Annotated in this window: 44 protein-coding genes and 2 tRNA genes; 25 read left to right on the top strand and 21 right to left on the bottom strand. The window is 75.4% G+C overall.

Translation table 11 applies throughout. The features are described 5' to 3' along the window. Positions 1 to 549 (top strand): ABC transporter permease subunit (locus tag AFE02nite_RS10820; protein ID WP_034247744.1); only part of this gene is annotated, 549 nt, incomplete at its 5' end. 104 nt (positions 550 to 653) lie between these two features. Here the strand turns inward: AFE02nite_RS10820 and AFE02nite_RS10815 are convergent. After that, complete coding sequence (locus tag AFE02nite_RS10815; RefSeq protein ID WP_146819614.1) at positions 654 to 1,847, bottom strand: type III PLP-dependent enzyme domain-containing protein; 1,194 nt, start codon at positions 1,845 to 1,847, stop codon at positions 654 to 656. 45 nt (positions 1,848 to 1,892) lie between these two features. On the opposite strand from AFE02nite_RS10815, the gene AFE02nite_RS10810 reads away from it, so the two are divergent. Then, positions 1,893 to 3,233, top strand: a complete 1,341-nt coding sequence (locus AFE02nite_RS10810; protein ID WP_034249252.1) for a D-arabinono-1,4-lactone oxidase — start codon at positions 1,893 to 1,895, stop codon at positions 3,231 to 3,233. A gap of 7 nt (positions 3,234 to 3,240) precedes the next feature. On the opposite strand, the gene AFE02nite_RS10805 is transcribed toward AFE02nite_RS10810, so the two are convergent. From AFE02nite_RS10805 to AFE02nite_RS10795, 3 genes are read right to left on the bottom strand one after another with little or no spacing between them, the layout of a single operon-like run. Continuing rightward, on the bottom strand, positions 3,241 to 4,305 hold the full coding sequence (locus tag AFE02nite_RS10805; RefSeq protein ID WP_052114094.1) for a ComEC/Rec2 family competence protein: 1,065 nt from the start codon (positions 4,303 to 4,305) through the stop codon (positions 3,241 to 3,243). Positions 4,306 to 4,321: 16 nt separating this feature from the next. Further along, positions 4,322 to 6,664 carry a hypothetical protein gene (locus tag AFE02nite_RS17425; RefSeq protein ID WP_186814536.1) on the bottom strand — a complete coding sequence of 781 codons (2,343 nt, stop codon included), beginning with the start codon at positions 6,662 to 6,664 and terminating at the stop codon, positions 4,322 to 4,324. Positions 6,665 to 6,677: 13 nt separating this feature from the next. Next, a complete protein-coding gene (locus tag AFE02nite_RS10795; protein WP_222594389.1) occupies positions 6,678 to 7,862 on the bottom strand; it encodes a patatin-like phospholipase family protein in 1,185 nt (394 codons plus the stop codon). 143 nt (positions 7,863 to 8,005) lie between these two features. On the opposite strand from AFE02nite_RS10795, the gene AFE02nite_RS10790 reads away from it, so the two are divergent. From AFE02nite_RS10790 to AFE02nite_RS10775, 4 genes are all read left to right on the top strand, one after another. Continuing rightward, positions 8,006 to 9,274: a threonine/serine exporter family protein gene (locus AFE02nite_RS10790; RefSeq protein ID WP_034248220.1), complete on the top strand. Its 1,269-nt coding sequence runs from the start codon at positions 8,006 to 8,008 to the stop codon at positions 9,272 to 9,274. A gap of 109 nt (positions 9,275 to 9,383) precedes the next feature. Then, positions 9,384 to 9,474: transfer RNA gene (locus AFE02nite_RS10785), tRNA-Ser, on the top strand. A 172-nt stretch (positions 9,475 to 9,646) separates the two neighbouring features. Then, a tRNA-Arg gene (locus tag AFE02nite_RS10780) sits at positions 9,647 to 9,719 on the top strand. A gap of 86 nt (positions 9,720 to 9,805) precedes the next feature. Next, positions 9,806 to 10,690 (top strand): fructosamine kinase family protein, encoded by an 885-nt coding sequence (locus AFE02nite_RS10775; protein WP_034248222.1) that lies wholly within the window; start codon positions 9,806 to 9,808, stop codon positions 10,688 to 10,690. Between the two features lie 106 nt (positions 10,691 to 10,796). On the opposite strand, the gene AFE02nite_RS10770 is transcribed toward AFE02nite_RS10775, so the two are convergent. Both AFE02nite_RS10770 and AFE02nite_RS10765 read right to left on the bottom strand, forming a co-directional pair. After that, positions 10,797 to 11,279 carry a hypothetical protein gene (locus AFE02nite_RS10770; protein ID WP_034248224.1) on the bottom strand — a complete coding sequence of 161 codons (483 nt, stop codon included), beginning with the start codon at positions 11,277 to 11,279 and terminating at the stop codon, positions 10,797 to 10,799. 132 nt (positions 11,280 to 11,411) lie between these two features. Next, on the bottom strand, positions 11,412 to 14,900 hold the full coding sequence (locus tag AFE02nite_RS10765) for an ABC transporter ATP-binding protein (RefSeq protein WP_222594388.1): 3,489 nt from the start codon (positions 14,898 to 14,900) through the stop codon (positions 11,412 to 11,414). Positions 14,901 to 15,046: 146 nt separating this feature from the next. Between AFE02nite_RS10765 and AFE02nite_RS10760 the strand changes: the two genes are divergently transcribed. Then, the gene (locus AFE02nite_RS10760; RefSeq protein ID WP_034247267.1) at positions 15,047 to 15,955 is read left to right on the top strand and encodes an oxygenase MpaB family protein; all 909 of its coding nucleotides are present in this window, start codon (positions 15,047 to 15,049) and stop codon (positions 15,953 to 15,955) included. A gap of 107 nt (positions 15,956 to 16,062) precedes the next feature. On the opposite strand, the gene AFE02nite_RS10755 is transcribed toward AFE02nite_RS10760, so the two are convergent. From AFE02nite_RS10755 to AFE02nite_RS10735, 5 genes are read right to left on the bottom strand one after another with little or no spacing between them, the layout of a single operon-like run. Next, a complete protein-coding gene (locus AFE02nite_RS10755; protein WP_034247269.1) occupies positions 16,063 to 17,001 on the bottom strand; it encodes a glycoside hydrolase family protein in 939 nt (312 codons plus the stop codon). A gap of 50 nt (positions 17,002 to 17,051) precedes the next feature. Continuing rightward, positions 17,052 to 17,780, bottom strand: a complete 729-nt coding sequence (locus AFE02nite_RS10750; protein WP_034247271.1) for an ABC transporter permease subunit — start codon at positions 17,778 to 17,780, stop codon at positions 17,052 to 17,054. Then, positions 17,777 to 18,688, bottom strand: coding sequence for an ABC transporter ATP-binding protein (locus AFE02nite_RS10745; protein ID WP_034247273.1), 912 nt, complete (start codon positions 18,686 to 18,688; stop codon positions 17,777 to 17,779). Before AFE02nite_RS10745 ends, AFE02nite_RS10750 begins: the two co-directional genes overlap by 4 nt. A 52-nt stretch (positions 18,689 to 18,740) precedes the next feature. Continuing rightward, positions 18,741 to 19,691, bottom strand: a complete 951-nt coding sequence (locus AFE02nite_RS10740; protein ID WP_052113802.1) for an ABC transporter permease — start codon at positions 19,689 to 19,691, stop codon at positions 18,741 to 18,743. Beyond that, positions 19,688 to 20,644 (bottom strand): ABC transporter ATP-binding protein, encoded by a 957-nt coding sequence (locus AFE02nite_RS10735; RefSeq protein ID WP_307726047.1) that lies wholly within the window; start codon positions 20,642 to 20,644, stop codon positions 19,688 to 19,690. Before AFE02nite_RS10735 ends, AFE02nite_RS10740 begins: the two co-directional genes overlap by 4 nt. Before the next feature lie 215 nt (positions 20,645 to 20,859). Here AFE02nite_RS10735 and AFE02nite_RS10730 point away from each other — a divergent pair, with 215 nt between their 5' ends. The 3 genes from AFE02nite_RS10730 (at position 20,860) to AFE02nite_RS10720 (ending at position 22,071) form a co-directional block, all read left to right on the top strand. After that, on the top strand, positions 20,860 to 21,306 hold the full coding sequence (locus tag AFE02nite_RS10730) for a Rieske (2Fe-2S) protein (RefSeq protein WP_052113805.1): 447 nt from the start codon (positions 20,860 to 20,862) through the stop codon (positions 21,304 to 21,306). A 181-nt stretch (positions 21,307 to 21,487) separates the two neighbouring features. Further along, positions 21,488 to 21,685 (top strand): ribbon-helix-helix protein, CopG family, encoded by a 198-nt coding sequence (locus AFE02nite_RS10725; protein ID WP_034247275.1) that lies wholly within the window; start codon positions 21,488 to 21,490, stop codon positions 21,683 to 21,685. Between the two features lie 5 nt (positions 21,686 to 21,690). Beyond that, a complete protein-coding gene (locus AFE02nite_RS10720; RefSeq protein ID WP_034247285.1) occupies positions 21,691 to 22,071 on the top strand; it encodes a type II toxin-antitoxin system death-on-curing family toxin in 381 nt (126 codons plus the stop codon). A gap of 6 nt (positions 22,072 to 22,077) precedes the next feature. Here AFE02nite_RS10720 and AFE02nite_RS10715 read toward each other — a convergent pair whose 3' ends face one another. Continuing rightward, positions 22,078 to 22,485: a hypothetical protein gene (locus AFE02nite_RS10715; protein ID WP_052113804.1), complete on the bottom strand. Its 408-nt coding sequence runs from the start codon at positions 22,483 to 22,485 to the stop codon at positions 22,078 to 22,080. Between the two features lie 139 nt (positions 22,486 to 22,624). Between AFE02nite_RS10715 and AFE02nite_RS10710 the strand changes: the two genes are divergently transcribed. After that, positions 22,625 to 23,143: a sigma-70 family RNA polymerase sigma factor gene (locus AFE02nite_RS10710; RefSeq protein WP_146819613.1), complete on the top strand. Its 519-nt coding sequence runs from the start codon at positions 22,625 to 22,627 to the stop codon at positions 23,141 to 23,143. Next, positions 23,140 to 23,835 (top strand): zf-HC2 domain-containing protein, encoded by a 696-nt coding sequence (locus AFE02nite_RS10705; RefSeq protein WP_146819612.1) that lies wholly within the window; start codon positions 23,140 to 23,142, stop codon positions 23,833 to 23,835. Before AFE02nite_RS10710 ends, AFE02nite_RS10705 begins: the two co-directional genes overlap by 4 nt. Before the next feature lie 66 nt (positions 23,836 to 23,901). Here AFE02nite_RS10705 and trmB read toward each other — a convergent pair whose 3' ends face one another. Continuing rightward, positions 23,902 to 24,522, bottom strand: coding sequence for a tRNA (guanosine(46)-N7)-methyltransferase TrmB (gene trmB / locus AFE02nite_RS10700; RefSeq protein WP_261765579.1), 621 nt, complete (start codon positions 24,520 to 24,522; stop codon positions 23,902 to 23,904). 678 nt (positions 24,523 to 25,200) lie between these two features. On the opposite strand from trmB, the gene AFE02nite_RS10695 reads away from it, so the two are divergent. Beyond that, positions 25,201 to 25,698, top strand: coding sequence for a septum formation family protein (locus AFE02nite_RS10695; protein WP_146819611.1), 498 nt, complete (start codon positions 25,201 to 25,203; stop codon positions 25,696 to 25,698). Between the two features lie 66 nt (positions 25,699 to 25,764). Here the strand turns inward: AFE02nite_RS10695 and AFE02nite_RS10690 are convergent, their stop codons facing one another. Next, positions 25,765 to 26,706, bottom strand: coding sequence for an LppM family (lipo)protein (locus tag AFE02nite_RS10690; RefSeq protein ID WP_186814535.1), 942 nt, complete (start codon positions 26,704 to 26,706; stop codon positions 25,765 to 25,767). A 183-nt stretch (positions 26,707 to 26,889) separates the two neighbouring features. Here AFE02nite_RS10690 and clpB point away from each other — a divergent pair, with 183 nt between their 5' ends. From clpB to AFE02nite_RS10675, 3 genes are all read left to right on the top strand, one after another. Further along, positions 26,890 to 29,505, top strand: coding sequence for an ATP-dependent chaperone ClpB (gene clpB, locus AFE02nite_RS10685; protein WP_146819609.1), 2,616 nt, complete (start codon positions 26,890 to 26,892; stop codon positions 29,503 to 29,505). A 115-nt stretch (positions 29,506 to 29,620) separates the two neighbouring features. Beyond that, positions 29,621 to 30,331 carry an HAD family hydrolase gene (locus AFE02nite_RS10680; RefSeq protein WP_146819608.1) on the top strand — a complete coding sequence of 237 codons (711 nt, stop codon included), beginning with the start codon at positions 29,621 to 29,623 and terminating at the stop codon, positions 30,329 to 30,331. After that, a complete protein-coding gene (locus tag AFE02nite_RS10675) occupies positions 30,328 to 32,850 on the top strand; it encodes a glycoside hydrolase family 65 protein (protein WP_052113692.1) in 2,523 nt (840 codons plus the stop codon). The genes AFE02nite_RS10680 and AFE02nite_RS10675 overlap by 4 nt, the downstream gene beginning before the upstream one ends. 34 nt (positions 32,851 to 32,884) lie before the next feature. Here the strand turns inward: AFE02nite_RS10675 and AFE02nite_RS17420 are convergent, their stop codons facing one another. Together AFE02nite_RS17420 and AFE02nite_RS10665 are read right to left on the bottom strand one after the other, a co-directional pair. Beyond that, the gene (locus AFE02nite_RS17420) at positions 32,885 to 33,532 is read right to left on the bottom strand and encodes a hypothetical protein (protein ID WP_034246219.1); all 648 of its coding nucleotides are present in this window, start codon (positions 33,530 to 33,532) and stop codon (positions 32,885 to 32,887) included. 77 nt (positions 33,533 to 33,609) lie between these two features. Then, on the bottom strand, positions 33,610 to 34,413 hold the full coding sequence (locus tag AFE02nite_RS10665) for an exodeoxyribonuclease III (RefSeq protein WP_034246217.1): 804 nt from the start codon (positions 34,411 to 34,413) through the stop codon (positions 33,610 to 33,612). A gap of 67 nt (positions 34,414 to 34,480) precedes the next feature. On the opposite strand from AFE02nite_RS10665, the gene AFE02nite_RS10660 reads away from it, so the two are divergent. The 5 genes from AFE02nite_RS10660 (at position 34,481) to AFE02nite_RS10640 (ending at position 38,401) form a co-directional block, all read left to right on the top strand. Continuing rightward, positions 34,481 to 35,278, top strand: a complete 798-nt coding sequence (locus tag AFE02nite_RS10660; protein WP_034246214.1) for an SDR family NAD(P)-dependent oxidoreductase — start codon at positions 34,481 to 34,483, stop codon at positions 35,276 to 35,278. An 88-nt stretch (positions 35,279 to 35,366) separates the two neighbouring features. Continuing rightward, positions 35,367 to 35,939, top strand: coding sequence for an orotate phosphoribosyltransferase (gene pyrE / locus AFE02nite_RS10655; RefSeq protein WP_034246213.1), 573 nt, complete (start codon positions 35,367 to 35,369; stop codon positions 35,937 to 35,939). Continuing rightward, positions 35,936 to 36,955 (top strand): hypothetical protein, encoded by a 1,020-nt coding sequence (locus AFE02nite_RS10650; protein ID WP_052113691.1) that lies wholly within the window; start codon positions 35,936 to 35,938, stop codon positions 36,953 to 36,955. Before pyrE ends, AFE02nite_RS10650 begins: the two co-directional genes overlap by 4 nt. Before the next feature lie 11 nt (positions 36,956 to 36,966). Next, the gene (locus AFE02nite_RS10645; RefSeq protein WP_052113690.1) at positions 36,967 to 37,707 is read left to right on the top strand and encodes a hypothetical protein; all 741 of its coding nucleotides are present in this window, start codon (positions 36,967 to 36,969) and stop codon (positions 37,705 to 37,707) included. 109 nt (positions 37,708 to 37,816) lie between these two features. Continuing rightward, entirely contained in the window at positions 37,817 to 38,401 is a 585-nt protein-coding gene (locus tag AFE02nite_RS10640; protein ID WP_146819607.1) for a LemA family protein, read from the top strand. 54 nt (positions 38,402 to 38,455) lie between these two features. Here AFE02nite_RS10640 and AFE02nite_RS10635 read toward each other — a convergent pair whose 3' ends face one another. Together AFE02nite_RS10635 and AFE02nite_RS10630 are read right to left on the bottom strand one after the other, a co-directional pair. Further along, positions 38,456 to 39,280 carry a YwiC-like family protein gene (locus tag AFE02nite_RS10635; RefSeq protein WP_146819606.1) on the bottom strand — a complete coding sequence of 275 codons (825 nt, stop codon included), beginning with the start codon at positions 39,278 to 39,280 and terminating at the stop codon, positions 38,456 to 38,458. An 84-nt stretch (positions 39,281 to 39,364) separates the two neighbouring features. Further along, a complete protein-coding gene (locus tag AFE02nite_RS10630; RefSeq protein WP_261765577.1) occupies positions 39,365 to 40,087 on the bottom strand; it encodes a VTT domain-containing protein in 723 nt (240 codons plus the stop codon). Positions 40,088 to 40,283: 196 nt separating this feature from the next. Between AFE02nite_RS10630 and AFE02nite_RS10625 the strand changes: the two genes are divergently transcribed. The 4 genes from AFE02nite_RS10625 (at position 40,284) to AFE02nite_RS10610 (ending at position 44,544) form a co-directional block, all read left to right on the top strand. Beyond that, the gene (locus AFE02nite_RS10625; protein ID WP_307726046.1) at positions 40,284 to 41,222 is read left to right on the top strand and encodes an ABC transporter ATP-binding protein; all 939 of its coding nucleotides are present in this window, start codon (positions 40,284 to 40,286) and stop codon (positions 41,220 to 41,222) included. Beyond that, entirely contained in the window at positions 41,219 to 42,529 is a 1,311-nt protein-coding gene (locus tag AFE02nite_RS10620) for an ABC transporter permease (RefSeq protein ID WP_034246212.1), read from the top strand. The genes AFE02nite_RS10625 and AFE02nite_RS10620 overlap by 4 nt, the downstream gene beginning before the upstream one ends. Positions 42,530 to 42,597: 68 nt before the next feature. Then, positions 42,598 to 43,848, top strand: coding sequence for a formate-dependent phosphoribosylglycinamide formyltransferase (purT, locus tag AFE02nite_RS10615; protein WP_146819603.1), 1,251 nt, complete (start codon positions 42,598 to 42,600; stop codon positions 43,846 to 43,848). A gap of 3 nt (positions 43,849 to 43,851) precedes the next feature. Beyond that, the gene (locus AFE02nite_RS10610; RefSeq protein WP_146819602.1) at positions 43,852 to 44,544 is read left to right on the top strand and encodes a TrmH family RNA methyltransferase; all 693 of its coding nucleotides are present in this window, start codon (positions 43,852 to 43,854) and stop codon (positions 44,542 to 44,544) included. Between the two features lie 33 nt (positions 44,545 to 44,577). Here the strand turns inward: AFE02nite_RS10610 and AFE02nite_RS10605 are convergent, their stop codons facing one another. The 3 genes from AFE02nite_RS10605 to AFE02nite_RS10595 form a co-directional block, all read right to left on the bottom strand. Then, entirely contained in the window at positions 44,578 to 45,336 is a 759-nt protein-coding gene (locus AFE02nite_RS10605) for a hypothetical protein (protein ID WP_034249095.1), read from the bottom strand. Beyond that, on the bottom strand, positions 45,333 to 45,686 hold the full coding sequence (locus AFE02nite_RS10600) for a PadR family transcriptional regulator (RefSeq protein WP_034249094.1): 354 nt from the start codon (positions 45,684 to 45,686) through the stop codon (positions 45,333 to 45,335). Before AFE02nite_RS10600 ends, AFE02nite_RS10605 begins: the two co-directional genes overlap by 4 nt. A gap of 124 nt (positions 45,687 to 45,810) precedes the next feature. Continuing rightward, a complete protein-coding gene (locus tag AFE02nite_RS10595) occupies positions 45,811 to 46,017 on the bottom strand; it encodes a hypothetical protein (RefSeq protein WP_034249093.1) in 207 nt (68 codons plus the stop codon). Positions 46,018 to 46,106: the final 89 nt, after the last annotated feature.

Here is a 46,106-nt window from a genome sequence, read left to right as displayed (position 1 = left end):
CTCGCGGACGACTCGCCGATCCGCGACGTCGGCGAGGTCATCAAGATCATCGACGGGCCGAAGGTGAACGACCTGACGATCTCGCCGGGCGTGATCATCGCCATCGTCGTGGTGCTCGTCGCGTTCTTCGTCATGCACCGCACGCGGCTGGGCCGGACCATCTACGCGATGGGCGGCTCGCGGCAGTCGGCGGCCCTCATGGGTCTGCCGGTCAAGCGCACGATCCTGACGATCTACACGATGAGCGGCACGCTCTCCGGCCTCGCGGCCGTCGTGTTCACCTCCCGGCTCGGCATCGCGCAGAACATCACCGGCCTGGGCTGGGAGCTCGACGCGATCGCGGCGACGGTCATCGGCGGCACGCTGCTGTCGGGCGGCGCGGGCTTCGTGCTCGGGTCGGTCGTCGGCGCGCTGGTGCTGGGGATCATGAACGTGCTGATCACCCGCGACGGCGGGATCAAGCCGGAGACCACCACCATCATCACGGGCGGCATCCTGCTCGTGTTCGTCCTGCTGCAGCGGGCCGTCACGGCCCGTCGGCGCGAGTAGCCCGGACCGGGCGGGGGCTGCTCGGCCGCGACGCGGCCGGACCGGCGGCGACGGGCGCATCTCCTCGGGCGCCCGTCGCCGCCGCGCATCGTCCGGAAGCCGGTTCAGCCGAACGTGAGCCCCAGCCCGCGGTAGGTGGGCACGACGTCGCGGGCCGGCCCCACGAGCGCGACCTCCGCGAAGCGCTCCATGACCTCGCCGGCCTTCGCGTGCCGGAACCACACCCGGTCCCCGACGGCGAGCCCGTCGGCCGCCCGCCCGCGCAGCGGGGTCTGCACCTCGCCGGCGCCCTCGGACCGCGTCAGCCGGAGGCCCGGCGGGTGCACGGGCGTGGGCGCGCGGCTCGGCCCGACGGCCCCCGAGGCGATGTAGCCGCCGCTGAACACCGTCACGACGCCGGGCGCCGGCCGCCGCACGACGTCGAGCCCCAGGAACGCCGCCGGCCGCAGGGCCCGCCCGCCGTCCGGCACGCGGTACCCGTCGAAGAGCGTGGGCGCGAGCAGCCCGGAGCCGGCGGTCAGCTCGGTCACCGCCGGGTCGGCGGCGGTCGCCGCGAGCGAGCCCGTCCCGCCGCCGTTGACCACCGCGAGCCCGTGCCCGACGGCGCCGGTCACCGCCGCGACCACCGTGCCCCGGCGCACGGCCAGCTCGGCGAGCGACGCGCGCTTGACCGCGCGGACGGCGGCCGAGGTGTCCGGCAGGCCCGCGACCTGCGCCTCGTAGAACATCAGCCCGCGCACGTCGAACCCGCGCCGGTGCGCCTCGCCCGCGAGCGCGGCGGCGTCGTCGGGCGTGCGCAGGGGCGAGCGCCGCACGCCCAGGTGGGGGCGCCGTCGGCCGAGCGCGGCCGGGCCGGGCTCGAGCGAGGCGTCCACGTCCAGGCACACGCGCACGACGGCGTCGGGCGCGCCCGCCGCCGCGCGGGCCCGGTCCAGCAGGGCGAGGTGGGCGACGTCGTCGGCCATGACCGTGACCGCCGCGCGCAGGGCCGGGTCGGCGACCACCTCGGTGAGGGCCGCGAGGTCGGCGCTCGGGTAGCCGAGCAGCACGTCGTCGACGCCGCGCCGGGCCCACCAGGCGGCCTCGCGCACCGAGTAGGCCATCAGGCCGGTGAACCCGGCCGCGAGAGCGCGTTCGACCAGCGCAGGGACGCGGACGGACTTGGTCGCGAGCCGGACCGGCCGGCCGCCCGCGCGGCGGAGCAGCTCGGCCGCGTTGGCGTCGAACGCGGCGAGGTCCACGACGGCGACCGGCGCGGGCAGGTCCGCCGCCGCCGCACGACATTCACCGGAGATCACCGTGTCATCTTGACGGGCGCGGACCAGCACCGGTAGTCACCGATCATGACGAGCCACTCGCCGGGGGTCTGGCGCAACTGGTCCGGGACCGCCGACGCGCGGGCCGTGCGCTTCTGGCGCCCACGCGACACGGACGAGGTCCAGCGCGCCGTGCGCTGGGCGGCACGGCACGGCCTGCGCGTGCGCGCCGTCGGCGGCGGGCACTCCTTCACCGACTGCGCCGCCACCGACGGCGTGCTGCTCAACCTCGACCGCCTCGCCGCGGTGGAGACCGTCGAGCCGCAGGCGGACGGGACGGCCCTCGTGACCGTGGGCGCCGGGATCCGGCTGCGGGCGCTGGGCGCCGCGCTCGCGGCGCGTGGCCTGGCCATGGCGAACCTCGGCGACATCGACCACCAGTCGATCGCGGGCGCGATCTCGACCGGCACGCACGGCACGGGCCTGCGCGTGGGCGGCCTGGCGTCGCAGGTCACCGGGCTGCGGCTGGTGACCGCCGACGGCGAGGTCTGCGAGGCCGACGCCGTCCGCGACCCCGCCCTGTTCGAGGCCGCCCGGCTCGGGCTCGGTGCGCTCGGGGTGCTCGTCGCGGTCACGCTGCGCGCCGTGCCCGCGTTCACGCTGCGTGCCCGGGAGGAGGTCTACGACCTCGACGAGGCCCTGGACGCCCTCGAGGGCCCGGACGGCTGGGTGGCCACGACCGACCACGTCGACATGTTCTGGTTCCCGTTCACGCGGCGCGCACTGGTCAAGCGCAACGACCGCGTCGACCCGGCCGACGGCGTGCCCGGCCTGTCGCCGGTCCGGCGCTGGCTCGAGGACGAGCTGCTCAGCAACGGCGTCTTCGAGCTGACGAACCGCCTCGCCGCGGCCGCCCCGCGTATGGTCCCGGCGGTCAACGCCGTGGCCGCGCGGCTGCTGTCCGACCGCACGTACGCCGCGCCGTCGGCGGACGTCTTCGTCAGCCCGCGCCGCGTCGTCTTCCGCGAGATGGAGTACGCGGTCCCGCGGGCCGCGCTGCGCGACGTCGTCGCCGAGGTCGACAGGTGGCTGCGCCGGACGCGCGAGCCGGTGCCCTTCCCGGTGGAGATCCGCTTCGCCGCGCCCGACGACGTCTGGCTCTCCACCGCGTACAGCCGCGAGACCGCGTACGTGGCCGTGCACCAGTACCACCGGCTGCCGCACGCCCGGTACTTCGACGCCGTCGAGGCGATCATGGGCGGGGTCGACGGGCGTCCGCACTGGGGCAAGCTGCACGGGCTGGGCGTGGAGCGGCTGTCGGCGCTCTACCCGCGGCTCGCGGACGTCCGCGACGTCCGCGCGCGAGTGGACCCGACGGCGCGCTTCGCGAACGTCTACACCGACCGCGTCCTGGGCCCGGTCGCCTGACCACCCGTCACGCCACGCGGTGGCGGATGCCCGTGGCGTACGTACCGCCCGGCCGACGGCGGGGGAGCTTGACGCGCCAGCGGTCGCCCGCGCCGTCCACCCAGTCGCGCACCTCGTCGGTGACGTGGTTGAACACGAAGGTCGGGCGCCGCTGCGTCGTCACCACCCGTGCGAGGGCCTCCGGGTCAGGGTGGTGGTGCCCGGCGCCGTCGGTCGACACGAGCCAGGTCGACGACTGCACCCGGGCGAGGAACGCCGGCGAGGTGTTCGCGCGCGAGCCGTGGTGGCTCATCTTCACGGCCGCGAACCGGTACGGGCCAGGGCCGAACCGCTCGAGTCCGGGCAGCACCTCCTCCGACGGCGCGTCCCCCAGCAGCAGCACGCGCCGGCCCGCGTACTCGGCGATCAGCGTGATGCCCGACGCGTTCGGCACGCTGCGGTCCTTGCGGTAGGGCGCCGCGGCGAGCGCGTCGACGTCGAACCCGAGCAGCTGCGTCCGCCGCCACGACTCCCGCTCGATCTCCGCGCCCTGCCCCGGGAGGATCCGCGCCTTGCGGCACGCCTCCTCCCACTCGGGAGCGAGCTTCGCGAGCGTCGCGGGTCGCGGACCCAGGACGGTCAGCGTCAGCCCGCCGCGCAGCGTGACGACGGGCGGCGGGGCGCCGTCGGGCAGCATCACCGGGCCGCCGTCGAAGGCGCGGTTCCAACGGTCCTCGTGCTCCAGCAGCGCCGCGGTGAGGCGCTCGCCGTCGAGCCCCCCGAGCAGGCCCGCGCCGAGGTGCCGGAACCCGTTGAACCAGACGTCGCGGAAGAGCGGCACGCGCCGGTGGTCGGACAGCAGCGACACCACGCCCAGCACGTGGTCGGTGTCCACGTGCGTCACGACCAGCAGCTCGACGCGGTTCGTGCGCCCGGCAAGGGCGGCGATGCGCCGCTCGAGCTCGGGGACCAGCGTGGGGATCGTCACGGCCGGCCCGCCGTCGACGAGCGCGTGGTGCAGGTCCTCGCCCTCGCCCCAGGTGAGCCACAGGCAGTCGCCCCGCTGCGCGGGGAGCATCTCGACGGTGAACATCCGGGCCTCCCGGTTCTCAGATCGTCCAGTCCGCGTCGCCGTAGGCCGCGACCGCCAGGGCCGCGATCAGCCCGTCCGCGACGGCGGCCCGCCGGCACGCCGTGACCAGGTCGCCCACGGGCGTCCGGCGTCGGTCGCCCGCCGCCGCCCGCAGGTCCGTGACCAGGCGCCCGGCGAGCCGCGCCGCGTGCCCGGTGCCCAGCATCGTCAGGCTCGCGACGACGACCGCCGCGTCGCGCGCGAGGAACCGCGTCGCGAACCCGGCCGGGTCCTCCGCCGACCCGGCCGTGTCGCAGCCGAGCAGGAGCACGACCGGCCGGACGTCGCGCCCGCCCGTGACGTGCCGGGCCTCGATGCGCCCGCGCGCGAGCGTCGCCGTCGAGATCTCCAGGGTGGCGCGCTGCACGTCCGCGTGGGGGACGAGCACGAGCAGGTCGGTGTCCGCCGCGGCCAGCGCGGTCGTCCACTCCTGCCACGTGCCCGCGCGTCGGACGCCCGGGTCCACGGCGGCCAGGGCGGCGAGGGCCGCCGCGACGTCCTTCGCGGCCACGGTGCTGCTCGCGCCGAGGGCGCCGCGGGTGACCGTCAGCCGGGACCGGCCGCGCACCGGGGCGGCCGTGGTGAGGTACTGACGCCCGTCGGCGCTCTGCGGGCCGTCGACGTAGTGGCGCTCGATCGTCGCCGAGAGCCCGAGAAACGCGGCCGGGCAGACGATGCTCGTGTCGTCCGGTCCGGCGCCGCAGCCCGGTCCGCACGCGCTCCCGCCCGCGGCCCAGGACGGGCAGATGCCCGCGTCCGGGTCGGGTGCCGGTCGCGTGTAGGCGAGCTCGAGCGGCAGGAACGCGCCGGTCCGGGCGGTGACCACCTGGAGCCGCTTCAGCTCGGCGCCGAACGGCAGCAGGGCGGCCTCGAGGAAGCCGTGCAGGTCCCGGCCGTGCACCGCGAGCTCGACGAGCAGGTCGACCTCGCGGCGGGTCCACGCGTGCCGGGGTACGCCGTCGTCCGCCCGCGTGGGGCGCCGCGTCGGCAGGTAGGCCGCCGAGATCAGCAGGCTGCGCAGCCGCCCGAGCACCGGCTCGATCTCGCGCATCGCCGCGACCTCGACGCTGGTGGTCCGCCCGTCGCGGTGCCCCATGAGGCCGGCGCGGCCCGCGGCGTCGTGGTTCGCGACGACCGTCGCGTCGAACCGCCGCCGGTCGCGCAGCCCCGCCAGGCCCGGCCGGACGAGCGCGAGCTCCGTCAGCGTGGCGCTGCCCCCGACGGCGCCGCTCAGGACGGCCGTCTGCAGCACCCGGTTGCGGTGCACCAGGAGCAGGCGCGCGGACACCTCCCGCGTGCCCGCCGGCACGTCCAGCCGCAGGACGGCGTCGCTCGACCGCCCGACGCGCGGCACCCGGAGCGTCGCGCGGCTCGGCTCACCGCGCGGGTGCAGCGGGACCAGGACGGCCGTCAGGCGCACGGACTCGACGTCGGGGGAGGTGAAGCCCAGCTCGGCGTCCGTGAGGTCGCCCGCGCGCAGGGCGCCGGCCTCGGCGGGGCCGACGAAGACCGTCACGCGGTTGCGGCCCTCGGTCACGGCGTGCGCGGGTAGCGGCGTGCCGGCGCGCTCGGCCGACCGGGCGGCCCGCGCGTCGGGGGCCACGGTGCACTGCAGCCAGCGGTCGTCGGTGCCGGGCGGTGGCGGCTCGGGTGCGGGCGCGGGTGCGGGCTCGTGGGGTGGAGGTGCCGGCGCGGGGGTCCGTCTCCGCGGGCGTGCGCGTGGCGGCGGTGGCGGTGGCGAGGGGGGTGCGGGTGGCGGCGGCGGGGCGGCGTCGTCGGGCGGGGCGGTCTCCGGCGGCGCGGCCGCTTCCGGCGGCTCGGCGCCCGCGCCCCGCCCGCCGAAGGGGTCGAGCAGCGCGCCCAGGTCCGTCCAGCTGAGCAGGCTCGCGTCGCCGATGAGCGGGGTCACCGCGCCGAGGCCCGCGAGGAACGCGTCGCCGAGGACCGCGCCGCCGACCAGGGCGTCCACGACGCCGCGCAGCACGGCGCCGGCGTCGTCGGGATCCCCGGGTGCGTGGTCCGGTCCGCCGTGGTCGTCCCGCGCGGGCGACCAGCGGGCGACCACCAGGTCGGCGCCGAGCGCGTCCGCCGCGGCGGCGACGGCAGCGGGATCGAGCCCGGCGGGATCGCCCAGCACGACGACGAACCGCGCGCGCGTCCCGCCGCGGGCGGCATCGTCGAGCAGGGCCGCGGGCGTGAGGAGGAGCTGGACGCCCGCGGGCAGCGGCTTCACGGCGAGCAGGTCGGCGTGCCCCGCCGCGGCCGCGACGGCGGCGGCCCCCCGGGCGTCGACCCCCACCACTCCCACGCGCAGCCGCATCACAGCGCTCCTCTCAGATCCCGGCCGCCGGGTACGGCAGGGTCTCCGGCGGGGCCGCGTCCTGCTCGAGCCAGGTCCGCACGGCGGCGTCGGCGGCGACGTAGCCCCAGTTCACGAGCCGGTGCCGGGTGCGCTCGGGCAGCCGGCCCAGGCGGGTGGGCGTGCGGGCCAGCGCGGTCGTCGCCTCGAGGGGCGCGGGCGGTCCACCCGGCGCGGCGAACGACGCGCGGTCGGAGCTGACCGCCCAGAACGCGCCCGCCCGCGCGCCCGTCGCGAGCAGCCCCACGATCTGCCGACGCCGCAGCCGCCGCACCTGCACGTCGATGGTCTGCAGCGTGCGCAGGGTGGCGCGGATCCAGTCGCGCGCGGGCACCTTCGGCTCGCCGAACGTGCCGCCGCCGTCGCTGACCAGCACCGTCGCGCACGTCTTGACCACGGGCTCGAGGCCCAGGTTGTCGTAGACGCCGCCGTCGGTCAGGTGGACGGTGCGTCCGCGGACCCGCAGCAGGTGCGGGGACAGGAACGGCGGGAACGCGGACGACGCCGCCACGGCGTCGGCCAGCCGCAGGTCCGGCGAGCGGACCGGCGAGGTGCGCCAGTCGCCCATCTGCGCGCGCGTGAAGCGCCACAGCGTCCCGGTGGACAGGTTCGTCGCGAGGACGACGAAGGTGGGCCCGGCGTCGTCGTCGGGCAGGTCCTGGAGGGTGGCGCCGTGGAAGACCGCGTGGTCGTACGCCGCCGCGACGCGGCGCGAGATGCGGCCCGGCCACAGGCCCGTGAGCACCGCCGGGGTGTCGATGGTGCGGCCCGCGAGGCGGAGCAGCGGGGCCTCGACCAGCTCGGTGAAGCGGCGGGCGACGCCGTCGTCGTCGAACGCGAGGTCGCGCCACGCGAGGGCGAGCACGCCCGCCGCGAGCGAGCCGCCGGAGACCGAGGCGACGCGCGTCAGGCCGGGGAGCAGCCCGAGCTCGTTCAGGCGGCGCAGCCCGCCGACGTGGAACAGCATCGCCCGGTAGCCGCCGCCCGACAGGCACAGCCCGACGCCGTCGCGCGCGTCCGCGCCGTCGGCGGCAGGGTCGAGCGCCGGTTCCTCGGGTGGCGCGCCGTCCTCGGGTGGCGCGCCGTCGTCGCGCGGGTCCGGCGGGGCGGCAGGTCGGGGGTCCAGGGCTCCGGGGCCGCCCGGCGTCGGCTGCGTCACAGCGGCTGCCCTCCCCCCTGATGGGCCCGTGCCTGCGTGATCACGCTAGTCGCGCGGGCCGGGGCGCGGGAGGGGGCGGCCGTCGTCGTCCTGTCTGCGGACAGTCCCATGCCACCGGCGCCGTCGCGCGCCAGGATGTGCGCATGACCAGGTCGGGTGACGAGGCGCTCGAGCCCGTCGAGCTCATCCGGCAGTCGGGCGCGGTGCTCCGCGTCGGGAAGGCGATGCTCGCGTCGGGCACCGGCTCCTACCGCGTGAAGTCCGCGATGCAGCAGGTCGCGCGCGCGTTCGGGCTCGACCGGCACGAGGCGCACGTGACGCTCACGGAGATCACGACGACGTCCCACCGCGGCGCGATCTTCCGCACGGAGGTCGCGGAGGTGCGCGCCGTCGGGGTGAACGCGCACCGGCTCGGCGAGCTGACGGACCTGACGAACGCGCTGCAGCCCGGCGCGACCGTCGAGGAGGTCAACCGCGAGCTCGACCGGATCGAGGCCATCCGGCCGCTCTACGGCGCGGTCCCCAACGCCCTCTTCGCCGCGACGGCCTGCGGGGCTTTCGCGTTCCTCAACAACGGCGGCGTCGTGGAGGTGGTGGGGGCGTTCCTGGGGGCGGGGGCCGGCCAGGCGTTGCGCCGCTGGTTCGCGCACCGCGGCTTCAACCAGTTCGCGGTGACGATGATGGCCGCCGCGCTCGCGTGCCTGGTCTACCTGGGCTTCGTCACGGCGCTCGACCTCTCGACGGCCGAGGTCGCCGCGCACCACCAGGCCGGCTTCGTCTCGGCCGTGCTCTTCCTGGTGCCCGGGTTCGCGCTGGTCACGGCCGCGCTGGACCTGGCCAAGATGGACTTCTCCGCGGGCGTCGCGCGCGCCGTCTACGGGATGATCATCGTCACGTCGGCGGGCCTGTCGGTGTGGGGCTTCGCGTGGCTGACCGGCCTGTCCGCAGACCCCATCGCGCCCCCCGACCTCGACCTGTGGATCGTCGTCGCGCTGCGGCTGGTCGCCAGCTTCCTCGGCGTGCTCGGGTTCGCGCTGATGTTCAACTCCACGTTGCGGATGGCGCTCGGCGCGGCCCTCATCGGCATGGTCGCCAACGTGCTGCGCCTGCAGATGGCCGACGCCGGCGCTGCCATGCAGGCGGCCACCGTCGTGGCGACGCTGGTCGTCGGGCTCCTCGCGGCCGTCGTCGCGCCGCGGCTGCGCGTCCCGCGCATCACCGTGTCCGTGCCCGCCGTCGTCATCATGGTGCCGGGCGCCGCGACCTACCGGGCGCTGGTCGCCCTCAACAACGGCGACTACGAGGCGGCCGTGGCGGCGGGCGTGACGGCCTTCTTCGTGACGATCTGCATCGCCATCGGGCTCGCGGGGGCCCGCGTCCTCACCGACCGCGCCTGGGCGTTCGAGCGGTAGTCGGCGGGCTGCCGGGCGGCGACTCGCGGGCCGCGGGGCGCCGTCGTGCACCGGGTGGAGCGGTGCTTTGGTCACGGGGGGCTTCGGCCGGTACCCTGGCGGGCGTCTGGGAGACGTCGCATAGCCAGGCCTAGTGCGCGGCCCTGCTAAGGCCGTGAGGGGGGCAACCCCCTCCGTGGGTTCAAATCCCACCGTCTCCGCTCTTGGCCCGGTCGCCCCTGCCCCCTGGGGTCCGCCGGGCCAAGTCGTGCGTCAGGGGTCGGCGGGTCCGGCGTCGGGCGCCGTCCCGGGCCGATCGGCGAGGGCGGGACCATGCGGTTGGGTCCGGACGCCCGGGAGCATGTATCCTCGTCTGCGGCCCTCCGGGGCCATGCGCCCGTAGCTCAATGGATAGAGCATCTGACTACGGATCAGAAGGTTGGGGGTTCGAGTCCCTTCGGGCGCACAGGATCGAAGGCCCTCACCGGCGGGAACGCGGGTGGGGGCCTTCGTCGTGTCAGGATGCTGCCTCCCCGAGGTGCGGAGGCGGACGTGAGCGAGCCGACGACGGCGCTGCTGCTCGCCCGGGTGCGCGCGGCGGGGTTCGAGGACGTCGTCGCCGTCGCGCCGGCCACCGGCGGGCTGGCCGCGACCGCGGGGATCGCGCGGCGGGCGGACGGGACGGCGCTGTTCGTGAAGGCGTTCGAGGAGGCGCCGTCGGGGGAGGCCTTCGCGACCGAGGCGGAGGGGCTGGACGCCCTGCGCGCGGCGGGCGTCGCGACGCCGCAGGTGCTGCACGCGAGCGCGGACCTCCTGGTGCTGGAGGCGCTCGCGCCCCGCCCGCGCGACGAGGCGTTCTGGGAGCGGCTCGCGCACGACCTCGCCCACCTGCACCAGGCGACGACGCACCCGCGGTTCGGCTGGCACCGGGACACGTGGCTCGGCCGTCGGCGGCAGGTCAACACCTGGACCGACGACGGGTTCGCGTTCTTCGCCGAGCACCGGCTGCTGCGCTGGCTGGGGGAGCCGCGCGTCGACGCGGCCCTGGACGCCGAGGACCGGGCCGCGCTCGAGCACCTGTGCGCGCGGCTTCCCGAGCTGCTGCCCGACGCGCCCGCGTGCCTGACGCACGGGGACCTGTGGGCGCAGAACGTCCTCGCGACGCTCGACGGGCGGCCAGCGCTCATCGACCCGGCGGTCTCGTACATGTGGGCCGAGGTCGACCTGGCGCACCTGTGGACGACCGCGCCCCCGCCCGAGGCGGCGGGGTTCTTCGAGCGCTACGCCGAGCTCACCGGCCTCGACGCGGGCTGGCGGGAGCGGATGCCGATCATCCAGCTGCGCCAGCACCTCGCGGTGATCGCGCAGTTCGAGCCCGACTGGGGGGCGGCGGAGATCGCGCGCGCGACGCTGGCACCGTTCCGGCACCGGGGCTGACGCTCGCCCAGCCGTTCGGGCGAAGGCTTCCTACCGGAAAGCGGTAGGAACCCTTCACCGGAGCGCGGGCCCGGCGTGGAGGGGCGGGGACGCCGCGTCCGCGGCGTCAGGCGACGAAGAGCGCGACCACCTCGGTCGAGAGGAGCACCTGGTACGGCAGGCGGCTCAGGGTCTCCGCGTCCACCTCGACGCCCCGCGTGCGGGCCGCCGTCGCGAGCTCGTCCCAGGGGTGGCCGTCCGGGTCGTCGCCGTCGTCGGACCCGACCAGCACCAGGACCTCCGCGATCAGCTCGTCCAGCGGCTGCTTCCACGAGATCGGTGCCCCCGGCGGTGCGCCGTGGTGCGAGGACGAGAAGCCCCGGTCCATGTCCAGCCGGATCAGGGAGTCGTCGGACAGGCGTACGCACTGGGTGATCGTCATGGCGACGGTCGGCGCCGTGTTCTCGGGCGAGGGCGTGCCCAGCTCGCACACGGCCACCGTGGCGATCGGCCGGAGCTCGGTCAGGTCGAACGGTCGCCGCTTGGCCCGGTCGGCCTCGGTCTCCGGTCCCAGCGGCACGTAGTGCCAGTCGCCGTCATCGGTGTGCACGCGGGCCTCCCCGGGGCGTGGGCGGTCGCCGTCCTGGCGAAGGACGGCATCGTGACGCGTTTCGTTCGCCCGGTGCAAGGAACGCTCCACGATGCCGTCCCTCGGGTGGTCCGGGTGCCGGGCGCCTCGGCCTCAGCCCGCGAGGTGGCCCCACTCGTCGACGAGCTCGTGCCACGGGCCGGTCGCGGCGACCCGGCCCTCGTCGAGGACGACGACGCGGTCGGCCCGCGCGAGCGCGGACGCCTTCGACGTCGCGCCGACGACCGTTGTCCCGCGCCGGGCGAGCGCGTCCCACAGCTCGCCCTCGGTGCGTGCGTCGAGGGCGGAGGAGACGTCGTCGGCCACGATGAGCTCGGCGCCCGTCGCGAGCGCGCGGGCGAGCGCCAGCCGCTGCACCTGCCCGCCGGACAGCCGCGCACCGCGATGGCCGACGAGCGCGCCGTGGCCGCCGGCCGCCTCGACGTCGGAGGCGAGACGGGCGTCGTCGGTCGCGGCCTCGAGACCGCGGTCGTGGTCCAGGGCGATGTTGTCGCCGAAGGTGCCGCTGAGGACGCGCGGCACCTGCGCGACGTACGCGACCTGCCCCGGGCGCAGGAACAGCTCGGGGTCCTCGACCTCCTCGTCGTTCCACCTGATCGCGCCCTCGTGGTCGACGAGACCCGCCAGCGCGGCGAGCAGGCTCGACTTCCCGGAGCCCACCCGGCCGGTGAGGAGCACCAGCTCGCCCGCTTCGAGGGTCAGGTCGACGTCGGCCACGCCCACGGTTCCGTCGTCGTGCACGGCGGTCAGGCCGTCCAGGGTCAGGCGGCGCAGCGGGACGCGCGGCGGCGTCGCGGGGGCCGGCGCACGCCCGGTCGCGAGGTCCACGCCCGGGGGCAGCGAGACGAGGTCCGGGCTGCCGGCCAGCTCGGCGGTCGCCTGGAGCCAGCGGCGGGCCACGGGGGCCTCTGTGACCGCGGCGCCGAAGACCGTGCCGAACCAGCCGGAGCCCGCGACCGCCGTGCTGACCAGCAGCGCCGTCGCCAGCCCCCAGAAGCCCGTGAAGTAGACCGCCCACGCGGCCGTCACGCCGGCCTGGACGAGGAACGCGGGGACGCCGTCGAGCACCGACCGCACGCGGTGCTCGCGCACGGAGGCCGCGATGCGGCGCGCGTCGACCCGCGTCAGGTGCGCCTGCACGACGTCGTCCACGGCCGCGAGCTTGATGGTGCGCACGGCGTCGAGCACGGACACGAGCGAGCGGCCGTACGCGGCGCGCTCGTCGCCCGCGACGCGCGCCGAACGGCCCGCGAGCGGTGAGCCGGCCGCAGAGACGACCGCCGAGAGGACGAGCACCGCCGCGACGACGGCGGCCGCGAGAAGGCTGCGCCCGGCGACCCCGGTCGCGACGACCACGGCCACGCCCGTGCCGACGTCGACCCAGCGGTCGGCGTACCAGACGGCCCGGTCGGAGTCGAGGGCGCGCGCGGTGACCTCGCCGGGGGGCGTCCGCGGCAGCCGGTGCTGCCGGGTCTGGCCGCGCAGCACCGCCAGCCGCAGCCGGAGGCCGACCGCGGACCACCACAGCGGGTAGGTGCGGAACGCGATCGCGATGGCGACGGGTGCGGCCAGCAGGACGACGGCGAGCGCGATCGTCGTCGCCCACGGGCGCTCGCCCGCGTCGAGGGCGGTGACGACCTGCCCCCAGAGCCACCCGGTGACCGCGCCGTACGCGCCGAGCAGCGAGGACACGAGGAAGCCCGCCGCGCCCACGAGGCCCCAGCGCGGGTGCACGGTGATCATGCGCGCGACCGTCCGGGCGAGGTGCGGCGCGGGCACCGGAGCCACGGCCCGGCGCGGCCGACGCTCGGCGCGCGAGACCAGCGGCGCCCCCGCGGTGACCTGCCGCTCCTCCCCGCCCGCGCGCAGCAGGTCGCGGTACGGCCCGTCCTCCCGCGCCAGGCGCGCGCGGTCCCCGTGCTGGACGAGGCGGCCGCGGTCCAGGACCGCGACGGCGTCGCAGCGCCGCGTGGTCGACAGCCGGTGGGCGACGACGATGCCGGTCCGCCCGGCGAGGAGCCGCTCGGCGGCGTGCGTGACGCGGTGCTCGGTCTGCGGGTCCATCCGGGCGGTCGCCTCGTCGAGGACGACGATCCCGACGTCGCGGACGAGCAGCCGCGCGAAGGCGACCAGCTGCTCCTCGCCCGCCGACAACGTCGTGCCGGACGCGCCCAACCGGGTGTCCAGGCCGTCGGGCAGGGACGCGACCCACGCGGTCAGGCCGAGCGCCTCCACGGCCGCCTCCACGCGGGTGCGCGGCACGTCCGCGAACAGCGTGATGTTCTCCGCGAGGGTCGCGGCGATGATCTCGGTGCGCTGCGTGACGACGCCCACCGACCGGCGGAGGTCGTCGATCGCCGTCGCCGTCACGTCCCGCCCGCCGACGAGCACCGTCCCGGCCGGCGGCTCCACCGCGCGCGAGAGGAGCTTGGCGAGCGTCGACTTGCCGGCGCCCGTGCGGCCGACCAGGGCGCACGTCGTGCCCGCGGGGACCGTCAGCGTGACCTCGCGCAGCGCGAAGCCGCCCGGGTAGGTGAACGTGAGGTCGCGGATCTCGACCGCGAGCGGCCCGTCCGGCAGCGCGCCGCCGTCGAGGGGCTCCTGCGGCGCCTCGAGGAGCGAGCGGATCCGCCGGACAGCGCCGAGGCCCGCCTGCAGCTCGGGCAGGTGGTTGCTGAGCTGGCTCAGCTGCCCCACGAACATCGTCACGAGCAGCCACAGGGTGACCAGCTGGGTCACGGACACCCGCCCGTCACCGACGAACGCGACGCCCGCCACGGCGAGCGCCGCGAGCAGGGAGTGCAGCACCAGGCCCGTCCGCAGGGTCACCGCCGTCGACGCGCGGCACGTCTCGCGGACCCGCTGCAGGACGTCGCGCGAACGCTCCGCGTACTGCCGGACGACGTGCGCCTGCCCGAGGGAGGACCGGACGTCGTCGCGCCCGGCCACGGCCTCCTCGAGCTGCGCGGAGTGCGCCGACCAGGCCTCCTCCTCGGCGAGCTTGCGGCGCGCCATCTCGGGGGTCAGCCGGTGCGCGATGAGCACGATGACGACGGCCACGACCGGGAACGCGATCCACGCCGGCCACCACGTCAGCCCGGCGACCACCCAGGCGAGCGTCGAGCGCAGGAGGCTCCGGCCCGTCTGCCAGCCCATCCGGCGCATGAGCATGGCGAGCTGGCGTGGGTCGTCGTCGATGCGGTCCAGGAGCTCGCCGACGGCCTGCTCCTCGAGCGCGGGCAGCGGCTGCCGGAAGGCGGCGCCGAGGGCGTCGGTCCGCAGGCGTCCCTCCGCGCGTCCGACGACGGTCGAGAACATCGTGCGGCCCGCGGTGTCGAGGAGCGTCGCGCCCAGCAGCAGGACGCCGAGGGACACCACCAGCCGCGGCGTGGGCTCCTCGGCCAGCCGCCCCGCGACGACCGTCGCCACCGTTTCGGCCACGGCCGCGACGATGGCGACCGCCACCGCGACGACCGTCGCGCCGGCCCGCAGCCGGTCCCAGCTGAGGGTCGCCGGCGTGGCCGACGCGGCCGACGGGTCGCGGCCGGCGTCGGCGGGCGCCGCGGTGGTCACGTCGAGCACGGGTCCTCCTGGGGCGTGGTGAGCGGAGCAACGGTAGTCGTCGCTCCGGCCGGCGGTCGCACCCTTTCCCACGGCGGCGGGACGAACGAGGCCGCCCGGAGCGTTGTGCCCTGCGGGACCGGACCAGGACGCGGGAGACGATGCGCATGAGCGGCATGACCACGCTGACCGACGTGCGACGACGCGTCGGCGGCGTCATCTTCGAGCGCGTGGCCGGGGCCGACGGTCCCGCGAACCGCGCCCGGATCCACACCCGTCCCGGGCCGCGCTGGTTCCCGGCCGGGTCGCCGATCCAGGTGGTGCACGGCGACGCGTCGATGTTCGTCGGCGGGCTGCGCGCGCTGCTCCTGCAGTCGCTGCACCCGTCGGCGATGTCCGCGGTGGCGGCGCACTCGGGCTACCGCGGCGACCCGTGGGGCCGGCTCGCGCGCACCTCCACCTTCCTCGCGGTCACCACCTTCGGCGCGGCCGACGACGCCGCCGACGCCGTCGCGCGCGTGCGCGGCATCCACGACCGCGTGCGCGGCAAGACGCCGGCGGGCGTGCCGTATGTCGCCGGCGACCCCGAGCTGCTCGCGTGGGTGCACGTCGCGGAGGTCGACAGCTTCCTGCGCGCCCACGACCGGTACGGCGCCCGGCCGCTGGACCGCGCGGGGCGCGACGAGTACGTGCGCCAGACGGCCGTCGTCGGGCGGGCGCTCGGGGCGGCCGGTGTGCCGGAGAGCGTGGCGGAGCTCGCCGAGCGGATCGACGGGTTCCGGCCGCAGCTGGCCGCGACCGAGGCCGCGCTCGACACCGCGCACTTCATCCTGCGGGAGCCACCGCTCGGTGGGCCGCTCCGCGCGCCCTACGGGCTGCTCACCGCCGGGGCCGTCGAGCTGCTGCCCGCGTGGGCGCGCGCCGAGCTGCGGCTGGACGGGTCGCGGTCGAGCGCCCGGGCCCGCGGCGCCCGCGCGTCGGGCACCGTGGTGACCCACCTGATCCGCTGGGCCCTGGCGGCCGACCCGCCGCCGCGAGCAGACGCGGGCGCGTGGCCGGTCGACCCCCCAGCGTGACCTCTCGAGTGGAACGAAACGGGGGCACAACGTTCCACTCGAGGCCGGATCGCAGCAGTGACGTTCCACTCGAGGGGTGGTGGCTCAGGGGGGAAGGTACCGCGCGGTCAGTCGGCCAGCAGGCGCAGCGTGTCGCCGTCGCGGACCACCGGGAGCGGGTCGGTCAGCTCGCCGACGAACGCCCCGTCCTCGCGGTCGCGGAAGCCCAGCAGCGACCAGCCGCTCGGTGACGCGGCGTCCTCCACGAGCCGCGCCGCGTAGAGCGACGGGTGCTCGAACGCGCGCGCCCGCGTGAAGTCCCACGGGCCTAGCAGCCCCTCGCCGGGCACCACCCAGACGCCGCCGCCCGTCCACGCAGCCCGGCGCTCGGTCGACAGGTGGTCCGGCCAGCAGCAGAACACCAGCACGGGCAGCCCGTCGACGACGGCGACCTGCGGCACCTCGAGCTGTCCGAACCCCGCGGGCGCCGACAGCGGCGGTCGCACCTCCCAGCGTTCCAGGTCGGCGCTCCACGCGTGCCCGACGACGCCGCGCCCGCCCACCTCGCCGTCCGGCACCCGCGCGGTCAGCAGCATGTGCCAGCCGTCGCCGTCGGGGTCGGGCAGCACCCACGGGTCGCGCCACGCCTCGTCGTGCCAGCTCCCGAGCTTCTCGTACCAGCGCGGGTCCGCGGACAGCGGCGGCCCGTCCGCGCGGTGCCAGGTGACCAGGTCCGACGACGTCGCGACGCCGATCCGCTGGACCTCCGGTTGCGCGCGGCTCACGCCCGTGTAGAAGAGCCGCCAGACGCCGTCGGGGCCGCGCAGCACCGAGCCGGTCCAGGTGGCCAGGTCGTCCCACGCGGGGGAGTCCGCCGCGACCAGGGCGTCCGGGAGGAGCTCCCACGCGCGCAGGTCGCTCGAGCGGGCGTGACCGATCGAGGCCCGCAGGTGGCGGCGGTCCGGGTCCAGCAGCGCCCGGGAGGCGCGCAGGAAGAACAGGTGGTGGTGCGTGCCGTCGTGGACGGACCAGCTGTCCCACACCCAGTGGTCGGGGAGGTGGAGCACGGGGATCCTTTCGCGCAGGCGGCGGTCGAGGGTCCAGTCTCGCCCGGCGATCAGTCCGCGGCGGCCAGGCGCAGCGTCTTCAGCTTCGCGATCCCCCACCACGTCGCCCCGATGACGACGACGGCGAGCAGGCTCAGCCCGACCGGCATCGTGACGGCGGAGCTCACGCCCCAGCCCGACGCGCGGAACCCGAGCATCTCCTCCGCCGGGGCCAGGGCCCACTGCCGCACCGAGACGTTCCGGACGCCCGGCACGTACCCGCCGAGGACCGACTCCCACAGCAGCGCGTACAGCAGGCCGACGATGACCGCGTTGCGCGTGAGGACGGACAGCGCCACGAAGATGGTCGTGTACGCGAAGCCGGCCAGCAGCGCCGCGAGCCCGTAGGCGGACGACAGGCGCAGGTCCTCGTCCCCGGCGATCGCCGTCGAGGCCACGATCGGCAGCACCGCGAAGATGACCGTCGTCGCCAGCGCGACCGCGAGCTTGGCGAGCAGGATGCTGCGGCGCGGGACGGGCTTGGCCAGCAGGTACACGATCGAGCCGTCGTCGATCTCCGGCCCGATCACGCCGGTGCCGATGAGCAGGCACATCAGCGGAAGCAGCGTCCCCATGCCGAAGTTGCCGATGAGGCCCGACGACGCGTTGATCGAGCCTTCCGACGCCCAGCGGGTCAGCGCGGCCAGGCCCAGCAGCAGCAGCGGGAGGACGACCAGCAGCAGCGAGCGGCGGCGGCCGAGCAGGCCGCGCACCGTGAGCTCCATGACGACGGGGTTCATCGGGCCACCAGGTACGCGAAGACGCTCTCGAGGGACTCGTCGGCCGGGTCGACCTCGAGCAGCCGCACGCCGGACTCCTGCGCGAGGCGGGGCAGTGCGTGGGTGAACCGGCCGAAGTCCGAGGTCTGCACGGCGATCGAGCCGCCCGCGACGGACACGCCGTCCGCCGCGCCGGCCGCGATGATGGCCGCCGCCAGGCACCGGTCGTCCGTCGAGGAGACCGTGTACTGGTGGGGCCGCTCGGTCATCAGCCGGCGGATGCGCCGGTAGTCGCCCGACGCCGCGTGCCGGCCCGCCACCAGCACCTCGATGGTGTCGGCGATCTGCTCGACCTCCTCGAGGATGTGGCTGCTGAACAGCACGGTCCGGCCCTCGGACGCGAGCCGCCGGAGCAGGTCCATCAGGTGCAGCCGCTGCCGCGGGTCCATCCCGTTGAACGGTTCGTCGAGCAGCAGCACGGCGGGGTCGTGCACCAGGGCGGTCGCCATCTTCACGCGCTGCTTCATGCCCTTGGAGTACGTCGCGATGGGGCGGTCGCTCGCGTCGACCATGTCGACCGTCTCCAGCGCCCGACGCGCGGCCGCGGGGGCGTCGGGCAGCCCGTGCAGCCGGGCGTTGGCGAGCAGGAACTGCCAGCCCGTGATCATGTCGTACATCGCCTCGGCCTCGGGGACCAGGCCGACCGCGCGGTAGATCGCCGGGTTGCGCCACACCGCGCCGCCGTCGAGCGCGACGGTGCCCGTCGAGGGGGCGAGGAAGCCGCCCATCATCGCGATGAGCGTGGACTTGCCGGCGCCGTTCGGGCCGAGCAGGCCGGTGATGCCCGGCGCGATGGTCATCGACACGTCGTTGACCGCGACGACGTTGCCGTACCAGCGGGACACCCGGTCCAGGACGATGGTGCTCATCTCGGGGCCCCCGCGTGATCGGGAGCGCAGCGAGCGATCGCGTGGGGTGATTTCACAGGCGCGCCGCCTTCCGGTAGCGGAGCATCAGGAGCCCGCCGAACGCCGCGATCGCGGCGATGTAGGTGAGGGCGAACAGCCCGCCCTGCCACGCCTGCGTCACGGCGAACTCGGGGATGGTCGAGTCGACGCCGAGGATCCACACCGCCAGCCCGTCGACCAGCCGGTAGGGGTCGATGGCGCCGCCCAGCACGGCGAGCTCGTCGGCGCCCTGGTCCAGCGCGATGCCGGACAGCGCGAACGAGACGCCGGTGACGACCAGGAGGATGGTGACGATCGCGGCGACACCCAGCCCGCGCCGGGGCGTGAAGGCTGCGATGGCCAGGCCGACGACGCCGAGCAGCAGCGCCAGCAGCGCCGACGCGAGGAGCCCGCCCGCCCAGCCGACCAGCTGGTCGCCCACGGGCAGCTCCGCCAGGAGCGCGCCGACCATGAGCAGCGTCTGCGGCAGCGCCATCACGGCGAACAGGGCGATCACCAGGCCGCCGAGCCGCGCGAGCACGTAGTCGGTGCGCACCATCGGCCGGGACAGGTACAGGGGCATCACGCCGTGCCGCAGGTCGCGGGAGACCGCGTACGGTGCGGCGCCGGCCACGAAGAGGGTCAGGGGGAGCTGGAACTGCCCCAGGAACTCCGTGTACGACATCGGCAGCTCGTTGCCACCCGTCAGCAGCACCGACAGGGCGATGATCGCGGGCGGCAGCAGCAGGATGCCGACGAGCACCCACGGCATGACCTTGGTGCGCGCCGGCCGGCCGATGCCGAACACGCCGCGCACGGTGTCCACCAGCAGCGACCGGACGATCCAGCCCCGCCCGAACCGCTCGCCCGCGTAGTGCCGGAAGCCGATGTCGTGGATGACGTCGGCGCGTCGCTCCGGGCTGCCGGTGCCGGGCGCGGGCGGCACGGCGGGGGGACCCGCGGGCGGGGGCGTCGGGGCGCTCATCGGGCCACCTCCCGGAAGAGCTCGGTCAGGTGGTGGCGGCGCCGCTGCATCCGGATCAGCCCGACGCCGAGGTCGGCGACGGTCGCCTGGATCGCGCCCGTGACCTCCTCGTCGGTCAGGGCGACGGAGAACAGGCCGCCGCCGTCGTCGGCGGTCTCCACCTGCGCGCCCGCGGCACGGAGCCTGGCCACGACCTCGTCCGCGCGCTCGGTCACCTCGACCAGCACGACGCCGGACAGGGCCGTCGCCTCGGCCGTGGACGTGGAGCGCTGCAGCACGCCGCCCTCGATCACGACGACGTGGTCCGCGATCCGCTCGAGCTCCCCCAGCAGATGGGACGTGACCAGGACGGAGATGCCGAACTCGTGGCCGATGCGGCGGATGAGCTCGAGCATGTCGTCCCGGCCGGCGGGGTCCAGGCCGTTGGTCGGCTCGTCGAGCAGGACGAGCCGCGGGTCGTGCACCAGGGCCTGCGCGAGCTTGACCCGCTGCTTCATGCCCGTGGAGTACCCGCCGATGGGCCGGTACCGCTCCTCGTACAGGCCGACGTGGCGCAGCGTGTCCGCCGCGCGCTCGCGGGCGGCCGCCGAGGGCAGGCCGGACATCCGCGCGAGGTGCACGACGAACTCGGTCGCCGAGACGTCGGGCGGCAGGCAGTCCGACTCCGGCATGTACCCGACGACCTGACGGATCGCGAGCCCGTCCGTCGCGGCGTCGAGGCCGAGGATCCGGGCGCTGCCCGACGTCGGGGGCAGCAGGCCCAGCAGGATCTTGATGAGCGTCGACTTGCCCGCGCCGTTCGCGCCGACGAGGCCCACGACGCCCGTCGGCATCTCGACGCTCAGGTCGGACAGCGCCGTGACGTGGCCGAAGGTCTTGGTGACGCGGCTCGTGACGATCGACGGCCCGGACGGGGCGGGCACCCCGGCGGGCGCCGTCGTGGGTGAGGTCACGTCCGGCAACGTAGCAGCCGCCGCGGACGTCGGCGGGGTGTCGGGGGGCACGGGATCCAGCGTGCGCCGTCGGGTCGGGCGCGGGAATGCGGGGTGACCCTGACCCGACCCTGAAGCTCGCCGTGCACGCCGACGCCCGCGCGTCGTGAACCGAGGAGGGGGCGGGTGCGTTAGTCCTGGCAGCGGTGCACCGTGCGCCGGCGATCGGGGGAGAGATGACTGCGACACGGACGACGACGGACGGGCTCGGGCTGGACCGGCGGACCGTGCTGGCGGCGGGGGTGTCCGTCGTCGGCGTCGGGCTGCTGGCCGCGTGCGCCACCGGCTCGGGCGGAGGCTCCGGGAGCGGTGGCCCCTCGGCGACGCCCGGCGGCGCGCTGGCCACGCTCGCCGACGTACCCGTCGGGGGCGCCGTCGCCGTGACCACCGCGGGCGGGGACAAGATCGTGCTCGCGCAGCCGGAGGAGGGGCGCGTGGTCGCGTTCTCCGCCGTCTGCACGCACCAGGGCTGCGCCGTGACCCCCGACGGCGACCGCCTGAACTGCCCGTGCCACGGCTCGGTCTTCGAGGCGTTCACGGGTGCGGTGGTGCAGGGCCCGGCGGACGAGCCGCTCCCGTCGTTCCCGGTCCGCGTGGAGGGCGACCAGGTGCTGGAGGCCTGACCCGCCCCGCTCCTCCGCCGCGACGCCGAGGACTTGGTGCGAGGACGAGGCCCTGGAGTCCTCGGTTTCGCACCAAGTCCTCGGTCTCGCGTGACTGGGGCCGGGGGTGGGGCTTGGGGTGGGCGGGTCAGAGGGTGGGACGGGGGTGGTATCTCGTGGTATCACGTGCCTACCGTCGGGTATGGCTGCCACGTTGAGGCTTCCCCCGGACGTCCAGAAGGCCTTGCGCGAGACCGCCGCCCGCGAGGGGCGCTCGCAGAACGCGATCATCATCGACGCCATCCGCCGGTACGCCACCGACCGCACGCGGCGCCGCGACGAGGCGGTGGCCCGGATCGTCGCCGAGGACGCCGCGCTCCTCGACCGGCTGGCGAGGTGAGCCCGGTGGTCGACTACCTGGACCGCGAGGACGTCCTGACCGCCATCGAGGCGCGCCTGGGCCGGCCGCCCGAGCTCCGCGACCACGGCGTGCTCGAGGCGGCGCTGCACCGCCCGCAGGCCACCTGGTACGGCCAGGACATCTACCCCGACCTCGACACCAAGGCGGCCGCGCTCCTGCTCGCGCTCGTCGGCAACGGGCCGCTCGTCGAGGGCAGCAAGCGCATGGGCTGGATCGCGACGCGCCTGTTCTACGTGCTCAACGGCCGCGACCTGCGGATGCCCCAGGACGAGGCCTACGACCTGGTCGTCCGCATCGCCGCGGGCGAGGAGGACGACGTCGCCGACGTCGCCGCGACGCTACGGCGCTGGGTCGACGCCGTCTGACGCAGGTCAGCGCTGGCGTCGCTCGACGGTCCACGCGGCCACGCCCAGCACGACGGCGGCGACCTCGGTGACCGCCGACAGCACCGCCGCCGTCGTCCAGACCTGCTCGCGGACGCCGAAGAACCCGACGGTCATCGACAGGACGTACGCGCCGAACGTCGCCGCGCCGAAGCCGATGGCGCCCAGGAGCGGGAGCCAGTGCCGCCAGAGCAGGAGCGCGAACCCGATCGCCACGCCGCCAGCCGCGTTGAGGAGGAACGCGGGCCCGACGACGGCGACGTCGCGCATCCCGTCGACCCACAGCTGCAGGTGCAGGACGGCCGAGAGCAGGACCACCGACGCGGCGAGCCCGCGCAGCACCGTGCTCGTCCGGTCCGTCGGGGTGGTCGGCAGGGCGACCGTCGCGGGTTCCATGGCGCCTCCTCGGGTGTCGGGCCGGTGCGGCCCTCGCCCAGGAGGACGACGGCGGCCGCCCTGCGGTTCACCGCCGGGGTGAGCCGGGGCCGGCGTGAACCGAGCAGCACCCGCGGCCGTCTGCTTCGGTGGAGGGGTGATGACGGCGACCGCGACGGACCGGATGGTCGAGCTGCACGGCGAGCACGCCCGCGCGCTGTGGGCCTTCGCGCTGCGGCTGGTCGGTGGCGACCGGGCCCGCGCGGAGGACGTCGTCCAGGAGACCCTGCTCCGCGCCTGGCGTGACCGCACGGTGCTCGAGAGCACGACGGCCGGCGCGCGGGCCTGGCTGTTCACGGTCGCCCGCCGGCTCGTCATCGACGAGTGGCGGTCCAGCCGCGCGCACCGCGAGGTGCTCACCGCGGAGCTGCCGGAGCCGGCGACCGACGACCCGGCGACCACTGCCGACGGGCTCGTGCTCGGCTGGCTGGTCGCGGACGCCCTCGCCCGGCTCTCGACGGAGCACCGCCAGGTGCTGGTGCTCTGCTACTTCGGCGGCCGCTCGGTGGCCGACGCCGCGGCCGAGCTCGGGGTGCCGCCCGGCACCGTGAAGTCCCGCACGCACTACGCCCTGCGCTCGCTGCGCCTGGTCCTGGAGGAGATGGGGGTGACCCGATGACCGGTGGCGCCGACCCGTTCGCCGAGACCGCGGGCGCGTACGTCCTCGGCACGCTCGAGGTGGACGAGCGCCGCGCGTTCGAGGCGCACCTGGCCGGCTGCGCCGCCTGCCGCGCGGCCGTCGACGACGTCGCGCACCTGCCCGCCCTGCTCGCGGCGGTCCCGCCGGGCGGACTCGCCGACCCCCCGCCGTCGGTGCTGGCGGGCCTGCTGCGCGAGGTGGCGCGCGACGACGTCGGGCGTCGGCGCGGCGCGCGTCGCCAGGTGCTGACCGGCGCCGGGGTGCTCGGGGCCGCGGCGGCCGGGTTCGTCGCCGGTGCGCTCGTGCTGCCGCCGTCGGCCGCGGACGACGACGCCGGCCCGGGTGGGACGACGGTCGCGCTCGAGGCGACGGGCGACCTGCCCGTCTCGGCGAGCCTCGCGCTCGAGCCGACCGACTGGGGCACCCGACTCGCCGTGACCTGCACGTACGACGCCGTCGCGGGCGACCCGTACGCCGGCCCGGCTCCGGCGGCGGTGGAGTACGCGCTCGTCGTGCGCGACGCCGAGGGCCGCCCGCAGCAGGTGGCGACGTGGCTCGCGCTGCCCGGGCACGAGGTGACGGTGCCGGCGTCGACTGCGCTCGGCCTGGGCGACATCGCCGAGGTGGAGATGACGACCGGCGGCGCGGTCGTGCTGTCCGCGCAGCTGTAGCCGCGGCGCCGGTCGGTCGAGGCGGGGTCGGTCGGTCGGGGCGGGGTCGGTCGGGGGCCCGCCTGCCTACCGGCGGACGGCGACGACGTCGAACGCCGGGCGCCCGGCGGCCGCCGCGCGCTCCTCGAAGCGGGTCACCGGGCGGTGCGCGGGCCGGGGCGCGAAGCCCTCGTGGGTGGCGTGCAGGCGCGGCTCGGCGAGGACCGCCGCGAGGATCTCCTCGGCGTAGGGCGCCCAGTCGGTCGCGACGTGCAGCGTGCCGCCCACCGCCAGGCGGGACGCGAGGAACGCGAGCCGGTCGGGGCGCAGCAGGCGGCGCTTGTGGTGGCGGGCCTTCGGCCAGGGGTCCGGGAAGAAGGCGTGCACGGCGTCCAGCGACGCGGGCGGGACCCACCGGCGCAGCAGCTCGAGCGCGTCGCCCGCGGCGACGCGGACGTTGGCCGGACCGCCGTCGGCCAGGTCCGCCACCAGGTTCGCGACGCCGGGCACGTGCGCCTCGCACGCCAGGTAGTCGCGCCCGGCGTCGGCCGCGGCCATGGCCCGGACGGCCTCGCCCATGCCGGAGCCGATCTCGACGACGAGCGGCGCCCGGCGACCGAAGAGGCGTTCGCGGTCGAGCTCGCCGCCCGGGGTGAGCGGTGGCGGCGCGGCGGGGTCGTCGACCTCGAAGCCGTACCCCGGCCACAGCTGGGCCAGGGCCTCGGTGCGGCGCGGCCCGAGCGGGCTGCGCCGCGCGTGGAACGTGCGGACGGTCCCGGCGCCGGGGGGTCGCCGGGCGCCGCGGTCCGGGGTGCCCTCGGCCGCGGTGCCGGGCGTGGTGGCGCTGTCCGTGGTGGCGCTGTCCGTGGTGACGCTGTCCGTGGTGGCGCTGGTCAGGCCTGGTCGGCCGCGCCGCAGCCGCAGCCGCCGCAGCCGCAGCCCGACTGCTCCGTCTGCTCGACGGGCTCGGGCTTGGTGGTGATCGAGACGGGGTTCGTCGCCATCGCGTGCTCCCAGGTCGGTGGTGCACCCGCGCCGCGGGTGGTGTCGGACGCTGCTCCGACCGGGCGGTCGGGCCCGTCTACGGTAACCCGCCCGCCGCGCCGCTCCGCCGAGCAGGCCCGTGACAAAGGCGTCGTCGTCTCGTCGGCGGCCCCCGGCGGACCCCCGTGCGGGTCGAGGCTGGGCTCGAGACCGGCCGCGAAACCCCGGACGCGGTGGGTGCCCAGGCGGTAGTCTCCGGCCGCCGGTCCTCAAGGCGCTGGTCAGGGTGCCCGATGATGACTGGAACGAGCGGCTGCCGCTCGTGCCTCCCGCCCGCGCCCGGCTGAGAGTCCTCGCCGGCCGCACGACTGACGCCCGCCCGCCGCTCACGAAGGAAGACCGATGCGCCCGTCCCGCCTCGCGGCCACCGCCGCCCTGTCCTGTTCCGCCCTGCTCGCGCTCGCGGGCTGCTCCCTCCTCGGGGGTTCCGACGAGCCCGAGCGCGACGACGAGGGCGACATCACCGAGGCGACCGACGCCGACGCCTTCGCGATCCGCGTGGGTGACTGCCTCGAGTCGATGGACTGGGGCCAGGAGGGCTTCAGCACCGTCCCCGTGATCCCGTGCGCCGAGCCGCACGAGTCCGAGATCTACGCGGCCGTCGACCTCGAGGACGGTGCGTACCCCGGGGACGAGGCCATCGCGTCGCAGGCCGACGAGTACTGCTACGGCGAGTTCGAGGGCTTCGTCGGGGTCACGTGGGAGAACTCGGCGTTCGACTACGGCTACCTGTCGCCCAGCCAGGAGAGCTGGGAGCAGGGCGACGACCGCGAGGTCCTCTGCATGATCATGGACCCGGAGGGTCTGACGACCGGCTCGCTCGCGGGCGTCGCGCGCTGACGCAGACACGACGAAGGGGCCCGGTGGTCATCGACCACCGGGCCCCTTCGTCATGTCAGGCTCCGGTCAGGCGGGCGGCGGGGGCGGCGTCTGCTCCTGCGGCGGGGCCGGGGGAGCAGGGGGCGCGTCCGTCGCGGCTGGCGGGGCGGGCGGCGGTGCCACGGGCGGGGCCGGTGCGGCGACCGGCGGGGCCGGCGGGGCCGGAGCGGCCACCGGGGGAGCCGGGGCGGTCGGCGCGGTCGGCGCGTAGCCCTGGGCGGCGTCAGGCGTGAACGGCGCCGGCGCGTAGCCCGCAGCGGCCGGCTGGGCGACGGCGTTCTTCCGCGAGCGGAGCACGAGGAAGACGATCAGGGCCGCGGCCACCAGGACCGCCGCACCGATGCCGATGAGCAGCGGGAGCGGGAGGCTGGAGCCGCCGCCGCCCTCGATCGCGCTGCCGCGCGCGCTGATCTCGTTCGCCTCGCCGTACTGCGGGGTCCACGTGACGGTGTTGCCCTCGAGCTCGCCGTTGTGCTCGCTGACCTTGCCGGGGAAGGTGATCGAGATCTGGATGTCGAAGCCCTCCATGAGGCTCGACATCATCTCGTCGCCCTCGGCGCCGCCGGTGCCCAGGGCGTCCTCGCTGAGGTCCATCGTCCCGGAGACGACGAACTCGTCGCCCTCGCGGACGATGCTCAGCTCGCCGTCCGTGGCGCCGCCGAAGCTGTCGAGGGGCTCGCCCTCGAACGTCATCTTCTGGCCGATGTACTCGCCGTCGTCGTAGGGCTCGGTGCCCGTGATGGTGCCCTCGTCCATGTCGAAGGACTCGCCGGCCATCTGCTCGGCGAGCGACTCCGCGTCCTGGCCGGACATCTCTGCCAGGGCGGAGGACACCGCGAAGACCATCGTGCCGTCGACGGTGTCGTCGGACTGGAGGTCGAGCTGCATGTCCATCTTCACGCAGCCGGCCAGGCTGACTGCGACGAGAGTGGTGAGCGCGGTGGCGCCCAGGATTCGACGTGTTCGCATGCGCAGACCTTCCCACAGCGCGTGCGCGCCCGGGGAGGGTACGCGTCGATCTGGACGTGTTCGTGCCCGGGGTGCTCGCCGTCTCCGCGCTCGCCGGAGGAGACTTGAGTGACGTAGACTCAACTTAGCGTCATCGCTCTCGCTCAACCGATCGGGCATCGTCGTCGAGGAGGCACCGCCCGCATGGAACCGAAGTTCACGACCAAGTCGCAGGAGGCGATCGCCTCCGCGCTGCGCAGCGCGACCGCCTCGGGCAACCCCTCGCTCGAGCCGGTGCACCTGCTCGAGGCCCTGCTGGCGCAGGCTGGCGGCGTCGCCGGTGCGCTGCTCGACGCCGTCGGCGTGGACCGCGCGGCGCTCGGCCGACGGGTCGCGGCCGCCCGCGCGACGCTGCCGAGCGCCTCCGGCGGGTCCGTGGCGCAGCCGGCCCTGTCCCGCGCCACCTCCGCCGTCGTGACCGCCGCGAAGAGCGAGGCCGACGCGCTCGGCGACGAGTACGTCTCGGCAGAGCATCTGCTGCTCGGCATCGCGGCGGGGTCGTCGCCCGCCGCGGAGGCCCTGCGCGCCGTCGGCGCGGACCGGGACGCGCTCGCCGCCGCGCTGCCCGCGGTGCGCGGCTCGGCCCGCGTCACCTCGCCGGACCCCGAGGGCACGTTCAAGGCTCTCGAGCAGTACGGCGTCGACCTCACGGCCGCGGCGCGCGACGGCCGTCTGGACCCGGTCATCGGCCGGGACGCGGAGATCCGCCGGGTGGTCCAGGTGCTCTCACGCCGGACCAAGAACAACCCTGTCCTCATCGGCGAGCCGGGCGTGGGCAAGACGGCCGTCGTCGAGGGGCTCGCCCAGCGCATGGTCGCGGGCGACGTGCCCGAGTCCCTGCGGGGCAAGCGGCTCGTCGCGCTCGACCTCGCCTCGATGGTCGCGGGCGCCAAGTACCGCGGCGAGTTCGAGGAGCGGCTCAAGGCCGTCCTCACCGAGATCAAGGACGCCGAGGGGCAGGTCGTCACGTTCATCGACGAGCTGCACACGGTGGTCGGCGCGGGCGCGGCCGAGGGCTCGATGGACGCCGGCAACATGCTCAAGCCGATGCTCGCCCGCGGCGAGCTGCGCCTCATCGGGGCGACCACGCTCGACGAGTTCCGGGAGCGGATCGAGAAGGACCCGGCGCTCGAGCGCCGCTTCCAGCAGGTCTACGTGGGCGAGCCGAGCGTCGAGGACACCGTCGCCATCCTGCGCGGGCTCAAGGAGCGGTACGAGGCGCACCACAAGGTCGGCATCTCCGACGCCGCGCTCGTCGCCGCCGCCACGCTCTCCGACCGGTACATCCCCGCGCGTCAGCTGCCCGACAAGGCCATCGACCTGGTCGACGAGGCCGCGTCGCGCCTGCGCATGGAGCTCGACTCCTCGCCGGTGGAGATCGACGCGCTCCGCCGCGCCGTCGACCGGCTGACCATGGAGGAGTCCTACCTGTCCGAGGCGGAGGACGCCGCCGACCCGGCGTCGGCGGACCGGCTCGAGCGCCTGCGCGCCGAGCTCGCGGACAAGCGCGAGGAGCTCGCCGCGCTCACGGCCCGGTGGGAGCGCGAGAAGGCGGGCCAGAACCGCGTCGGCGACCTGCGGGTACGCCTGGACGGGCTCAAGGTGCAGGCCGAGCGGCTCCAGCGCGAGGGCGATCTCGACGCGGCGTCGCGCCTGCTCTACGGCGAGATCCCCGCGATCCAGAAGGAGATCGCCGAGGCGGAGGCCGCCGAGCAGCGCGCCCCGGGCGAGGGCGTCCCGCGCGAGACGCCGATGATCGCCGAGCGCGTCGGCACGGACGAGATCGCCGAGGTCGTGTCCGCCTGGACGGGCATCCCGACCGGCCGTCTGCTCGAGGGCGAGACCGCGAAGCTCCTGCGCATGGAGGACGTCATCGGCGAGCGGCTCATCGGTCAGCGCCGCGCCGTGACCTCGGTGTCCGACGCCGTCCGCCGGGCCCGCGCAGGCATCTCCGACCCCGACCGGCCCACGGGCTCGTTCCTGTTCCTGGGGCCGACGGGCGTCGGCAAGACCGAGCTCGCCAAGTCCCTCGCGGACTTCCTGTTCGACGACGAGCGCGCGATGGTGCGGATCGACATGAGCGAGTACGGCGAGAAGCACTCCGTCGCCCGCCTCGTCGGCGCGCCCCCCGGCTACGTCGGGTACGAGGAGGGCGGCCAGCTCACGGAGGCCGTCCGGCGCAGGCCGTACTCGGTCGTGCTGCTCGACGAGGTCGAGAAGGCGCACCCCGAGGTCTTCGACGTGCTGCTCCAGGTGCTCGACGACGGCCGCCTCACCGACGGCCAGGGCCGCACGGTGGACTTCCGCAACGTCATCCTCGTGCTGACGTCGAACCTCGGGTCGCAGTTCCTCGTCGACCCGACGCTGAGCGACGACGCCAAGCGGGAGGCGGTGCTGTCGGCGGTCCGCGCGTCGTTCAAGCCGGAGTTCCTCAACCGGCTCGACGACGTCGTGGTCTTCGACCCGCTCTCGCTGGAGGAGCTGAGCCGCATCGTCGAGCTCCAGGTGGCCCGCCTCGCCGCGCGGCTCGCCGAGCGGCGGCTCACGCTCGACGTCACGCCCGCGGCCCGCGAGTGGCTCGCCCTCGAGGGGTTCGACCCGTCGTACGGGGCGCGGCCGCTGCGCCGCCTGGTGCAGCGCGAGATCGGCGACCGGCTCGCCCGCATGCTCCTGGCAGGTCAGGTGCGCGACGGCGGGCACGTCGTCGTCGACCGCGCGGCCGACGCGACGGCGCCGGGCCTGGAGCTCCGCGCCGGCTGATCCCGGGGACCGCGCTCGGGCCGATCCCGGCGCCCGCGCCTGGGCCTGGAGCTCCGCGCCGGCTGATCCGCACGCACCCTGGGCGGCGCGTGCCCGCCCGGGCTACGGTCGAGACGTGCGCTTCGACGACGCTGCCGCAGTGCTGTTCGACCTGGACGGCGTGCTCACGCCGACCGCCGCCGTGCACATGCGGGCCTGGGAGCTGATGTTCCGGCAGTACTTCGCCGAGCACGAGATCGCGCCGCCGTACACGGACGCGGACTACTTCGCGCACGTCGACGGCCGGCCGCGGTACGACGGCGTCCGCGCCACGCTCGTCTCGCGCGGGGTGCACCTGGCCGAGGGGGCGCCGTCGGACCCGCCGGGCACGCAGACGGTGTGCGGGCTCGGCAACACCAAGAACGCGCTCGTGAACCAGCTGCTCGCCGCCGAGGGCGTCGAGCCGTACCCGGGCTCGGTCCGTGTGGTCGACGCGCTCAACCGGCGCGGCGTCCCGATGGCCGTCGTCTCCAGCTCGCGGAACACCGCGGCGGTGCTCGAGGCGGCCGGCCTGGGCGGGCGGTTCCCCGTCGTCGTCGACGGCGCCGTCGCCGCCGCCGAGCACCTCGCGGGCAAGCCGGCGCCGGACACCTTCCTGCGCGCCGCGGAGCGGCTCGGCGTGCCCCCGGACCGGGCCGCCGTCGTCGAGGACGCGGTGTCCGGGGTGGCCGCCGGGCGCGCCGGGGGCTTCGGGCTCGTCGTCGGGGTGGACCGGGGCGCCGGCCCGACGGCGCTCATGGAGGCGGGCGCCGACGTCGTCGTCCGGGACCTGGGGGAGCTGGCATGAGCGGGGCGGACGGGGACGGGCGGCGCGGGGAGCGGGCGCCTGGCCTGACCGACGCGATCGACCGGCTGCGCTTCCCGGTGGACCCGTGGCGGCTCACGGAGACGTTCTTCGACGCCGACGACCTCGGCCGCACGGAGACGCTGTTCGCCGTCGGCAACGGGTACCTGGGCATGCGCGGCAACCTCGAGGAGGGCCGCGACTGGCACACCCACGGGACCTACATCAACGGGTTCCACGAGACGTGGCCCATCAAGCACGCGGAGGAGGCGTACGGACTGGCCGAGGTCGGCCAGACGATGATCAGCGTCCCCGACCCCAAGGTCATCCGGCTCTACGTCGACGACGAGCCGCTCCTGCTGTCCGTGGCGGACCTGGTCACCTACGAGCGCACCCTCGACCTGGCCGACGGCGTCCTGCGGCGCGACCTCGTCTGGCGCACCCCGTCGGGCAACCGCGTGCGGGTGCGCTCGCGCCGGATGGTCTCCTTCACGCAGCGGCACATGGCGGTGATGACGTTCGAGGTGACCCTGCTCGACAAGCAGGCGCCCGTCGTCATCTCCTCCCACCTCATCAACCGCGAGGAGGGCGTCGACGAGTACCGGTCGGTGCGCACGCAGCACCACCGCCGGGCCACCGACCCCCGACGCGCGGACCCGGTCCCGGAGCGCGCGCTCGTCCCGGTGACCCACTGGGCGAACGAGGAGCGCACCGTCCTCAGCTTCCGGTGCGCGGGCTCGGGGATGACGCTCGCCGTCGGGACCGACGACCTCGTCGAGTCCGAGAACGAGGTCGAGGTGCTCGTCGACGTCGAGGAGCATTCCGCCAAGCACGTGTTCCGGACGTGCGCCGACGTCGGGAAGCCGATCACCGTCACCAAGGTCGTCGCCTACCACACCTCCCGCGGGGTCCCGGCGCACGAGCTCGTGGACCGCTGCCGCCGCACCCTCGACCGCGTGCGGCACCTCGGCATCGAGCGGCAGTTCGGCGACCAGCGCGCGTGGCTCGACGGGTTCTGGCAGCGCTCGGACGTGGTGGTCGAGGGCCAGCCGGACGTGCAGCAGGCGGTGCGCTGGAACCTCTTCCAGGTGGCGCAGGCGGGTGCGCGCGCCGAGGGCTCCGGCATCCCGGCCAAGGGCGTGACCGGCACCGGCTACGGCGGGCACTACTTCTGGGACACCGAGATCTACGTGGTCCCGTTCTTCGCGTTCACGACGCCGATCGTCGCGCGGAACGCGCTGCGCTTCCGCTACACGATGCTGCCGGCCGCCGAGCGGCGGGCCGCGAAGCTCACCCAGCACGGCGCCCTGTTCCCCTGGCGCACCATCAACGGCGAGGAGGCGTCGGCGTACTTCGCGGCGGGCACCGCGCAGTACCACATCGACGCCGACATCGCGTACGCCGTCGACCTGTACGGGTGGGTGACGCAGGACGACGAGTTCATGAGCCGCGAGGGGATCGACATCCTCGTGCAGACCGCGCGCATGTGGGCCGACCTGGGCTTCTGGCGCGGCGAGGGCGAGGGGTCGTTCCACATCCACGGGGTGACCGGCCCGGACGAGTACACGACGGTCGTCAACGACAACCTCTACACGAACGTCATGGCGCGCCTGAACCTGCGCTGCTCGGCGCGCGCGGTGCGCCAGCTCGAGCGATGGGCGCCGCACGAGCACGCCCGGATGGTGGCCCGGCTCGGGCTCGAGCCCGGCGAGGTGGACGAGTGGGACCGGGTGGCCGACGCCATGGCCATCCCCTACGACGAGCACCTCGGGATCAACCCGCAGGACTCGCACTTTCACGAGCGGGAGGTGTGGGACCTGCCGAACACGCCGCCGGACAAGCGGCCCCTGCTGCTGAACTTCCACCCGCTCGTGATCTACCGGTTCCAGGTGCTCAAGCAGGCCGACGTGGTGCTCGCCATGTACCTGCAGGGCGAGGACTTCACGCCGGAGCAGAAGCGCGCGAACTTCGACTACTACGACCCGATCACCACGGGCGACTCGAGCCTGTCGGCCGTGGTCCAGTCGGTGATGGCCGCCGAGGTCGGCTACCACGAGGTCGCGCTCGGCTATTTCCGCGACACCCTGCTCGTCGACCTCGCGGACCTGCACGGCAACACGACCGACGGCGTGCACGTCGCCTCGGCGGCCGGCGTCTGGGGCGCGCTGGTGTCCGGGTTCGCCGGCATGCGCGCGCACGACGGCGTCGTCCGGTTCGACCCGCGGCTGCCGGTCGGCTGGGCGGGCCTGACGTTCCCGCTGACCGTGCGCGGGTCCCGCGTGCGCGTGACGCTGCGTCAGGACGACATCACCTTCGCGCTCGAGGCGGGCGCGGAGCTGGTGGTCGAGGTGCGCGGTGCCCGCATCGAGCTGTCCGACGACGCACCGGTCACCGTGCCGCTCGACGGCCAGGGCCCGCGCATCGACGGCGGCCCCGACCCCGTGGCGCTGCGGGGGGTCGTGCGGACCGACGGGACCGTGATCACGGCGTCCGTGCCGCACGCCTCCGGACCGAACGCCTGACGCGCTCGCCGTCGCCGTCCGGTCGGTCAGCGCCTCAGTCGTCGAGCCAGGCGATGCACAGCGCGACGCGGTCGCCCTGGGTCCAGCTCTGCCGGCTGGGGGTCCACACGACGGGTCGGTAGCCGGCTGCCGCGTGGTCGTTGTCCATCTCGCACCACGCCGCGGCCTCGGCCGCGCCGTCGTCGCCCGGCCACGGGCCGTCGTCGAGCCGGAGCGAGCCGAGCACCTCGGCCTCGTGGTCGTCGCTGCACGGCACGAGCGTCACGCTGCCCACGGAGCCGTCGGCGGGCAGGTCGCGGATGCAGTGGCCCGCCCGGACCTGGCGCGCGGTGGCGCTCGTGGGTGAGGTCACGTCGCCGATCGGCTGGGTGCCCCACCAGTACAGTCCCGCCGCGGTGACGGTCCCCAGCACGCCCAGCACGACGACGGCGAGGGTCGCGAACAGCGCGATCTTCCGCCCGCGGTGCCGCTGCGGCTGCGTCTGGGCCTGTGTCCAGCCCGGCGCGTAGTACGGCTGCTGGGGGTAGTACCCGGCGGGCGCCTGCATCGGCGCGGGCGCGGGAGCCGGCATCGGCATCGGCGCGGGCGCGCCTGGCGCGGGCGCCGGCATCGGCGCGGACGGCGTCGGTGGCTGGTCCTGCGGCTGCGGCGGGCCCGGGGGCGACGGCGGCTGGTCGGCCATGTCAGGAACCTAGCGCCAGCGGGCGCCGCGCGGAGCCCCGTCCGCGGTCGTCCACGGATCGGCCGCCGGGCACCCGGTCAGTCGGCGAGGTCCAGGACCACGGGCACGTGGTCGGACGGCCCCTTGCCCTTGCGCTCCTCGCGGTCGATGCTCACGCCGGCGACGCGCGGCGTGAGGGCCGGCGACGTCCACGCGAAGTCGATGCGCAGCCCCTTGTTCTTGGGGAACGCGAGCTGCTGGTAGTCCCAGTAGGTGTACGTGTGCTCGTCCGGCAGGAACGTGCGCGTGATCTCCGTGTAGCCGATGTCGCCGAAGGCGAAGAACGCCTTGCGCTCGCCGGGCGTGACGTGCGTCTGGCCCTCGAACGCCGTCACGTCCCACACGTCGGTGTCGTACGGGATGACGTTCCAGTCGCCCATCAGCGCGATGGGCGCCGCCGGGTCGCCGAGCTGCGGGTCCACCCACGTGCCGGCGGCCTCGAGCAGGCTGTCGAGGAAGTGCAGCTTGTAGCGGTAGTGGTCGTCGTCGGGGTGCCGCCCGTGCGGGACGTACAGGCTCCAGACGCGGACGCCGCCGCAGGTCGCGCCGAGCGCGCGCGACTCGATCTGCGGGTCCTCCGCGCCCCAGCGCGGCTGGCCCGCGAAGTGCGTCTCGACGTCCTCGATGCCGACGCGCGAGACGATCGCGACGCCGTTCCACTGGCTCGAGCCGATGTGCGTGACCTCGTAGCCCGCCGCCTCGAAGACCGAGTACGGGAACTGGGCGTCGGTGCACTTGGTCTCCTGGAGCGCCAGCACGTCGGTCCCCGTGCGCTCCAACCAGGCGACGGCGCGGTCGGCGCGCGCCCGGACCGAGTTGATGTTCCACGTCGCGATCCGCATGCACGCAACCTACTCGGCGGTTCCCACATGCGATGCCCCCGCCCCGTGGCCACGTACGCTGGCCGCCATGGGGACAGCACTCATCACGGGAGCGAGCGCGGGCCTGGGCCTGGAGTTCGCCTGGCAGCTGGCCACGGCACGGCACGACGTCGTCCTGGTCGCCCGCGACGAGCAGCGGCTGCAGCGCCTGGCCGGCCAGCTCAATGCGGCGGCCGGGGTCAGGGCGGAGGTGCTGCCGGCCGACCTGTCCGTGCGGGCCGACGTCGAGCGCGTGGCGGACCGCCTGCGCGAGGGCGAGCGGCCGGTCGGCCTGCTGGTCAACAACGCGGGCCACGGCATCGGGCGCTTCGTCCAGGGCGACCTCGCGGCGCACGAGACGGCGCTGGACGTCATGGTGCGCGCGGTCATGGTGCTCTCGCACGCCGCCGCCGGCGCGATGGTCGAGCGCGGCCGCGGCGCGATCCTCAACGTGTCCTCCGTCGCCGCGCTGACGGCCGGGGGGACCTACTCGGCCGCCAAGGCCTGGGTGCGCGTGTTCACGGAGGCGCTCGCGGTCGAGCTCAAGGGCACCGGCGTCACCGCCACGGCGCTGTGCCCGGGCCTCGTGCACACCGAGTTCCACGAGCGCGCCGGGCTGGACTACGACGCGCTGCCCGAGCTCGCCTGGCTGAACGCGGAGCAGGTGGTCGCGGCCGCGCTCGCCGACGTGCGTCGCGGCTCGGTCATCTCCACGCCCAGCCTGCGCTACGCGATCGCCTCGGAGGTCGTGCGGCTGCTGCCGCGCGCCGCCGTCCGCGCGCTCTCGGGCGAGCGCCGCCTGCGCGACGTCGAGGTCGACGCCGACGAGGTCCCGGCGGACGCGTAGCCGGACGCCGGCGTCGGGACGACGGCGGCGCGAACCTCCCGCCGGACAGCCCCTCCTGGGCCGGGACCCGGCGGCTAGCCTGTGCGCCGTGACGCTCCCTGGAACCACGCCCCGCGACCGTCTGCGCGAGCTCGTCACCGAGCTCGCCGTCGTGCACGGGGAGGTGACCCTCGCGTCCGGCGCGGTCGCGCAGTACTACGTGGACCTGCGGCGCGTGACGCTGCACCACGAGGCCGCCCCGCTCGTCGGGCACGTGCTGCTCGACCTGCTCGAGGAGGCCGGGTTCGGGACCGCCGAGATCGACGCCGTCGGCGGGCTGACGCTCGGCGCGGACCCGGTGGCCACCGCGCTGCTGCACGCGGCCGCGTCGCGCGGGCAGGACCTCGACGCGTTCGTCGTGCGCAAGGAGGGCAAGGCGCACGGGATGCAGCGCCGCATCGAGGGGCCCGACGTCGCCGGCCGGCGGGTCGTCGCCGTCGAGGACACCTCCACCACCGGCGGCTCGGTGATGACCGCGGTGGACGCGCTGCGCGAGGCCGGGGCCGACGTCGTCGCCGTGGCCGTGATCGTGGACCGGGCGACCGGCGCGCGCGAGCGGATCGAGGCCGAGGGCCTGCCCTACCTGTCGATCTTCGGCCTCGCGGACCTCGGGCTGGTGTGAGCTCCGTGGGCCTCGTGGGCCGTGCCGCGCTGCAGTCCGTGGGTGGGTGGACCGAGGCGGACAGCACCACGCTCCTGATCGGGACCGTGGCGTTCGTCGTCGTCCTGGCGGTCGTCCTGACGGTGGTGCGCGAGGTGCCCAGGAGGCGGCGCGCGCGGGCCGAGCGGGCCTGGGCCGCCGAGCGGGGCTGGCAGCTGCGCGGCGACCAGGCGCTCGCCCGGCGGATGCTGGGCGTGTTCGGCCTCGGCGGCCGCTGCACCGTGTCGCACCTTCTCGCCGGCTCGTACGCGGGCCGGCCCGCCGCGACGTTCGAGTACGTCGAGGCGGGTGTCTCCGCGTCGGTGCAGGTCCACGTGGTCGCCGTCGCGCTCCCCGTGCCGCTGCCGGGGCTGCGGCTGTCGCCGCAGGCGCTGACCGACGACCTCGCCGGCGCCCTCGGCGGCCAGGACATCGCGTTCGAGTCGGCGGACTTCAACGCGGCCTGGCGGGTGCGGGCCGGCGACGCGAAGTACGCGCACGACGTCGTGCACCCGCGCCTGATGGAGCGCCTCCTCGCCGGCGACGCGCAGGGGCTGAGCATCTGGGTCACCGGGACGGACGTGCTCTGCTGGGTGCCCGGGAAGGTCGACCTGGCGGACGTCGACCGGCGGCTCGCCGTCCTGACCGCGTTCGTCGACGCGATCCCGCGGTTCGTGTGGCTCGACCACGGCTACGACCCCGGGCCCGACACCGCCGCCGACGTGCCGGTCCCGGAGCGGGCCCTGCCGGCGAGGACGCCGGACCGCGCGGTCGTGTCGAGCCTCGCCCGCGCGACCGACCGGGACTGGGGCCAGCTCATCGGCACGGGGCTCGGCGTCGTCGTGATGACGGCGCTCGCGGTCGTCCTCGCGGTCATGGGCCTGAGCCAGCCCGCCGTGTGGTGCGCGGTGGTCGCCGCGGTCCTCGCCGCCGGCGCCGTCGGGCGCCTGCTCATCGCGCGGAACCTGCGCCAGCAGGCTCGCGCCCGCGGTCTCTGAGGTAGGTCGGCATGGTCATCGAGGACGGCCTGATGACGGTCCTCTTCGCGCTCCCGTGGGTGCTCGTGCCGGTCGTCGTCGTGGGCACCATCTGGTACCAGGTCCGCCGGAACAAGGCCGTCAAGGCGTGGGCGGCGGCGTCGGGCTGGACGTACGTCGGCACGGACCCCTCGCTCGTGGGCCGCTGGGACGGGGAGCCGTTCAACCAGGGACACTCGCGGCGCACCAGCGAGGTCATGGTCGGCCGTTGGGCCGGCCGGCCGGCCGTCTCGTTCACCTACACGTACCGGACGGGCTCGGGGAAGGACGAGAGCACCTACAGCTTCCACGTCCTCGCCCTGCCGCTGCCCGCGTACCTGTCCACGCTCGAGCTCACCCCGGAGGACCTCGGCTCCCGGCTGGCCAAGGCGTTCGGCGGGCAGGACATCCAGTTCGAATCCGAGGAGTTCAACCGCGCCTGGCGCGTGCGGTCCCCGAACCCGAAGTTCGCGCACGACGTCGTGCACCCGCGCCTGATGGAGCGGCTCATGCGCGCCGACGCGCGGGGGGTGTGCCTGCGCCTCGGCGGGACCGACATCCTCACCTGGTCCGCCGGCCAGACCGTCCCCGAGCGGATCGCCGGGCGGCTGGGCCTCATGACCGCCGTCGTCGAGTCCGTGCCGCGCTTCGTGTGGCAGGACCACGGGTACGACCCCGGGCCGCCGGTCGTGCGGACCGGGCCGGAGGGCTCGCCCGCGGACCCGATGGTGTGAGGGCGACGCCCCCGGCCCGTCCTGATCATGGTCGGACGTCACCCGGGATCCGCGCCCGCTGCGGCCGCCCCGTGGCTACGATCGGCTCGACTCTCACCTGGAGGACCCCGTGGACCTGGTCGGCATCGTCCTGATCGTCATCCTTGCGCTTGTCCTGATCGCCGTGATCTGGGGCGTGGGCACCTACAACGGGTTCGTCCGGCTGCGGAACCTGGTGCAGGAGGCGTGGCGGCAGATCGACGTCGAGCTGCACCGCCGGCACGACCTGATCCCGAACCTCGTCGAGACCGTCAAGGGCTACGCGGCGCACGAGCGGGCGGTGTTCGACGAGGTCACTGCCGCGCGGGCCGCCGCGGCGGCGCCCGGCTCCAGCCCCGCGGAGCAGGCCGTCCAGGAGAACCAGCTCACCACCGCGCTCGGCCACCTCTTCGCCGTCGCCGAGGCGTACCCGCAGCTGCGCGCCGCCGACAACTTCCTCGCGCTGCAGGCCGAGCTGACGAACACCGAGGACCGCATCGCGGCCGGCCGCCGGTTCTACAACGCGAACGTGCGCCAGCTGAACACCAAGGTCGAGTCGTTCCCGTCGAACATCATCGCGGGCTGGTTCCACTTCTCCCGCGCCGAGTACTTCGAGGCCGAGGAGCCGGCCGTCCGCGCCGTCCCGACCGTCGACTTCGGCACCGCCGGCGCCTGAGCGGCCGGCGACCGATCCGGGCCCGACGGCGCACGCCGTCGGGCCCGCGCCGTCTCAGACGAGCGGCAGCGCGAGCAGGATCGCCGCGAGGGCGACCGACGAGACGACCTCGGCGACACCGATCGCGGCCGGCCGCGCCTTCGGCCAGTGCCGCGGCACGAGGCAGGCCCGCACGGCCATGACCGCCAGGAACGCGCCGACGAATGGCAGCCACCACGCGAACACCGCCGCCACGGCGAGGTGGTAGGCCACCGACGCCGCGTACATCGCCCGGTTGCCGCGCTCGCGGATCATCGTCTTGACGTACAGCGCGGTGCCGACGAGGTAGGCCGCCGCCGCGGCCGCGAGCGCCCAGCCCGGCGCGTACTCGGCGCCGGGCAGCCACGAGCCGTCGTCGGGGGAGCCGAGGCCGTAGGCGATGACCGCCATCAGGCTCGTCGCCGCGATGGTGAGCACGTCGTTGCTCAGGGCCCGTTCGGCCCGCCGCGCCGAGAACGCCAGGCTCGCCGCGAGCAGGGGTGCGAACACGACGCCCCAGCGCAGCAGCTGCGGCTCGGCGACCAGCAGCCCGCCCCCGACGACGGCGAGCAGGCCCCCGTAGACCTCGACCGGTCGCGCGTAGCGCTCCTTGCGTCCCGAGCGGAGCCAGACCGTCGTCGCGAAGTAGGCGAGGTAGGCCACGAGCCACGCGGCCAGGAGCCACAGGTGGACCCAGCCCAGCTCGCCGCGCACCGCGCCGACGGTCAGCGGCAGCAGCAGCATCGCCCAGGCACCGTGCTGGTTCGGGATCCACAGGCGCAGCGACCGGCGCTTCTTCTGCACGGGCCGGGGCGGCGCTGTCGCGTCGGCGTCCCGACCGGGGGAGACCGCTGGAGGCATGGTGGGCAGCCTAGATCGTCGGGCGCAGCCCGAGGGCCCGGACCGTCCGGGTCATCCCGGCAGGCCCGCGCAGGCGGGGGGCGGTCAGCCCTCGATGTCCTCCGTGGCGACGCGCGCGCGCTCGGCGGGCTCGTCGTACCGCTCGTCGCGGGCCTTGCTGCGCTGGCGCAGCACCTCGACGACGATCGGGATCACCGAGACGGCCACGATGCCGATGGCGATGAGCTCGATGTTGTCCTTGATGAACGTGACGTTGCCGAGCAGGTAGCCGAGCACCGTGACGCCGACGCCCCACAGGAACGCGCCGATGACGTTGAACGAGACGAAGTGGCGGTAGTGCATCTTCCCGACGCCGGCCGCCACCGGGGCGTACGTCCGCACGAACGGCACGAACCTCGCGATGATGATCGTCCGGCCGCCGTACTTGTCGAAGTAGGCGTACGTCTGGTCGATGTACTGCTGCTTGAAGAACCGCGAGTCGGGCCGGCTGAAGAGCTTGGGCCCCGCCTTGCGCCCGATGACGTACGCGGTCTGGTCCCCGAGGAAGGCCGCGGCGAAGAGCGCCAGGCACAGGACCCACAGCGGGACGCCGATCTCGTCGTGCGCGACGAGCATGCCCGCCGTGAAGAGCAGCGAGTCACCGGGCAGGAACGGGAACAGCAGGCCCGTCTCGATGAACACCACGATGACGACGCCGATGAGGGCGTACGACCCGAACGACGAGATGAGGTTCTCCGCGTCGAGCCAGTCGGGCCCCAGGGCAGGGACGGGGCCGTGCGCGACGAGGGTCTCCAGCAGGGGGGTCACGCCTCCAGGGTACGTGGCGCCGCTCCGCCGCACGCCCTGGGCCCGCGGGGCCTTGGTGGCGAGCTGGTGAGGGTCCCGTGCAGGCGCGAGGTGCGTCGGTAGGGTTCCGGAGGGACGGCCGGGGAGCGCGGGCACCCGGCCGGGCGGTCGAGCAGCGGGAAGGGTGCGCGTGGACAGGGAGCTGAGGCTCGTCGGGGTGAGCCGGGCATTCGGCGAGCACGTGGCGCTCGACGAGGTGAGCTTCACCGTGCGGCCCGGTCGCACCACCGGCTTCATCGGCGCGAACGGCGCAGGCAAGACGACGGCGATGCGGATCATCCTCGGGGTGCTCGCACCCGACGCCGGGCGGGTGGAGATCGGCGGGCGCCCGCTCACGCTGCCGGTGCGCGCCCGGTTCGGCTACATGCCCGAGGAGCGCGGGCTCTACCCGAAGATGAAGGTCGCCGACCAGCTCGTCTACCTCGGGCGCGTGCACGGCCTGGACCTGGCGACCGCGCGTCGGCGCACCCACGAGCTGCTCGAGCAGCTGGGCCTGGCGGACCGCGCCGACGACCACCTGCAGACGCTCTCCCTCGGCAACCAGCAGCGGGTCCAGGTCGCGGCAGCACTGGTGCACGACCCGATCGCGCTCGTGCTCGACGAGCCGTTCTCCGGGCTCGACCCGCTCGCGATCGACGCGATGGGCGCCCAGCTGCGCGAGCGTGCCGAGGCGGGCGTGCCCGTCCTGTTCTCGTCGCACCAGCTCGAGCTGGTCGAGCGGCTCTGCGACGACGTCGTGATCATCCACGAGGGGCGCGTGGTCGCGGCGGGCGACGCCGGCGACCTGCGCGCGGCCCGCGCGGGCCGGCGCTACCGCGTCGTGGTGGAGCGGCCCGACGGCGCCCCCGTCCCCTCGCCCGACCTGCTCGCCACGCTCACGGCGGCGGTCCCGGCCGCGACGCGGGTGGCGGACCCGACCGCCGTGCGGTCGGGCGCGAGCGCGACCGACGAGGAGCTCGCCGGCGTGGTCGTCGACCTGGGGCCTGACGGCGACGAGGACGCCCTGCTCGCCGCGGCGCTGGGCGCGGGTCGCCTGCGGGAGTTCGCGCCCGTCGTCCCGACGCTCGCCGAGATCTTCCGGGAGGCTGTGCGATGAGCACCCCCGAGACCGCGAGGTCCGAGACCGTCGCCGGCCGGCCGGCGCTGCCCGACGAGTCCGCCGGCACCCGGGCCTGGTCGACCGTCCGCGTCGTCGCGGCCCGCGAGATCGCCGTCAAGCTGCGCGACAAGGCGTTCCTGTGGACGACGGCGTTCATGCTGCTGCTGGTCACGGCCGCGACCGTGCTGCCGGTGCTGCTCAGCCAGCGCGTGCCCGACCTGCGCGTCGCGGTCCAGGGCGAGGCCGCCGTCGAGGTGGTCGGCCTCGCCGCCGAGCTCGGCGCGCAGGCGCAGGACGAGCCGGCCGTGACGTCGCCCCTGGAGCTGCTGAGCATCGGCGGGCTCCCGCGGGCTGACATCAGCTGGGTCACCGTCGACCCCGGCGTCGACGTGCAGCGGCTGCTCCACGACGAGGACGTCGTCGCCGCGCTGCTCGGCGACGAGCCCGACGGTCTCCGGCTCGTGGGGCTGCGCGACGTCCCCACCGAGCTCGAGACCCTGGTGACGGCCGCCGCCGGCGAGCTCCAGGTCGCGCAGGCGGCGCACGACGGCGGGCTGTCGCCCGAGCAGGTCACGGCGATCACGCAGCCGACGCCGCCGCAGGTGGAGCTGCTCGAGCCGCGCGACGAGGGCACCATGCCGCCCGAGCTCCTCGCGCTCCTGTTCGCGTTCCTCTTCTACCTGAGCGTCCTGACGTTCGGCACGTCGATCGCGCAGAGCGTCGTGGAGGAGAAGCAGTCGCGCGTCGTGGAGCTGCTCGTCGCGGCGGTCCCGGTGCGGTGGCTGCTGACCGGCAAGGTGCTCGGCAACACGATCATGGCGACGGCGCAGGTCGGCGTCATCGTCGGGGCCGGGCTGCTGGGCGCCGTGGTCGCGGGGCAGGGCTCGCTCGTGACGCAGCTCGTCGGGTCGGCAGGCTGGTTCGTGCTGTTCTTCCTCCTCGGGTTCGTCATGCTCTCGTGCCTGTGGGCGGTGGGCGGCTCGCTCGCCTCGCGCGTGGAGGAGCTCAGCTCGACGACGGCGCTCATGCAGATCCTCGTCATCGTCCCGTTCTTCGCGGCGGTGCTGCCGATCGACGAGGGCACGCGCACCCTGCTGTCGTACGTGCCGTTCACCGCGCCGCTGCTCATGCCCGCGCGCATCGTCCTGGGCACGGCCGAGGCGTGGGAGCCCGCCGTCGCGGCCGTGGCCGTGCTGCTCACGTCCGCGGTCTTCGTGTGGCTCGGCGCGCGCCTGTACGCGGGCTCGGTGCTGCACACCTCGGGCCGGCTCAAGGCCGCCCAGGCCTGGCGCGGCACGGACTGACCCGCCGTCCGGCAAGGGGCGCCGAGGTCCCGGCCGGTCGGGTGCACCCCGCTGACAGGATCGATGCCATGACCGACGCCCTCGCCCTCCCACAGCCCGTCACCCTCGGCACCCCGCTGAGCCCCGGCGCGACGCGCGTCGTGCTGCTCGGGTCCGGTGAGCTGGGCAAGGAGGTGGCGATCGAGCTGCAGCGGCTCGGCGCCGAGGTGATCGCCGTCGACCGGTACGCCCACGCGCCCGCGATGCAGGTGGCGCACCGCGCGCACGTCGTGGACATGCTCGACGCCGACGCGCTGCGCGCCGTGCTCGCGGCGGAGGCGCCCGACGTCGTCGTGCCGGAGATCGAGGCGATCGCCACGGGCGCGCTGGCCGAGGTCGAGGCCGCCGGCGTGCGCGTGGTGCCGACGGCGCGCGCCACCCGGCTCACGATGGACCGGGAGGGCATCCGGCGGCTCGCCGCCGAGGAGCTGGGCCTGGCCACGTCGCCCTACCGGTTCGTGGAGTCCGAGGCGGAGCTGCGCGCGGCGACGGGCGCCGTCGGCCTGCCGTGCGTCGTCAAGCCGGTGATGTCGTCCTCCGGCAAGGGCCAGTCCGTGGTGCGCACGCCCGACGACGTCGCGCGGGCCTGGCAGTACGCGCAGACCGGGGGCCGCGTCGCCACCGCGGGCCGGGCCGTGCGGTGCATCGTCGAGGGGTTCGTCGAGTTCGACTCGGAGATCACGCTGCTCACCGTGCGGCACACCGGCGGCACGGTGTTCTGCGACCCGATCGGGCACGTCCAGGTGGACGGTGACTACCGGGAGTCCTGGCAGCCGGCACCGCTGCCGGACGGCGTCCTGGCCGAGGCGCAGCGGGTGGCCCGCCGGGTCACCGAGGCCCTCGGCGGGTGGGGCGTGTTCGGCGTGGAGCTGTTCGTCGTCGGCGACCGGGTGCTCTTCTCCGAGGTCTCGCCGCGGCCGCACGACACGGGCCTGGTGACGCTCGCGTCCCAGGATCTGTCGGAGTTCGCGCTGCACGCGCGGGCCGTGCTCGGGCTCCCGGTGCACCAGCCCCTCCGGCTCGGCGTCGGCGCGGGCGAGGGCGCGGCGGCGTCGTGCGCGGTGCTGGCGGAGGGGCAGGGCGTGCCCCGGTTCGTCGGCGTGGACGCGGCGCTCGCGGTCCCGACGTCGCAGGTGCGGCTGTTCGGCAAGCCGCGGGTGGCGGGGCGGCGGCGGGTCGCGGTCACGGTCGCCCGGGGCGCCGACGTCGTCCAGGCACGCGAGCGGGCGCGGGCCGCGGCCGCCGCGCTGCGGGTCGAGCTGACCGACGAGCGGGTCTGAGTCGTGGCCGTCCACGGTCGCCATCTCGACCCGTTCCCGGACGACGCGCCGACGCCGGGACCGCCGGACGAGGTCGGCGTCGGGCCGTGGCCGGGCGGCGAGGCGGCGTGGCCGCGCGTCGGGCCGGGGGCGGACGCCCCGCTCGACCCGCGCTACGACCCCGAGCTGCTCGCGCAGGGCGACCGGCGCAACGTCGTCGACGCGTTCCGGTACTGGACGGTCGAGGCGATCGTCGCGGACCTCGACGCGCGGCGGCACCCGTTCCACGTCGCGATCGAGAACTGGGCGCACGACCTGAACATCGGGTCCGTCGTGCGCACGGCGAACGCGTTCCTGGCCGCCGAGGTGCACATCGTGGGCCGGCGGCGCTGGAACCGCCGGGGCGCGATGGTCACCGACAGGTACCAGCACCTGCGGCACCACCCCGACGTCGGCGCCCTGGTCGCGTGGGCGCGCGAGGCCGGGCTCCCGCTGATCGGCGTCGACAACGTGCCCGGCTCGGTGCCGCTGGAGGGGTACCCGTTGCCGCGGGCGTGCGTGCTGCTGTTCGGCCAGGAGGGCACCGGGCTGTCACCGCAGGCGCAGGAGGCGTGCGACGCCGTCCTGCACATCCGGCAGTTCGGCTCGACGCGGTCGATCAACGCGGGCGCGGCCGCCGCCATCGCCATGCACGCCTGGGTGACGCGCTGGGCCTGACCGCGGGCGGGCGCCGGCCGGTGCCGGCTCGCCTCAGGCGAGGAACCAGGCGACGGCGCCGAGCAGCACGGCCGTGGCGGGGACCTGCCAGATGGTGAGGAGCCGGGTCAGCCGGGCGCCGCGCCACGCGGGGGTGGGACCGGTCGGCGCGACGAGCGGGGACTCGTCCGCCTCGTGCCGACGCCGGCTCCACGCGGTCGCGGCCGCGAGCGTGGCGACGCCGACGACGAGCCCGGGGACGGCCGGGAGGGCCACGAGCGTGCCGGAACCCAGCGCGGCGACGGCGGCCATCGTGCCCACCGCCAGGGCGAGCGCGACGCCGGCGACGAGCGGGTGGTGGATCAGCAGACGCAGCACCGCGGTGTCCCGCAGCGCCACGATCGCGACGCAGACCAGCAGCATCGCCACCATCGCCGCGACGCCCGTCGTGATCTCGAGCGACGTGTCGCGCCGCAGGGCGGTCACGCCCGCGAGCGCCACGAGCATCCCGAGGACCTGGAGCAGCGGCGGGAGGGCCGCGAGGAGGACGCCGCGGCGGGAGGCGTCCTCGGCCGGGAGGTCGAGGCTGCGGGCGTAGGCGACGGGGTCGCCGAACGCCTCCGCCGCGGGCTCGCCGCTGTCGAGGCAGTGCGCGTCGACCTCGGCGAGCGCGGCGCCGATGCGGTCGCCGGCCACGCCCAGCAGGCGCAGCTCGAGGATCGCCGCCTCGGCCCACTCGGGGTCCACGTGCGGCGCGAGCGCGCGCTCCACCTCGAACCGGTCGAGGCGGGCGGCGCGACGGTCCCTGGTCATGGTGTCTCCTTCGGGGCGGTCATGAAGGCGGTGGTGACGGCCGCGAAGCGGGCCCACTGCTCGGCACCGGAGGCGAGCGCGGTGCGTCCCTCGTCGGTCAGGCGGTAGTACTTGCGGCCGGGACCGCCGTCGCCCGCCCGCCACTCGACGTCGACCAGGCCGAGCTGCTCGAACCGGCTGAGCAGGGGGTAGAGCGTGCCGCCCTTGATGGGGCCCAGGCCGTGCTCGGCGAGCCGCACGGCGAGCGCGTAGCCGTACGTGGGGCCGTCGGCGAGGGCGTGCAGGACGCACAGGCCGAGGACGCCGCGCAGCCAGTCGCCTGGCCAGGGCTCGTCGGCGGGGGAGACCATCTCGTCGGGCACAGGTAGACAGTACGGCCAACTAGTATGCGTGTCTATCTAGTTGGCGCCGGCATGAGGGTGGACATGTCAAGGGCCCGGCACCGCGAGGGTGCCGGGCCCGTGACGGCCGGGGTCAGCCGGCCAGTGCGACGTCGCTGCGGCGCAGCTCCTCGACGGCAGTGCCGACGAGCACCTGCTCGCGGGCGGTCACGATGCGGGCGTACTCCGCCCGGCGGGTCGCGACGGCTTGACGGTGGGCGCGCCGCGACGCACGCCGGACCGGGGTCTCCGGGTCGGCGGCAAGGGCGCGAAAGGCCAGGTAACGCTCGAGCTGATCCACGCGTCGAACGTACGTGCGGCTACCCCCGTGAGTCGACCGAAATACCGCCCGCCACCAGCGGCCGCACCGGCGGCCCCACCGGCAGCGGC

Origin of the sequence: Actinotalea fermentans, assembly GCF_007991475.1 — a bacterium.
Classification (GTDB): Bacteria; Actinomycetota; Actinomycetes; order Actinomycetales; family Cellulomonadaceae; genus Actinotalea; species Actinotalea fermentans.
The sequence above is the reverse complement of the archived record's forward strand: the minus strand, read 5'-3'. Positions and strand labels throughout refer to the sequence as shown.

Coding starts and splice junctions, on each gene's coding strand:
- AFE02nite_RS10750 (WP_034247271.1), bottom strand. CDS start 17,780: ATGAACCCCGTCGTCATGGAGCTCACGGTGCGCGGCCTGCTCGGCCGC.
- AFE02nite_RS10635 (WP_146819606.1), bottom strand. CDS start 39,280: ATGCCTCCAGCGGTCTCCCCCGGTCGGGACGCCGACGCGACAGCGCCG.
- AFE02nite_RS10715 (WP_052113804.1), bottom strand. CDS start 22,485: ATGGAACCCGCGACGGTCGCCCTGCCGACCACCCCGACGGACCGGACG.
- AFE02nite_RS10740 (WP_052113802.1), bottom strand. CDS start 19,691: ATGAGCGCCCCGACGCCCCCGCCCGCGGGTCCCCCCGCCGTGCCGCCC.
- AFE02nite_RS10705 (WP_146819612.1), top strand. CDS start 23,140: ATGACCGGTGGCGCCGACCCGTTCGCCGAGACCGCGGGCGCGTACGTC.
- AFE02nite_RS10660 (WP_034246214.1), top strand. CDS start 34,481: ATGGGGACAGCACTCATCACGGGAGCGAGCGCGGGCCTGGGCCTGGAG.
- AFE02nite_RS10605 (WP_034249095.1), bottom strand. CDS start 45,336: ATGACCAGGGACCGTCGCGCCGCCCGCCTCGACCGGTTCGAGGTGGAG.
- AFE02nite_RS10805 (WP_052114094.1), bottom strand. CDS start 4,305: ATGTTCACCGTCGAGATGCTCCCCGCGCAGCGGGGCGACTGCCTGTGG.
- AFE02nite_RS17420 (WP_034246219.1), bottom strand. CDS start 33,532: ATGGCCGACCAGCCGCCGTCGCCCCCGGGCCCGCCGCAGCCGCAGGAC.
- AFE02nite_RS10695 (WP_146819611.1), top strand. CDS start 25,201: ATGCGCCCGTCCCGCCTCGCGGCCACCGCCGCCCTGTCCTGTTCCGCC.
- AFE02nite_RS10645 (WP_052113690.1), top strand. CDS start 36,967: ATGGTCATCGAGGACGGCCTGATGACGGTCCTCTTCGCGCTCCCGTGG.
- AFE02nite_RS10810 (WP_034249252.1), top strand. CDS start 1,893: ATGACGAGCCACTCGCCGGGGGTCTGGCGCAACTGGTCCGGGACCGCC.
- clpB (WP_146819609.1), top strand. CDS start 26,890: ATGGAACCGAAGTTCACGACCAAGTCGCAGGAGGCGATCGCCTCCGCG.
- AFE02nite_RS10745 (WP_034247273.1), bottom strand. CDS start 18,688: ATGAGCACCATCGTCCTGGACCGGGTGTCCCGCTGGTACGGCAACGTC.
- AFE02nite_RS10620 (WP_034246212.1), top strand. CDS start 41,219: ATGAGCACCCCCGAGACCGCGAGGTCCGAGACCGTCGCCGGCCGGCCG.
- AFE02nite_RS10790 (WP_034248220.1), top strand. CDS start 8,006: ATGACCAGGTCGGGTGACGAGGCGCTCGAGCCCGTCGAGCTCATCCGG.
- AFE02nite_RS10675 (WP_052113692.1), top strand. CDS start 30,328: ATGAGCGGGGCGGACGGGGACGGGCGGCGCGGGGAGCGGGCGCCTGGC.
- AFE02nite_RS10665 (WP_034246217.1), bottom strand. CDS start 34,413: ATGCGGATCGCGACGTGGAACATCAACTCGGTCCGGGCGCGCGCCGAC.
- AFE02nite_RS10710 (WP_146819613.1), top strand. CDS start 22,625: ATGACGGCGACCGCGACGGACCGGATGGTCGAGCTGCACGGCGAGCAC.
- AFE02nite_RS10725 (WP_034247275.1), top strand. CDS start 21,488: ATGGCTGCCACGTTGAGGCTTCCCCCGGACGTCCAGAAGGCCTTGCGC.
- AFE02nite_RS10760 (WP_034247267.1), top strand. CDS start 15,047: ATGAGCGGCATGACCACGCTGACCGACGTGCGACGACGCGTCGGCGGC.
- AFE02nite_RS17425 (WP_186814536.1), bottom strand. CDS start 6,664: ATGCGGCTGCGCGTGGGAGTGGTGGGGGTCGACGCCCGGGGGGCCGCC.
- AFE02nite_RS10600 (WP_034249094.1), bottom strand. CDS start 45,686: ATGGTCTCCCCCGCCGACGAGCCCTGGCCAGGCGACTGGCTGCGCGGC.
- AFE02nite_RS10730 (WP_052113805.1), top strand. CDS start 20,860: ATGACTGCGACACGGACGACGACGGACGGGCTCGGGCTGGACCGGCGG.
- purT (WP_146819603.1), top strand. CDS start 42,598: ATGACCGACGCCCTCGCCCTCCCACAGCCCGTCACCCTCGGCACCCCG.
- AFE02nite_RS10690 (WP_186814535.1), bottom strand. CDS start 26,706: ATGCGAACACGTCGAATCCTGGGCGCCACCGCGCTCACCACTCTCGTC.